We start from the raw sequence: 57671 nt of genomic DNA, 5'->3' as shown, positions 1-57671 counted from the left end.
TACGCCTTCCTGGTGCCGTCCACCGTCAAGAGCGTCAACGCCCGCCAGGTCGATGACTTGCGGCACAACAAGATCGAGCCCGCCTTGCACAACGGCGACTGGAGCGGCGCCGCGGTCGCGGCGGCCAACGGGCTCAACACGTCACCGGGTTCGTCGGGCCGGGTGGCCCTGCTGGTCACGCTCGCGATCATTCTCGTCGCGGTAGCGGCCTTGCTGTTGGTCATGCGCTATCGCGGTCGGCGCCGGCGCGCGGCCGAATTGGCCGCGGCCCGACGGGTCGACCCCACCGACTCCCAAGCGCTGGCCGCCGTGCCGCTGCAGGCCCTCGACGACCTGTCGCGCGTACTCGTGGTGGACGTCGACAACGCCGTGCGAACCAGCTCCAACGAACTCGACCTGGCGATCGCCGAGTTCGGTGAAGAGCGGACCCAACCCTTCACCCAAGCCGTGACCAACGCGAAAGCCGCTCTGGCCCAAGCGTTCACGGTACGACAGCAACTGGACGACAGCACACCGGAGACGCCCGACCAGCGCCGCGAGTTGCTCACCCGGGTCGTCATGTCTGCGGCACGCGCCGATGCGGAACTGGAGTCGCAGACCGAGGCGTTCGAGAACCTGCGCGATCTGGTGATCAACGCCCCGTCGCGGCTCGACGCGCTCACCCAGCAATACGTTGAGCTCACCTCCCGGATAGCGCCGTCAGAGCAGCGGCTGGCCGAACTGCACGACCAATTCGACGCCACCGCACTGACTTCCGTATCTGGCAATGTCTCGGCCGCCAAGGAGCGGCTGGCGTTCGCCGACCGCAACATCGGCACCGCCCGGGATTTGGCTGCCGAAGCCGTCAGCGGCCGGCAGGCCGGCTTGGTGGACGCGTTCCGCGCCGCGGAGTCCGCGCTCGGGCAGGCGCGGGCGCTACTCGACTCGGTGGACAACGCGGCCACCGACATCCAGCATGCCATCGACCGGCTGCCGTCTGCCATGGCCGACATTGAGGCCGACATCAAACGGGCGGGCGATCTCCTGCAGAGAGCGGAGACAACCGCTCACACCGGCGATCTGCGCGCGGCGCGCGATGCGGCCACGCGGGCCGTCGACGGCGCGCGTGCCGGCGGCTCCACCGACCCGCTCGGCGCGTTCGCCCAGTTAGCCAAAGCGGATGCCGACCTCAACGGGCTGCTGGTCACCCTGGCGCAGGAGCGGGCCACCGCCGAGCAGCTCAACCGGTCATTGGAGCAGGCGTTGTTCACCGCCGAGTCACGGGTGCGCGCGGCCTCCGACTACATCGACACGCGTCGCGGCAGCATCGGCCCGGAGGCCCGCACCCGGCTGGCTGAAGCCACCCGGCACCTGCAAGCCGCGCGGGACAAGAGGGCGACGAACCCGACCGAGGCGATTTCCCACGCCAACGCGGCGTCGACGCTGGCCGCCCAGGCGCAGTCGTTAGCCAATGCCGATGTGCAAGCGATTCAGCGCGCCTACACGCGGCGCGGGGGCAGCGACATGGGGGCAATGCTGGGCGGCATCATCATCGGCAACCTGCTCAGTGGGGGCATGCGGGGCGGCTTCGGCGGCTGGAGTCCCACATCGTTCGGCGGGTCTTCGGGGGGATCCTCCGGCGGCGGCTTCATGGGCGGCGGCGGCCGATTCTGAGCCGCTCGCCCTAGAACGCGGCGGTCAACCGGCGGCCGGTGAATGCGGAATCACGCCTCCGCTGCGCGGTACGTCGAAGTGGGGTTCGGCTTCGCCTTCCCACCGCTGCCACTCGTTCCATTCTTTGGCGTCACCGACCGCGGCCGGGGCGGGGACATCGGCCGCCGGTTCGCCGGGATCGACACTCACTTCCGGCTTCGGGGCCCAATGGTCGTAGTCATCCGGCGGCACGACCACACCCCAAACGAGTGGAACCGACAGGCCACCGAGCATCCCCGACTCACCCCGAACCGCCGACACCGAGTCATCTGGTAACGGCGGACCAAGAGGCAAAAGCATGTTGCCTCCTTCCACAGCCGACTTTCGGATGCTGTGGCCGAACCTAATAACAGCAAGCAGGCACATCGTAAGCCAAACTTCAGACAATTACCCGAAAAAACGTGGATTTGCTTCCGCAGGCATCCCCGACGCCCAAGCCGGAGCCGGCGAGCGGGCTCAGCGCCTGCGAACGGCGGCGGCTCCCCGCTATCCGCCCTTGGTCCGCGGCACCACCTTGGGCCGCGGCTGCACCACGTGCGGGTTCTCGCCGCCGCGGCGACCCCTCCGGTCGGTCTTGTCTTTGTCGGCGTCCCGATCGTCCATCGCCATGGCCATGGCCGGGGTGGAACCGGCGGGTGCGGCCGACGTGGGGGACGATCCGCCCGTCGCGATCGGGGTCGGTAGTTGGGTGCCCAGCGCCGGCACCGCGAGACTCGTCAGGACCGCCGGCACCGGCATCGACCCCTGCCAGGTCGGAGGCACCGTAATCGCTCCCACGAACCGCGCGGTGCCCAACCCGGCCGTGGCGACGCCCAGCCCACCGAGCGATTGCGGCGCCTGCAGGCCGCCGGTGGCGAGCGGGGCCTGCCCGGCCACGGTGGTGACACCGGCCATCGAGGGTGCCGCCGGCCCGACGTTTTGGGCCAGCACCATCATCGGGGACATCAGCGCGGTCGCGGGGTACATCCCAATCGGTGCCAGGGCGGTCATCGTCGTGACCGGCATCGATGAGAGTAACGAGAGGCCGGGGAAGAACGCCCCGAGCACCGCCTGCAGCTGCGAAACAAAGCCGGCCCCCAGCGACGAGAACGCTCCGAAAGCCTGGGACACGAAGTCCAGCGGCGCCGTCACCAGCCCCGCCAGTCCACCCAGGGCTACCGGCGGGGCGCTGAACGCCGGCAGCGTCGCCGCCACCGTCTGCGCCCCGATGTGATAGCCCACCATCGCGGCCACGTCCTGGGCCCACATCTCCATGTACTCGATTTCGGTCATCGCGATCGCCGGGGTGTTCTGACCGAGGAAGTTCGTGGCGATCAGCATGAGCAGCCGGAGGCGATTCTCGAGCACCTCCGGGGTGGGCACCGTCGCCATGAACGCCGCCTCATAGGCCCCCGCCGCCGCCGTCGCCTGGGCCGCCGCCAACTCGGCTTGCCCGGCGGCCGACATCAGCCACTGCAGGTACGGCGTCGCCGCCGCCACCATCGCGACCGACGACGGGCCCATCCAGGGGCCGGCAGCCACTCCCGTCACAACCGACTCGAACGACGCCGCCGCAGCCGCCAAGTCCGCCGCCAGTGCTTCCCAGGCCGAGGCCGCCGTCAACAGTGGGCCAGGGCCGGCGCCCCCATACATCAGGGCAGAGTTGATCTCGGGGGGGAACAGCATAAAAGCTGGAATCATCGCATCCCTAACCCACCGACTACCGAGTCAACGACACCTACACCCACACGAACCGACACCCACCCCCGGCGACTAGACACGTGAGCAACATTCGGATCGAGCCTAAGCCAATCGGCTACCCAAATACGGTTTTTTACGAAACGTTTAATTACGTGGCGGCGGCGTGTCCATGCCGGTCAACAGGCAAGGCGGGAGTTCCGGAACCGGCGGTGCCAGCGCCGGTCAGCAACCCTTGAGCCGCGCCGCCAAGTAGTCCGCGACGGCGTTCATCGCGACGCGCTCCTGTGTCATGTCATCGCGCCGGCGCACCGTGACGGCGTTGTCTTCGAGGGAGTCGAAATCCACCGTCACACAGAACGGCGTCCCCACCTCGTCCTGGCGCCGGTAGCGGCGCCCGATCGCGCCGGCGTCGTCGAAATCGATGTTCCAGCACGTGCGCAATTCGGCGGCCAGGTCCCGAGCCTTGGGACTCAAGTCGGCGTGCCGGGACAGCGGCAGCACCGCGGCCTTGACCGGGGCCAACCGCGGATCCAGCCGGAGCAGCGTGCGCTTCTCCATCACACCCTTGGCGTTGGGTGCCTGGTCCTCGGTGTAGGCGTCGATCAGAAACGCCATGAAGGACCGCGTGAGCCCGGCCGCCGGTTCGATGACATATGGGATGTACCGGGTATCGGTGCCCTGGTCGTAGTACGACAGGTCGGCGCCGGAATGTTTTGCGTGCGTGGACAAGTCGAAGTCGGTCCGGTTGGCGACGCCCTCCAGTTCGCCCCACGGGTTGCCCGCGAAGCCGAACTTGTACTCGATGTCGACGGTCCGGTCGGAGTAGTGCGAAAGCTTCTCGGCGGGGTGTTCGAATAACCGCAGATTCTCCGGGTCGATACCCAGCTCGAGATACCACTGCAGGCGGGTGTCGATCCAATACTGGTGCCATTCCTTCGCGGTCGACGGCTCCACGAAGAATTCCATTTCCATCTGCTCGAACTCGCGGGTTCGGAAAATGAAGTTGCCCGGCGTGATCTCATTGCGGAAACTCTTGCCGATCTGGCCGATACCGAACGGCGGCTTCTTGCGCGCGGTAGTGACGACGTTGGCGAAGTTGACGAAGATGCCCTGCGCGGTCTCCGGACGCAGATAGTGCAAGCCCTCCTCGGTCTCGATCGGCCCGAGGTGCGTCTTGAGCATCATGTTGAACTCGCGCGGCTCCGTCCACTGGCCCTTGGTTCCGCAATCCGGGCAGACGATCTCCGTCATCGGCACCGAGTCGGGGTCGTCGATTCCCTTCTTCGCCGCGTAAGCCTCCTGCATGTGGTCCTGGCGATGCCGGTGATGGCAGTTCAGGCACTCGACCAGTGGGTCGTGGAAAACCTCGACGTGGCCGGAGGCTACCCAGACCTGCCGCGGCAGGATGATCGACGAATCGATGCCCACGACGTCGTCGCGTCCGGTGACCACCGATCGCCACCACTGCCGCTTGATGTTCTCCTTGAGTTCCACTCCCAGCGGGCCGTAGTCCCACGCCGACCGGGTGCCGCCGTAAATCTCTCCCGAAGGAAAGACGAAGCCGCGACGTTTGGCCAGGTTCACTACGGTGTCGATGACGGACGCCACGGGGTGGTGCACTCCCTTTCCGGGTTTGAACGGGCACGAGCGGCGCTCGACCGCCGTGCGCAGAGCATTCGTCATCGTAACGATCGGCCCCGCGGTCTTTGACATGCGTCATCATGCATGTGACAGTGGAAGTCGACCGCCTCACGGCGTCCCTCCCCGCTACCTGGCCCTTCTCGAGGTGATGACTCTCTCCATGTCGATGTCCCCATCCCCGCCTTCCTCGCTGCCGGCCACCGCCGATGGTGACGTGGGACCGGCGATGAGCGTGGTTGCCCACGAGCACGGCGAAACCGGGCCCGGCGGACACGCGCCGGCCGATTACCCCGTCCCGCCGCCGCGCGAGATTCTCGACGCGGCCGGTGAGCTGCTGCGCGCGCTGGCCGCCCCGGTGCGGATCGCCATCGTGCTGCAATTGCGTGAATCCCAGCGCTGCGTGCACGAGCTGGTCGACGCGCTCGGCGTGCCGCAGCCACTGGTCAGCCAGCACCTGAAGATCCTGAAGGCCGCCGGCGTCGTCGCCGGGGAGCGATCCGGCCGCGAGGTGCTCTACCGGCTTGCCGACCATCACCTGGCGCACATCGTGGTGGACGCGGTCGCCCACGCGAGCGAGGACACACAATGACAGGCGCGAGTGTCCGGTCGACCCGTCAGCGGGCGGCGATCTCCACGCTGATGGACACCCTCGACGACTTCCGCTCGGCGCAGGAGTTGCACGACGAACTGCGCCGCCGCGGCGAGAACATCGGGCTGACCACCGTCTACCGGACGCTGCAATCAATGGCGGCGGCGGGAATGGTCGACACGCTGCGCACCGACACCGGCGAGTCGGTCTACCGCAGGTGCTCCGAACACCACCATCACCATCTGGTCTGTCGCAGCTGCGGTTCCACCATCGAAGTCGGCGACCACGAGGTCGAACAGTGGGCGGCGCAAGTCGCGTCCAAACACGGCTATTCCGACGTCAGCCACACCATCGAGATCTTCGGCACGTGTTCACAGTGCGGGTCCTAGGTTGACCCGAGCCGTCCGAACGCGGCACGGCGGAAAAAAGTTCTGAAAAAAGTGTCCAACACGCGCCCGCCGCGTGCTCCTACCCATGAGTGGCCCACGGGCCGAGACAACCAAGAACTCTAGGGAAGTGAGAGCACCATGCGGCACCACCCATCGCCCCATCTGCGGCCGGTACGCGACGTCGAGGCTCCGTCACTGCAATTTCGCACCATTCACGGCTACCGACGTGCCTTCCGGGTCGCCGGGTCGGGACCGGCTCTGTTGCTGATCCACGGCGTCGGCGACAAGTCCACGGCATGGGAGCCCGTGCACGCCAAACTTGCGCGACGGTTCACGGTCATCGCACCGGACCTGCTGGGCCACGGGGAATCGGACAAACCACGCGCCGACTACTCATTGGCGGCCTTCGCGAACGGCATGCGTGACCTACTTGCCGCGCTTGACATTGACCGTGTCACCCTGGTCGGGCATTCGTTCGGTGGCGGTGTCGCAATGCAATTCGCCTATCAGTACCCGCAGCTGGTAGAGCGCATCGTGCTGGTCAGCAGCGGTGGCGTCGCCCAGGAAGTAAGCGTGGCCTTGCGATTGGCGGCGATGCCGTTGGGCAGCGAGGCCCTGGCGATGCTGCGCATGCCGGGCGTGATGCCGGCGATCCGACTGTTCGGGCGGGCCATGGCTACCGTACTGGGCCCCACCAACCTCGGGCACGACGTCGCCGATGTGGTGAATCTGCTCGAAGGCTTCCGGGACCCGCGCGCATTGTCGGCGTTCGCGCGCACCTTGCGGTCGGTAGTGGACAGGCGCGGCCAATTCGTCACAATGCTGGACCGAAGCTATCTCGCGCAACCCATTCCGGTGCAAGTGATCTGGGGTGAGGACGACTTCGTGATCCCGGTAGACCACGCCCGGGTGGCCCACGATGCGGTGCCCGGGTCACGCTTAGAGATCTTCGAAAACTCCGGGCACATGCCTTTCAAAGACGACCCGGATCGCTTCGTCGAAGTCGTCGAGCGGTTCGTCGACTCGACCCGGCCGGCTCAGCACGACCAAGACCTCCTACGCTCGTTGCTGCAGACCCGCGTGGCCGAAAACGCCCGCGGATCGGCAGCCATCGCGCTGGCCGAGTCGGCGGTGTCCTAGAGCCCTAACCCGTCAATGTGCGACGTATCTCGATGCCGCTATCCAGCACCAACAGAACCAGGGTGCGCAGCGCGTCGTCGGTCAGGCCGCCGCCGGGAAAGTTGTAGCGCAGCATCACGTCGGCGGTCTTGGCCGCGCCCTTGCCCGAGTTGCGTTGCACGGCCTTCTCGTTGACCTTCTCGACCATCGTGACGCTGCCGAAGTTGCTGGTGCGGGCCTGCTTGGCGACCTGATCGCTGATCTTCTTCGTCAGCGGCAGGTCCCACGCCAAGACTTGGGTGAGCGACACCAGGTCGAGGTCGTCGGCGATGTTCACCACCCGCAACGACGCGATGGTCCCGGCATGGCGCACCGTCAGCGCCCCGTCGGACTCCTCCTCGACCGCAAGGACCACGCCGAGTGCCGACGCCAGACGTTCCTGCAGTGATGGCATCAGGCGCTCCCGAATCTTCTGTTGCGCGAAGCGTATTCCTCGCACGCCGCCCACAGGTCGCGGCGGTCGTAGTCGGGCCACAGCTTGTCCTGGAAAATGTACTCGGCGTACGCGGCCTGCCACAGCATGAAGTTGCTGGACCGCTGCTCCCCCGAGGTCCTCAGGAAGAGGTCCACGTCGGGGATGTCGGGCCGTTGCAGGTGATGTGCCACCGTCGACTCCGTGATGCGTTCCGGGTTCAGCCTGCCGGCGGCGGCTAAGCGCGCGATTTCCTTTGCGGCGTCCGCGATTTCGGCACGACCGCCGTAGTTGACGCAGTAGTTGACCGTGATGACGTCGTTGTCCTTCGTCATGTCCTCCGCGATCGCCAACTCATTGATCACGCTGCGCCACAGCCGTGGCCGCGAACCCACCCACCGGATTTTGACCCCGATGGTCTTCAAGTTCACCCGGCGCATGCGGACCACGTCCCGGTTGAAGCCCATCAGGAAGCGGACCTCTTCGGGGGACCGCTTCCAGTTCTCGGTGGAAAACGCATAAAGGCTCAGCCACTTGATGCCGATTTCGATTGCGCCACAGACGACGTCAATGACTACCGCCTCGCCGGCCCGGTGGCCATCGGTGCGGGTCAGTCCCTGTTCGGTGGCCCAGCGGCCGTTGCCGTCCATGACGATGGCCACATGATTGGGCAATCGGTCCGCCGGAATACGCGGCGGGGTCGCTTTCGAGGTGTGCTGCGGCGGCCGGCTCGGGCCGCCGTCACGAGACGGCGGCAGCTCGGGGAAGACCACCGGCCATGTCGATTTGTCGGGGAAAACCGGGTAATCGTCGGGCGCCGGGGGCAGCTGCGGGAAGTCGGTCGACTTGAGCTTGCGCTCAGCTTTAGCCACAGTCCAACTGCTCCATCAGCGCTGCGCGCCGTTCGGCGATGGTGCGGTCGACGTGATACGGCCGTTCCACCAGTGGCAACGTCTTGAGCTGGCGTTCCAGATGCCATTGCAGGTGCGCGGCCACCAGTCCGCTGACGTAGCTGCGGTGCGATTGCGGGGCCTCTTCGGCGAACTCCCAATCGCCGTCGTGCAGCGCGGACATCAGATCCAGCACGCCCGGCGGCGGTGTCGTCGAACCGGCCGGACGGCAGTGCGTGCAGACGCTGCCCCCGGCGCCGACATGGAACGCGCGGTGCGGCCCTGGTGTGGCGCACCGGGCGCACTCGGTCAGCGCCGGCGCCCATCCGGCGATGCCCATGGCACGCAGCAGGTAGGCGTCCAGCAGCAGGTCCCGGGAGCGGCGCCCGTCGGCCACCGCCCGCAAGGCGCTGACCGTGAGCCGGTGCAGGGCCGGGGCGGGGGCCCGCTCCTCCCCGGCGAGGCGTTCGGCGGTTTCCAGCATCGCGCACCCGCAGGTGTAGCGGCCGTAATCGCTGACGATGTCGGTGGCGAACGCGTCGATCGAGACGACCTGGGTGACGATGTCGAGGTTGCGGCCGGGATGCAGTTGCGCGTCGATGTGCGCGAACGGTTCCAGCCGCGCGCCGAATTTGCTGCGGGTGCGACGAACGCCCTTCGCCACCGCCCGAACCAATCCGTGGTCGCGAGTGAGCAGCGTGACGATCCGGTCGGCTTCGCCGAGCTTGTGTTGGCGCAACACCACCGCCCGGTCTCGATACAGCCGCATCACAATAGTTTTGCACCCCGCCGCGACAATGCTGGTATCCGCGCCGGTTAGTCTCGTACCCCGTGATTGGCGCTTCCGAGTCAGGTCCTGGATCCATTTTCGGATCCGGTGGCCAGCGCCTGCCCACACTCACTGACCTGCTCTATCAGCTTGCCAGCCGGTCCGTGACTTCGGTCACACTGGTGCGCCGGTCCCTGCACGCCATCCACGCCAGCCAGCCCACGCTGAACGCCTTCCGCGTGGTGCTCACCGAGTCGGCCCTGGCCGACGCGGCGGCGGCCGACCGGCGGCGGGCGGCCGGAGACACGGCGCCGTTGCTGGGCATCCCGATCGCGGTCAAGGACGACGTCGACGTTGCTGGAGTGCCGACCGCCTTCGGCACCGAGGGATATGTCCCACCCGCCACCCACGACGCCGAGGTGGTTCGCCGCCTGAAGGCCGCGGGCGCGGTGATCGTCGGCAAGACCAACACCTGCGAGCTGGGCCAGTGGCCGTTCACCAGCGGACCCGGGTTCGGGCATACCCGCAACCCCTGGTCGCGCCGGCACACCCCGGGCGGCTCCTCGGGGGGCAGCGCGGCCGCGGTGGCCGCGGGACTCGTCACCGCGGCGATCGGCTCCGATGGGGCGGGCAGCGTCCGCATCCCCGCCGCGTGGACGCACCTGGTGGGCATCAAGCCGCAGCGCGGCCGCATCTCCACCTGGCCACTGCCCGAGGCGTTCAACGGCATCACGGTCAACGGTGTGCTGGCCCGAACGGTGGCCGATGCGGCGTTGGTGCTCGACGCGGCGTCGGGCAACGTCGAGGGCGACCGGCACAAGCCGCCCCCGATCACCGCCTCCGACTATGTCGGTATCGCGCCCGGCCCGCTGAACATCGCGCTGTCAACCCGGTTCCCGTACACCGGTTTTCGGTCCAAGCTGCATCCCGAGATCCTGGCGGCGACGCGAGCCGTGGCCCGGCAGCTCGAGCTGCTCGGCCACACCGTGGTGCCGGGCAACCCCGACTACGGGCTGCGGCTGTCGTGGGATTTCCTCGCCCGGTCCACCGCCGGCCTGCGGGACTGGGAGGAGCGGCTGGGCGACGGGGTGATCCTCGACCCCCGCACGGTGTCCAACTTGCGGGTGGGCCACGTGCTTGGTCAGGCGATCCTGCGCACCGCGCGCCGGCACGAAACCGAGGCCCAGCGTCGGGTGGGTTCGATCTTCGACATCGTCGATGTCGTCGTGGCTCCGACCACCGCCCAGCCGCCGCCGCCGGCGCGCGCCTTCGACCGGTTGAGCGGCTTCGGCACCGATCGAGCGATGATCGCCGCCTGCCCACTGACCTTCCCGTGGAATGTGCTGGGCTGGCCGTCGATCAACGTGCCGGCGGGGTTCACCTCCGAGGGGCTGCCGATCGGAGTGCAGTTGATGGGGCCGCACAACAGCGAGGGCATGCTGATCTCGCTGGCCGCCGAACTGGAGGCCGTGTGCGGGTGGTCGACCAAGCAGCCGACGATGTGGTGGACCGCGGAAACGGGCACGCCGCCGGTGTCCGGTGGACCGCCGCGAAGGTGAATCCCGAAGCGGCACATCACCGAAGTTGACTTCGCTTGAGCGGCTTCGGCTTTCGACGGCGCCGGCGCTTCAGAAGCCAAGCCGGCCAAGCTGTTTGGGGTCGCTCTGCCAGTTCTTGGCGACCTTGACGCGCAGTTGAAGGTAGACCTTGGTGCCGAGCAACTTTTCGATCTGGCCGCGCGCCGCGGTGCCCACCTGTCGCAGTCGGGCGCCGCCTTTGCCGATGATGATCCCCTTCTGGCTGTCGCGCTCGACGAAGAGCAGCGCGTGCACGTCGATGAGGTCGTCGCGGTCCTCCCGGGGGTTGATCTCGTCGATGACCACCGCCAACGAATGCGGCAGCTCGTCGCGGACGCCCTCCAGGGCGGCCTCGCGGATGAGCTCCGCCATCAGAACTTCCTCGGGCTCGTCGGTCAGCTCGCCGTCGGGGTAGTACGCCGGGCCGGGGGGCAGCGCCGCGGCGAGCACGTCGATCAGCACGTCCACCTGCGCCCCGGTGGTCGCCGACACCGGAACGATTTCCGCCGAGTCGCCGACCAGCTCGCTGACCGCGAGCAGCTGCGCGGCCACCCGGTCCCTGGGCACCTTGTCGATCTTGGTGACGATGGCCACCAGCGCCGTCTTCGGTGCGTTCGAACGGATTTGGTCGACGATCCAGCGGTCACCCGGGCCGATCGCCTCGTCGGCCGGGATGCACAACCCGATCACGTCGACCTCGGCATAGGTGTCGCGCACCAGGTCGTTGAGCCGCTTGCCCAGCAGAGTGCGCGGCCGGTGCAGGCCCGGCGTGTCGACCAGGATGATCTGAAAGTTCTCCCGGTGCACGATGCCGCGGATGGTGTGCCGGGTGGTCTGCGGCCGCGTCGAGGTGATCGCCACCTTGGTGCCGACGAGCGCGTTGGTCAGCGTCGACTTACCGGTGTTCGGCCGGCCGACCAAACACACGAAACCGGAATGGAATTCGGTCATGTCGTCGGAGGTGCACACGGTGCGAGTTCGGGGCTGATGTGCTGAATTAGGCGGACGCTCGGCGTCATTGCGGGTTCTCTCCGTCGGAACCGTTGGACTCGGGCGCGGCGGGGCTCAGCAGGACCGTGCCGATCCGTACCCGCCCCCGGTGGTCGGTGCCGCCTTCGGCTTGCAGCCGCAGGCCATGTGAGACCACCTCGGCCCCGGGCAGCGGAACCCGGCCCAGTTCCAGGGCGAGCAGGCCGCCGACGGTATCGACGTCGAGGTCGTCGTCGAAATCCACGTCGTAGAGCTCGCCGAGGTCCTCGATCGGCAACCGCGCCGAGACGCGGAAACGTCTGTCGCCCAAGTCTTCTATCGGTGCCGTCTCCGCCTGGTCATACTCGTCGGCGATCTCGCCGACGATCTCTTCCAGCACGTCTTCGATGCTCACCAGGCCGGCTATCGCGCCGTACTCGTCGACGAGGAGGGCCATGTGGTTGCGGTCGCGCTGCATTTCGCGCAGCAGCGTATCCAGCGGCTTGGAGTCCGGCACGAACACCGCCGGACGCATCACCTGCGCCACGGTAATGCCACGACCGCCATCCCCCGACAGAAAGCTCTGCTGCACAAGGTCTTTGAGGTATACGACGCCGACAATATCGTCGACATTCTCGCCGATCACCGGGATGCGGGAGTGCCCGCTGCGCACCGCGAGGTTCAACGCTTGACTGGCAAGCTTGTCGCTTTCGATCCAGATCATCTCCGTGCGCGGCACCATCACCTCGCGGGCCGGGGTGTCACCGAGCTCGAAGACCGATTCGATCATCCGGCGTTCGTCGGCGGCGACCACGCCGCGCTGCTGGGCCAGGTCCACGACTTCGCGAAGCTCGATCTCGGATGCGAACGGCCCGTTGCGCAGGCCGCGGCCGGGTGTCAGCGCATTACCCAGGACCACCAGCAACCGGCTGAGCGGCATCAACAACCACGAAATGAGCCGCAGCGGAACGGCTGTCGTCAACGAGATGGAATACGCGTGCTGGCGACCGAGGGTGCGCGGACCGACCCCGATGACGACGAAACTCATCACCACCATGGTGGCGGCGGCCCCAAACAACGCCCAGTTCAGGCCGAAGTTGTCGTACAAGAACAGCACCAACAGCACGGTCGCCGTGATTTCGCACGTGATGCGCAGCAGCACAACCAGGTTGATATAGCGCGGCCGCTCGGCCATCACCTCGGCCAGTGACACGGCGCCGGGCCGCTCCTCGCGAACCAGCTCCTGGACCCGGGCCAGCGACACGGTGCTGATGGCGGCGTCGATCGCCGCGAAAAGCCCGCCGATAGCGATGAGCGCCATCGCGCCGAGCAGCCAAGAAAGACCGGTCAACTGCCGGAAGACCTTGACGTGGTGGCGGGCTCCCCTACGTCGTCGCTCCGTTTCCGGTTGAGGGCCCAGGCGCCAAGGCACACCACTACCCCCAGCACCCCGTAGCCCAGCGCCGAGGGCCACCACGGCTGGGCGGGTTGGGTCGGCTCCTCGTGCGGGCGAACCGCCAGCACCACCAGGAAGTTGCCGTCGTCGGTCGGCCCGGCGTGCGGTAACGACTGGCTCTTGGTCACCCTGATTTGGGCGCTGCTGCTGGAGTCGTTGATCTCGCCCCAGGCCAGGGTGGAGTCGTCGAGCAGGAAAGTCTGCTGACTGCCCTCGGGCTGGCTTTCGTCCCGGCCCACCACCGCCACCTGGGCGACCTCCAACGTCTGGTTAGCGGCGGGGACAGAGACCAGGACAGTCTGGTACAGCTTCGGGGGGGCCGGCGGCTTGAAGTCCGGTGGCGGGGGGCCGTTGAAGCCGTCCGGCGGTACCGAGCCACCGCCATAGAAGCTGCCCGCCGCCACCCAGCTGTCACCGACCGCGGTGAACGGGACCACGCCGACGGTCGCGGCGTCCAGCACGATGCGGGAACCGGCCGGCAGATACGCCTCCCGGTCGGCGCCGTTGTACGAGTAGCGGAAGACCATGCCCTCTTTGAGAGGGTTGAAGAGCGCCGGGCGGCGGTAGGCGTCGTCGTAGTCGACGTAGTCCCAGTGGCGGGGGCGGACCAGCTTCTGATTGTCGACCTTGAGGACGTCGACGTTTTCCCGGTGGCCGCTGACGACATTCTGCACCCGCTGGTTGAAGTCGACCTGCTTCGGTGGCTTCGGGGGGTCGGCGGGATTGACCCGCGTCGCCGGCGCGGCCTTGGCCGCCGCGACCGCCTGCGGCAGAACGTCGAGCCCCCTCGGCGGTGCCACCACCGAGACGTTTCTCGACGCGTCGGGGCCCGGCGGATTGATCGTGGCCACCGGGTTGGTGGGCGGCAGGTTTGGCGGAGTGAGCGGTGTCGCCTGCACCGGCACTGGGCTGGGCGGGACGTACGGGGGAAGCTCCGGAATCTGCACCGGGCTCGGCGACGGCTGAGCCCGCCGCGGCGGCGCGTCCTGGGAGCAAACGTTGGATGTGTGATACTGCGCCACCAGATACTGACACCAATTGCAGCTGGTCGGGTTCGACCCGCTGCCGGCGCAGGGAGCCGCCTCTGCCACACCGATCGTGGTGGCCACCAACGAGATCGGTGCGAAGGCGAGGGCGGCGGCAGCCGCGATCCCGAGTGCTTTGCGTGGGCTCAATTCTCGAAATACCTTGACTTGTCCAGCAATTGACGGTCCCGCTCCTGCTGGCGGTCCTGGCGGTAGGCCTCGACTTGCTCGGCGACCCACTCTTCGAGCAACCGGTCCTGAAGGGTGAACATCTCTTTTTCCTCGTCCGGCTCGCCGTGGTCGTAGCCCAGCAGATGAAGCACGCCGTGGATGGTCAACAGCGCCAACTCGTGGCCGAGGCTGTGCCCCGCCGCATCGGCCTGCCCGGCCGCGAATTCCGGGCACAGCACGATGTCACCCAGCATCGACGGCCCCGGCTCCGGGGCGTCGGGCCGGCCGCCCGGCTCGAGCTCGTCCATCGGGAAACTCATCACGTCCGTCGGCCCGGGCAGGTCCATCCACCGCATGTGCAGGTCGGCCATGGCCGCGGTGTCCAACAGCACCATCGACAGCTCGGCCGCCGGGTTGACGTCCATCTTTGCGATGACAAAGCGTGCGACGCTGATCAACTCGGTTTCGGAGACGTCAATGCCCGACTCGTTGGACACTTCAATGCTCATGAGACGCCCATAAAACAATCACAGCCCTCATCACCGGCGCCCGCGGGAGACCGACGCGCGCCGAGCCGCCCGGTTCATCCCCAAGCCCGGCTCTTCGAACTTGGCGTAGGCGTCGACGATTTCGGAGACCAGCCGGTGGCGCACTACGTCCACACTGGTCAGCTCCGCGATGTGGATGTCCTCGACGCTGTCCAGGATCTCGATCGCCGACCGCAGGCCCGACCTGGCGCCACCGGGAAGATCCACCTGGGTGATGTCGCCGGTGATGACCATCTTCGATCCGAAGCCGAGCCGGGTGAGGAACATCTTCATCTGCTCGGCGGTGGTGTTCTGCGCCTCGTCGAGGACGATGAAGGCCGAATTCAGTGTGCGGCCACGCATATACGCCAGCGGCGCGACCTCGATGACCCCGGCGGACATCAGCTTCGGGATCAGCTCGGGATCCATCATGTCGTACAGGGCGTCATACAGCGGCCGCAGATAGGGGTCGATCTTCTCGCTCAGTGTGCCCGGCAGAAAGCCAAGGCGCTCACCGGCTTCCACCGCCGGCCGGGTCAGGATGATGCGGTTCACCTGTTTGGTCTGCAACGCGCTGACCGCCTTGGCCATCGCCAGGTACGTCTTGCCGGTGCCGGCGGGGCCGACCCCGAAGACGATGGTGTTGGCGTCGATCGCGTCGACGTAGCGCTTCTGGTTCAGCGTCTTGGGCCGGATCGTCTTGCCGCGCCGCGACAAGATGTCCAGGGTGAGCACTTCGGCCGGCGACTCGTTGTCGGTGCCGGCCAGCATGGCGACGCTGTGGCGGACCACCTCCGGCGTCAACGGCTGACCGTTGGCGACGATCGCGACCAGTTCGGAAATCGCGCGCTCGGCCAGTGCGACGTCGGCCGGCTCGCCCGAGACGGTCACGGCATTGCCACGCACGTGCAGGTCGGCGTTCAGGCTGCGCTCCAGCGCGCGAAGGTTTTCGTCCGCCGAGCCCAACAAGCCGACGACGACATCGGGCGGAACATCGATGCTGCTGCGTACTTGGGCGTTGGCCTGGAGGCCTCCGGCTGCGTCAACAGCGCTGGTCTCGCGGGGCGTCACGTGGCTCTCGATGCCTGCTTTCTCGGCTTGTCGGTGGTTTGCTCGGCTGCCTAAGTCTACGCCGGGGCCCTAGATTGGTCAGCCTTCAGCCGCGTATTGGCGGGGGTCAGGTAGTTGCCGCGCGACGGGCCTATCGGCTCCGGCCCGCCCGGGACCAGCGACGACGCGGCGCGATCGCCGACGCCCTACAGGGTGGAGGCGTGGTGCCACCGCGGGGTGAGCACGCCGAGCGCCCCCAGCGCCACCGCCGCGGCGGTCGACGTGCGCAGCACCTGGGGGCCCAGCCGCACCGGCACCGCCCCCGCCTCGGTCAACGCGGCGATCTCGTCGGGCGCGATCCCGCCTTCGGGCCCTACCACGAGCAGCAACGCGGTCGCGCGGGCGATATCGAGTTTGGTCAGCGGGTCGGTGGCCGACTCGTGCAACGCCAGCGCCACGGCTCCGGCGGCCACGTCGTCGCGGATCCGCTGGGCCAGTCCCGCGGTGGACAGCACGCCCTCAACGGGCGGGATGTGCGCCCGTCGGGATTGCCGGGCCGCCGAACGGGCGACGGCGCGCCACCGGCGCAGGCCCTTGTCCACGCGCGCACCCTGCCAACTGGCCACACACCGGGCCGCCTGCCAGGCCAGGAACGCGTCAGCGCCGGCTTCGGTGGCCAGTTCGATGGCCAACTCCGATCGGTCCGACTTCGGCAGCGCCTGCACCACGGTGACCGGCGGCTGCGCGGCCGCGACGCTCCAGCGCTTCAGCACCCGGGCGCGCAACCCGTCGCGGCCGGCGTGCTCGACCTCGCAGTGCGCCAGGCCGCCGGCGCCGTCGCCGAGGACCAGTTGCTCGCCGGGTCGGATCCGCCGCACGGTGGCGGCGTGAAACCCCTCGTCGCCGCCGACGACGGCCAGTGAGCCGGTATCGGGCAGCGCGTCGACGTAGAAGAGGGTCGCGACCATGTACGCGCCTTTTTCGGGCTGGCGGCTAGCGCCCGGTGAACGTTTCGCGCAGCCGGCTGAACAGGCCGCCGCCGGCGTGCGTCGAGCGGACCTCGGGCACGTCGCGGCTGCGCCGGGTCTTGAGCTCGCGCAGCAGTTCGGTGTCGTGGTGGTCCAGCCGGCTGGGCACTACCACCTCGACGTGGACGTGCAGGTCGCCCCGGGTGCCCGACCGGAGGTGAGGCATCCCGTGGCCACGCAGCGTGATTACCGAATTCGGTTGCGTGCCAGGCGGAATGGTGACCTCGCTGATGCCGTCGAGAATGGCGTCGATGGTGACCGTGGCGCCCAGCGCCGCATCGAACATGGGCACCGACACCGTGCAGTGCAGGTCGTCACCCTCGCGCACGAACACGTCGTGGGCCTGCTCGTGAACCTCGACGTACAGGTCGCCGGCCGGGCCTCCCCCGGGTCCAACCTCGCCCTGGGCGGCCAGCCGCACCCGCATGCCGTCGCCGACCCCGGCGGGGATCTTGACGCTGATCTCGCGGCGGGCCCGCACCCGGCCGTCGCCCATGCACTGGTGGCAGGGATCGGGGATGACGACACCGACGCCGCGGCAGGTGGGGCACGGCCGAGAGGTCATCACCTGGCCCAACAGCGACCGCTGCACCGTCTGGACCTCGCCGCGGCCGCCGCACGTGTCGCACGGGACGGGCACCGAGTCGCCGTTGGTGCCCTTACCCTGGCAGCGGTCGCACAACACCGCGGTGTCGACGGTGACCTGCTTGGTCACGCCGGCGGCGCACTCTTCGAGGTCGAGCCGCATCCGCAGCAGCGAGTCCGAGCCCGGCCGCACCCGGCCGATGGGACCGCGGGAGGTCGCGCCACCGCTGAAGCCGCCGCCGAAGAAGGCCTCGAACACGTCGCCGAGGCCGCCGAAACCGCCGCCGAAACCGCCGCCGGCCGCGGCGGCGCCTTCCATCGGATCGCCACCCAGGTCGACGATGCGGCGTTTCTCGGGGTCGCTCAGCACCTCGTAGGCGACGCTGATCTCCTTGAACTTCGCCTGCGCGCCCTCGTCCGGGTTGACGTCGGGATGCAACTCGCGGGCCAACTTGCGGTACGCGCGCTTGATCTCCGCATCGCTGGCGTTTCTGCCCACCCCGAGCAGCCCGTAATAGTCGCGTGCCACGCCTGACTCTCCTAAACCTGGTCCTTATCCCGCGCCTGCGCATACCGCGGGTGCGCGTTCATCGAGCACCCAGGACTTCGCCGATATATAGGGCAACCGCGGCGACGCTGGCGATAGTTCCCGGATAGTCCATCCGGGTGGGCCCCAGCACACCCATCCCGCCGAAGACGGTGTCGGAGGTGCCGTAGGCGGTGGTCACCATCGAGGTGCCCGCCATTTGCTCGGCGGCCGTCTCATGGCCGATGCGCACCGTCACCTTACCGGCTTCCTGCTGGGCCGCCAGCAACCGCAGCACCACCACCTGCTCCTCGAGCGCTTCCAGGATGGAGCGCAGCGAGCCGCCGAAATCGGCGGCGTTGCGCGTCAGGTTGGCGGTCCCGCCCATCAGCAAGCGTTCTTCGGTGTGTTCCACCAAGGACTCCAGCAACACCGTCGCCGAGCGGCCGACGGCGTCGCCCAGGCCGTCCGGGGCGCGGAGCTGTCCGGCCAGGTCCGCGACCGCGATCGAGGCAGCCGAGAGCTTCTTGCCCACCAACGCCTGGCCGAGCATCTCGCGGAGCTGGGACAGCTGGTGATCGTCGATGACGTCGCCGAGTTCGACGATGCGCTGATCCACGCGACCGGTGTCGGTGATGACCACCATCAGCAGGCGGGCCGGGGTCAGTGCGATCACTTCCAGATGACGCACGGTGGACGACGTCAGCGTCGGGTACTGGACCACGGCCACCTGGCGGGTCAGCTGGGCCAGTAGGCGCACCGCCCGGCGCAGCACATCGTCGAGGTCGACACCGGACTCCAGAAAGCTCAGGATCGCGCTGCGCTCGGCCGAGGACAGCGGCTTGACGTCGTGGAGCCGGTCGACGAATTCCCGGTAGCCCTTCTCCGTGGGCACGCGTCCGGAGCTGGTGTGCGGCTGCGTGATGTAGCCCTCGGCCTCGAGCACCGCCATGTCGTTGCGTACGGTCGCGGACGAGACGCCCAAGTTATGACGCTCCACCAGGCTCTTGGAACCGATGGGCTCCTTGGTGGCAACGAAATCGGCGACGATGGCACGCAGCACCTCGAAGCGACGATCGTCGGCACTTCCCACTCGTTGTCACCTCCCTGCGCCGCGCTGACCCGGGTCCATTTTACGGGTCGCAAGCCGTGCTAACCGTTGGAGCGGCCCGTTGCCGAGGCCCAGGCGGCGGGCCTTCTGCGGCGGCCGTTGGAATTGCGGTGGCTTCGAGGCTGGCGACACCTCTTCCGGTTAGCCTGTCCAGCATGAACCGGTCGCGGCATTGGGCGTCGGGAGAGATCCGGCGATGATCTTCAAGGGTGTGCGCGAGGGCAAGCCGTATCCCGAGCACGGGCTGTCCTACCGCGACTGGGCCCAGATTCCGCCGCAGCAGATCCGCCTCGACGAACTGGTCACCACGACGACGGTGCTCGCGCTGGACCGCCTGCTGTCGGAGGACTCCACCTTCTACGGCGACCTCTTCCCGCATGCGGTGCGGTGGAAGGGCGTCACGTATCTCGAGGACGGCCTGCACCGCGCGGTCCGCGCGGCGCTGCGGAACCGCACCGTGTTGCACGCGCGGGTGTTCGACATGGACCGGGCGCCGGGGCCGCCCGGCTAGGTCGGTCACATTTGCGCCGCGCCGGGTGTCGACTTAGTGAGGACGTTGGTTCACAACTTGCTAGGAGGATCGCCATGTCCCGGTTGCCAGGGGTCTCAGACCGCGATGCCGGCCTGGGCGCCAACATCGCCTTCTTCTTCACCAAGCGCAAGCTGGCACAGATGACCGGCCTGGAAACGGCCGGGATGCTGGAACCGCTGCGGATGTACGCGCACATCCCCCGGCTGCTCAACGCCTACGGCAAGCTCGAGCAGGCCGAGTCGAAGCTGGACATCCTCAGCCCGCGCCACCGCGCGCTCGCGGAGCTCAAGTCGGCGACGACGGTGCGCTGCGAGTACTGCATCGACCTCGGTTCACAGATCGCCCGCCGGTGGGGCATCACCGACGAGGAACTGCTCGCCCTGGCGGACTATCGCAACGCCTCGTGCTTCTCCGGCGTCGACAAGCTGATCCTCGAGTACGCGACCGCGATCAGTCGTACGCCCGTGGAGGTGAGCGATGAGCTTTTCGATGCGCTGCGCGGGCATTTCGACACCGCCCAACTCGTCGGGCTCACCCACGTGATCACGCTGGGCAACCTGCGCGCCCGCTTCAACCTGGCGCTCGGGATCGGCTCGTCCGGCTTCTCCGGCAACCGGGTCTGCGCCCTGCCCGAGGCCCGCACGTGACCGTGGATGCGTCGGTGACGGCGCGTTTCGAGGCGGCGAGGCCCCAGCTGGGCGCCATCGCCTACCGCATGCTGGGCTCGATCGACGACGCCCAGGACGCCGTGCAGGAGGCGTGGCTCCGGCTGAGCGGCACCGCCTGTGACGACATCGCCAACCTGGACGCCTGGCTCACCACGGTGGTGGCCCGCATCTGTTTGAACATGCTCCGCGACCGCCGGACGCGCGGCCTCACGGTGGGCGTGCCGGATCCGATCGTGGAGGCCGAAGGCGAATTCGACCCCGAACACCGCGCGATGCTGGCCGACGCGGTCGGGCTGGCGTTGTTCGTGGTGCTGGACACCTTGCAGCCGGAGCAGCGCCTGGCATTCGTGCTGCACGACGTCTTCGCCGTGCCCTTCGACCAGATCGCACCCATCGTCGGCCGGACGCCGGAGGCCACCCGCAAGCTGGCCAGCCGGGCGCGCCGACGCATCGAAGAGGCCGATCCGGCCCCCGACGGCGACGCGGCCGCGCAGCGGGAGGCCGTCGACGCCTTCTTCGCGGCGGGCCGCAGCGGCGATTTCGACCGGCTGGTGGCCGTGCTGCATCCGGATGTCGTGCTGCGCGGCGACTTCGGCCACGGCACCCCCGGTTTCCGCGCCGAGGGTGCCGCCGCCGTGGCGAGGCTGGCCCGCGGCTACGCGGGCCAGGACCGCGAGGTGCGCCCGGCGACCGTCAACGGCGCCGCCGGCGCGGTCATCTTCGTCGCCGGGCGGGCGACGGCCATCATGGGATTCGTGGTGCGCGGTGGCCTGGTGGCCTCGATCGATGTGCTCGCCGACCCCGCACGCCTCGCAAAATCAGATCTGCGCGCGCTGGGCGCAGATCACTGACCGGCGGCCTGCAGCAACTCCATCGCCGACGACCGCGACAGCACCCAGCCGCCCTGGTTGACGAACGTGATGTTCTGGGTGACCGGCGAAGTCAGCTTAGGACCGGAGACCGCGACGTCAGCGGTGGCCGAACCGGCCGCGGTCGGCTGGATGTTCGTGACGTCGAACGACAGGGGCAGGTCGCCGTTCTTGGCCGCCTTCTGCAGCTTCTTGTCGGCGACGTGTGCCTCGATTCCGCTGATGCCGCCTTGCACCAGGTTGCTCTTGCTGGAGAAGGAGACGCTCGGGTCCGCCAGGCTGTTCAGCACGCCGGTCAGCTGGTCGGCGGTCGGGACGTCGGCGGCCGCAGCCGGAGCCGGATCCTGCGGTAGAGGCGCGCCCACCGCGGCCAGCCGCACCTGATCCACTGGCGCCGCGACGGAGGCCACGCCGGCGGCCGCACCCCCGATGGCGGCGAAGGCTGCCACGCTGGTGGCAAGCAACTTAACGGTTTTCATGGTTCCCCCTTCGACGGGCACGAATTTAGACGGATCCACACATCTGGCGTGGTGTCAGCGCGCCTGCTACTCCTGTTGTTTCGCGACTCGGCACGGCTACGTTACGACCAGGCCATATGAAGACAACATGCACAACCTGTGCGCAGGCTGTGTGGCCGCCCAGAATTCTAGCCGCCTAGTTCGTCGCCGTCGCCGCCTGGATCAGCGCGATGGCGGCGTCGTGCTGCAGGACCCAGTTCCCGCCCTGATTGACGAAAACCAGGTGCTTTTCCACCGGCCCGGCGAACTTCGGACCCGAGATGGCCACGTCGGCCTGGGCCATGTTCGGGCCGGCCGGCGCGATGTTGGTCACGGCGAACGTCTCAGGAAAGTTCCCGTTGCGGTAGGCCTTGCGCAGATCGTGATCGGCGACGTGCCCCTCGTTGGGGCTGATGCCGTTTTCGACCAGATTGTTCTTGGTCGTGTACGAAACGCCCGGATCGGTCGCCTGGTTACACAGGTTCGACAACTGCTCGGCGGTCGGCAGGGCTCCCGGCGCCGGCGGCGGCGGGGGCGGATCCTGCGGAAGCGGCGCGCCGACCGCGGCCAGCTGCACCGGATCCATCGGTGCTGCGACGAAAACGCCACCGGCGGCTCCCCCTACGACGGCGAACGCCGCCACGCTGGTGGCAAGAGTTGTCATGGTCTTCACGGTCTTCACGGTTCCCCCTTCGATACGCGCGAACCGTGGCGGGATCTCAGCGATCTTGTCCCCCAGAAGGTTCCGCGTCACCACGGTTTAATTGGTGTAAGTGTGCCCTGTGTGACCGGCGATTGTGTCTCGAGCCGGTCACGTTACGGCGACGCTACGGCGGCGGCGCCGCCGCGTGTTATGAACGACGCTCGATCGATTCCTGAAGACTCTTGGGCCGGATGTCGGACCAGTTTTGTTCGACATATTCGAGGCACTCCGCGCGGCTTGCCTCGCCGAACACCACGCGCCAGCCCGCGGGGGTGTCGGCGAAGCTCGGCCACAGGCTGTGCTGGTCCTCGCCGTTGACGAGCACGAAGAATGTGCCGTTGTCGTCATCGAAGGGGTTGATGCTCATCGCGTCTCCTCGTCGTGCGCTTGGGCGGGCCCACCAAGCCCCCACTAGTTCCCAATACCCGGTCTGACAACAATCCCAGGCAGCTGAGGTTCGGAAATCCGGGGCCCTGCGTCAACCCGGACAGATTGGGCAGGAACAGCTTCGGCGCGACGTCCGCGACCGCCAGGTCGTAGCCGATCGCTTCCTGCAGGCTGTCGGCTGTCAGCGGTCCGCCCAGGCCAAGCTCCAGCAGGTCCAGCACGTCCGGGCCGAACAACGACGTGAACCACAGCGGGTCGGCGCCGGAGCCGTCGATTACCAGGTCGAAACCGTGCACCGTCTCGAGGTTCTCGCTGCCCCGGTTGGTGGACAGGGTCAACCGGATCTGACCGTCCCGGCCCACCGCATGGGCCACCCGTCCTCGCAAGTGGCGGATCCGGTCGTCGGCCAGCAGGGCCTCCTGCACGTTCGCCGAGAACACCCCGCGGTCGGTGCGGGCTAACGCGTCGCGGCGTTCGGCCAGCGTTAGAGCGGTCCAGTCGGTCGGGTCGGAGAAGAGCGAGTTCTCGAAGAAGCTCTCCCCGCGGGTGAACAGCGTCACTTGCGGGGAGATGACGGTGATGGTCGAAACCCGGTGCCGGAACAGTTCATTGAGCATCGACGCGGCCGTCTCGCCACCCCCGATCACCGCCACCCGCTCGGCACTGATCCGGTCGTGGCCCGCGGCGCGATCCCAGAACTGTGCGATCGACAGCATGCGCGGATTGCCGGGCAGCAATGATTTCTCGGCCTGCCCCGGCCCGGTGATCATCAAGGCGTCGGCGTGCACGGTGTCCTCGTGGGTGTGCAGCGTCCACTGGTCGCCGTTGACGGCCAGCCGTTCCACCTCACCGTGCACCACGTTGAGACCGGTCTGCTCGGCCACCCAACCCAGGTATTGGCTCCACCTGCGATGAGTCGGCGCCGGTCGGCCGCGGTCGATCCATTCGGCGAATGACGCCGTGGCGATCAGATAGGACTGCCAGCTGTAGCGGGTCATCCGCTCGTCGAGTTCGGCGTTGCGGCGGGGCACCAGCGCGGAGCGGTACGGGAACCCCACGTCCTTCTCCGGGCTGGTGCCCAACCGGTGCGCCCCGTCGGTCCAACCTCCGCTGGCTTGCCAGTTGGCCGCCACGCCGATGCGTTCGACCGCGGTCACCTGGGGGGCATCGACACCCATCTCGCGCAGCACGGACGCCTTGGCCCCGACGGCAACCGCCTTGGCTCCCGCGCCCACTATCGCAAGCGTGCTCATGTGACCGCCTCCCGCAGTGATTCGATCCAAAGACGTTGCAGCTCGGTCACTTCGGTGTCAGCGAGAATGTCCGGCAGCGTGCGCCACTGCGCGGCCAGCACGCGCTCTCCGTCGAACGTGAGCATGGCGGCCACAATGGTGAGCTCGTGGCGAACCGCCAGCTCCGGCTCCGGCTGCGGCGAGACCCCGGCGAGGAGCTCCCGCTCCAGCGTCAGCAGCCGGGTACCGCCGGCGGCATGGGCGGCACCAAGGTAGTTCAGCAACAGTTGCGGGCCGGGCAACGCGGCGAGGCGTTCGGCGGTGTCGGCACGCAGGTAGCGCAGCAGCCCGTAATCCAGCCCGTCGCCGGGGATGGCCGCCAGCTGCTCCCCCACGTCTCGTGGATCGGCCGACGCCACCCGCACCGGGTAGATGGAACTCAGCAGTCCGACGGTGTCGCCGGTGTCGATGGTGTGCGCGTCCGGCCCGTCGACGAGACCATAGGCGCGGCCGTGTGTTTCGAGCGCCAGCAGGGGCGGCGGCGTGGCCTGATTGCGCGACCGCCGCCACCGCGTCACCGTCGCCGCGGTGGCGGCGACCAGCAAGTGCGGCAACGGCACGCCCGAGTCCAGCAGTCGGCGCGTGGTGTCCGCGTCGGCCGCGATCATGCGGACGTCCAGATCGCGGGCCCGGTCGCGACGCGGATCGACCCGTCGGGCGCCGAGTTCGGGATCGTCGCCGTCGGACTGGGCGGCCCAGAATCGCGCGGTGTCCAGCCGGTGCGCGCGCTCGATGAGCGCACCGGCCCAGCGCCGGTAGCTCGTGTGCTCCCGGACCGGAGCCGGCGAGTGACCGGTGGCCAAAGCCTTTAGGGCGGCGTCTAATTCGCCGAGAACCACTCGCCAAGACGCGGGATCCATCGCCAAGACGTGGGCGGCCAGCAGCAGGACGCTCTGCCCGGTCGGGGGGCGAAGCCACACCGCGGCCAGCAGCGCCCCCCGCTCCGGGTCGAGGCGGTCGACGGCGCGTGCGACGTGATCGGGGACCACGGCGTGCAGATCGGCGGCCACCTCTACTTCGATGAGGGGGGTGTCCGTGGCCCGGGACGGGACCAGGGTCATGGTCGCGCGGTCCAGGCGGGCGCGCAGCACCTCGTGTCCGGCCAGGATGCCGGCCAGCGCGGCGTCCAATTGTTCTCGGGTGACGTGTTTGGGCAGCCGGATGGCTTCGGTCTGCGCCAGCCGGCGCGGCTCCCCGTATTCGTAGAGCCAGCGGCCGTTGGGCAGCACCGACATGGGCTCGGCGCCATTCTCGACATCGCTTGTGGCGGAGATGGTTTCGGAATCGATGGCTTCGGCCAGCTCGCGGATGTTCGCGCACTCGAGGATGAGCCTGGCGCGCAGGGCGATCCCTCGCGCCCGCGCCGCCTGCACCACCGACAGTGCCATGATGCTGTCCAGGCCCAGCTGCAGGAAATCCGCGGTGACGTCGATTCGCGGCTGATGCAACAGTTCGGAAAGCAGTTCCGCCAGTGCGGCTTCCGTGACTGTTTCGGGTCCGGCTCCGGACGCCGCCTCGCCGGTGTCGAAGGCGCTCAGCGCGGTCTCGTCCAGCTTGCCGTTGGCCGTCAGCGGAATTTCGTCGACCGTGACGATGCGCTGCGGGATCATGTAGCGCGGCAGACGGGAGCCGAGCATGCCGCGCAGTTCGCCCGTCGACGGGGGCCGGGGTGCCGCACCGGAAATCACGACGTAAGCGGTCAGCCGCGCTCCCGCCATCGAGCGGTGCACCAGCACTCCGGCGTGCTGAACGGCGGGATGCGATTCGAGCGCGGCGGCGATCTCGCCGGGCTCGACGCGGTAGCCGCGGATCTTTACCTGCGCGTCGGCGCGGCCCACGTACTGCAGCGCGCCGTCGGAACCGCGCCGCACCAAATCGCCGGTGCGGTACATGCGTTCGCCGGTCGCGAATGGGTCGGCGACGAACCGCTGGCTGGTTTCCGCCGCGCGGCCGAGATAGCCGCGGGCCAGCTGGGCGCCGGCCAGATAGAGCTCGCCGGTGGCCCCGAACGGCACCGGACGCAGCGCCGAGTCCAGCACGTAGCCGCGGGTGTTCAGGGTCGGCCGCCCGATCGACGGCTCGTCGTGCTCCGCGATGGCGGCCACCACCGCCTCGACCGTGGTTTCGGTGGGGCCGTAGCAGTTGTAGGCCGCCATCCCGGTGCGTGCACACTCTTCGCGGATGAGGGTCCAGGCGGGCTTACCGAGCGCTTCTCCGCCCAGCGCCAGCACGGCCAGCGGAACTGTCGTCAGCAAACCGGACGCCGCGAGTTGGGCAAACATCGACGGAGTGGTGTCGATCATGTCGACGCCGTGCTCGGCGATGGCCGCGACCAGCGCCTCGGCGTCGGCCTGGGTGGGCTCGTCCACGACGTGCACACCGTGGCCGTCGAGCAGCGCGATCAACGGCTGCCACGCGGCGTCGAACGCGAACGACCACGCGTGCGCGATGCGTAGCCGCCGGCCCAGCCGGATTGCCGCCGGCCGCAACACGTTATCCAGGTGATCGTCGGCGTAGGCGGCCACCGCCGCGTGAGTTCCGATGACGCCCTTGGGTTCTCCGGTCGTGCCCGACGTGAAGACGACGTACGCGGCCTGGCCGGGCGCCACCTCGACCGGGCGAAAGTCCGTGGCGGGATGCTCGCCCGCGACGAGCGACACCTCGTCGAGCACGATCGAGGCATTGGATTGACGCAGGATCGATTCCACCCGTTCCGGGGGCGTTCCCGGCTCCATCGGAACGCAGATGCCGCCGGCCTTGAGCACCGCGAGCATCGCGACGATGTACTGCGGCCCCCGCGAAAGCCGGATGGCTACCGGGGTTTCGGGCCGGACCCCGCGCTCCGCGAGCCGGGCGGCCAGGCCGTCGGCCAGCGCGTCCAGTTCGCGGTAGCTGAGTTGGCCGCGCGCCCAGCTGACCGCGAGGTTGTCGGGGGTCCGCCCGGCGACCTCGGCGAATCGAGTGTGGATGCCGACCGCCGGCGGGGCGGGCACGCCCGCGGGGCGCGGGGGGACCGCCTCGTCGTCGAAGAGGACGCTGACCTGGCGCAGCGGGCGCTCCCAGTCCCGCAGCAGCCGCTCGGCGGTGGTGATCACCCGCCGACCGAAGGTGGCGGCGGGGACGGCGCCGAGCGCCCCATCGATCACTTCGACCAGCACCACCAGTTCGCCGCCCGCGATGTGTGCCGCGACGGTGATCGGGAAATGCGACAAGGTTTGCAGGGCCGACGGCCGGAATGTCGCACCGGCGGCGGTCAATTCGGTGCCGGCGGTCAGCCCGTCCAAGGGGAAGTTCTCGTAGACCAGTAGGGTGTCGAACATTTCGCCGACGCCGCCGAGCGCCCGCAGTTGGGCATGTCCGACGTGGCTGTGCTCACGCAGCAGTGCGGCGTTGCGCTGTACCGCGCGGCATTGCTCGCCCACCGTCGCGGCGGGGTCGAGCCGCACCCGCATGGGAACGGTGTTGATGAACAGACCGATCATGGTCTCGACGCCGGCGAGTTCGGGCGGCCTCCCGGACACCGTGACGCCGAAAACCACGTCGTGGGTGTCGGTCAGCCGGGACAACACCAGCGCCCACGCCATCTGTATCAGGGTGTTGATCGTGATGCCACGGGCCCGGGTCTCCTCGACCAAACGCGTGGTGGCTTCGGCCGGCATCCGCAGTTCGGTGGTGCGGGGCAGTCCAGTCCGCCGGCCCTCCGCCGAGCCCAGCGCGGCCGACAGTAGGGTGGGCCCGGGAAGGCCCGCCAGGTGCCGACGCCAGACCTGCTGGCTGGCTTCGGGATCGCGGCCGGCCAGCCAGCCGATGTAGTCGCGGTAGGGCCGCGGACCGGCGGGCAACGCCGAGAGATCGCCACCGGACCGGTACAGCATCATCATCTCGTTGACGAATACCGGCAACGACCAGCCGTCAATCACGATGTGGTGGGCGGTGAGCACCAAACGCCATCGCGCACCGGGCAATTCGACGAGCAGGAAGCGGATGGCCGGACCGTGTTCCAGATCGAAAGGCCGGCGGCGCTCGCCTGCCTCCAGCGCCCGCATATCCTCGGGTGCGGCGGCGACGGTGCGCCATGGCAGGTCTGCCCGGGACGGGACGATCTGCACCGGTCGCGCGATACCGCGGCTGAAGAAGCTGGCCCGAAGGTTGGGGTGACGCACCAACATCTTTGTCGCGCAATCACGTAACAGCGCGACATCAAGCGCGCCGGAGATGTCGGCGGCCATGCCGATCACGTACGGGTCGTCGGCCTCGCCGTCGGTGAATTCGGCCAGCGTGGTCAGCGAATACAAGCCCTCTTGCAGAGGGCTCAGGGCCATCACGTCCTCGATGTCGGGCGCGACATCTTTGGTGGCCGTCATGGCGTACCGTCCCGTGACGACGACCACAGCTGCGTCACGGCGGCGAGATCCTCGGCCGAAAGCCCGGACGCGCTCATGGGCTCGAACCGGGCGTCGGCGGGCTCGGCGGCGGGCTCGGTGTCGGTGCCCCCCAACGCATCCAGGGCGGCGGCCAGCTGTTGCACCGTCGGGTTCTCGAAGATCATCCGCGGGTTGACCGCCAGGCCGGCCGCTCGCGCCCGCGAGGCCAGCTGCACTGACAGGATGCTGTCGCCGCCCAGGGCGAAGAAGTCGTCGAAGCGGCCCACCTCGGGCGTCGAGAGCAGTTCGGCGAACACCTTGGCCAGCGCCCGTTCGGTGTCGGTGCGCGACGGTTCAACGTGTCCGCGGGTGCTGACCGCCGGCGGCGGCAGCCCGGGCCGGTTCAGCTTGCCCGATTCGGTTTTGGGCAGCGCGTCGAGAACGGTCAACGACGAGGGCATCATGTAGCCGGGCAGTGTCGTTCCGATCGCGGCGCGCACCTGCGATACGAACGCGGCCTTCTCGGTGTCATCGCCGATCGGCTGTTGTGGCACAACGTATCCGGCCAGCGAGGTGCCGCCGTGCACCTCCCAGGTGCGGGCCGCCGCAGCGGCGACGCCGTCGGCTTCCGCCAGCACCGCCTCGACCTCGGCCAACTCCACCCGGAAGCCGCGCACCTGTACCTGGTGGTCGGAGCGTCCGATGAATTCCAGTCGCCCGTCCTCGGTCCAGCGGGCAAGGTCGCCGCTGCGGTACAGGCGAGAACCGGGTTCGAGGGCATAGGGATTGGCCACGAACCGGGTGGCGGTCAATCCGGGCCGCTTCCAGTAGCCCCGGGCCAGTTGGTCGCCGGCGTAGTACAGCTCGCCCACCACCCCGACCGGCACCGGCCGCAGGCCCTCGTCGAGCAGGTAGGCGTCGGACCCCGGGACCGGTTTGCCCACCAAAGGATTCGGCGGCTCCAGTCGACCGCGGGACACCGCACCGGAGGTCTCGGTGGAACCGATGTTGTTCAACAGCTCGGTGCCTGCGCCGGCGCACGCCGACACCAGCCGCTGCAGCAGCGCGGTACTCACCGGTTCTCCACCGCACACCAGCCGGGACAGGGCGCGCACCGCGTCGGGCCTGCTGTCGACCAGGGCGGAGACCAGGCTGGGCACCGCGGTCACCTGGGCCACCGCGTGCCGGACCATCAACTCCCCGAGCGCTTCCGGGTCGCGGTGCTCGGCATCGTCGGCGAGGATCATGGTCGCCCCCGCCGCGAGGCCGGCCAGGATTTCCATGCCGCCCTCGAGAAACGTGATCGACGCCTGTGCCAGTCGAATGTCGTCGGTTCTCGGTGGGTAGTGCCGTAGCTGCCAGTCCAGCCGGGCCGCCATGGACCGATGCGTGCCCAGGGCGCCTTTCGGCTTGCCCGTGGATCCGGACGTGAAGACCAGAAACATCGGGTGGTCGGGGTGCGGGAGGGGCAGTTCTCGCGGATCGACTTCCCCGTTGTCCACCGCTTCGCGCACCTGCGGGTCGTCCAGCGAAATGACCGTGACGCCGGCAACTTCGGGCATGCCGCGGGCCGAGTCGGCCGTGGCGAGCACCACCGGTGGTTGCACGTCGTCGAGCATGAACTGCTTGCGCGCCGGCGGGTAGGCGGGATCGATGGGGAAATAGCCGCCGCCTGCCTTCATGATGGCCACCAGTGCCACCACCAGGTCGATGCTCCGCCGCGTCGACAACCCCACCATCGACCCCGGCCTCACCCCCCGCGCGACGAGCAGCGCCGCAAGGTTGTCCGAACGACGCTGCAGCGCAACGTAATCGATCTGCTCGTCGCCGCAGCGCACCGCGATCCGGTCGGGGCCCCAGCTTCGGCTCGGCTGCAGGAGTTCTGGAATGGTGCGTGGCCGGTCGTGCGGCGGCCTTTCGCCCCGGCTCCAGTGCTTCAGCATCCGGAGCCGCTCGTCGGCGTCGGTCAGCTGCAGGTCGCGCAAAGTCTGGTCAGCGTTGCCGGCAAACTCGGTGACCACGCGGGTCAGCCAGCCGGCCAACCGCTCGATGGTGGCTCGGCTGTACAGCTCGGTGCGGAAGATCAGGTTGCAGTTGTACCCGACTCCCCCCGAGCCGTCGGTGCCGAAGAAGTTGACACTGAGATCGGCGTGCGCCATGTCGAAGACGGGGTCCAGCGCGGTGCACACCGCGTCCCGTCCGCCATTTTCGGGATCCTGCTCTATCACCCGCGTGGCGGGCAGCTGGTCGCGGACGTGCACGACGACCTGGAACAGCGGGTTGCGCGACAGCGACCGCACCGGGCTGACGCTGTCGACCACCCGGTCGAACGGCAGGTCCTGGTGGGCGTAGGCGGCCAGCGCCGTCTCCCGGGCGCGGGTCAGCAGTTCACGCAGCGTCGGGTTGCCGGTCAGGTCGTTCCGCAGCACCAGGATGTTGACGAAAAACCCGATCAGCTGGTCCAATTCGGCCTCGGTGCGCCCGGCGACCGGGGTGCCCAGCGGGATGTCCCGGCCACCACCCGCCTTGTGCAGCACTACGGCGACCGCCGTTTGCAGCAACATGAACTCGGTGATGCCCATCTCGCGCGACAACTCTGCGAGCTTGCCGCGGGTGGCCGCGTCGATGCGGAAGTCGACGGATTCGCCCGCACCGCTGGGCACCGGCTGGCGCGCGAAGTCGGGACGCAGCCCGGTGTCCTCCGGCAGCCCGGCCAACTGCCGGCTCCAGTACTCGCGTTGCTCGGCGGCGACGGCGGACTCCTGGCCGCCCGCATCGCCCAGGAATGCCCCCTGCCACGCCGCGTAGTCGGCGTACTGCACCCGCAGCGGCGCCCAGGCCGGGGTTTCCCCGGCCCGCTGGGCCCGGTACGCGGTCATCACGTCGGCGAACAGCACCCCCGCCGACCAGTGGTCGGAGGCGATGTGGTGGACGACAAGCGACAGCACGTGTTCGGTGGGGTCGTCGGCGGTGTGCAGCACCGCAACCCGAACCGGAAGCTCGCGGTCCAGCTCGAAGCAGTGCCGGCGCTCGGCGTCCAGCTCCCGCTGCAGCCAAGCGTCGTCGGGCCCGGTCGCCCGCCGTACGGCGACCTCCCCGGCCGGCCCGACCACCTGGTAGGGCACCCCGTCGAACTCCACGTAGGAGGTGCGCAGGATCTCGTGCCGGACGACGACGTCGCCGACGGCGGCGATCAGGGCGTCGATGTCCCACGGCCCGGTCAGCTTCGCGGCGAAGGGAATGTTGTTGACCCAGCTGGGCCCGTCGACGCGGTAGGCGAACCAGCTGCGCAGCTGTGAGGCCGACAGCGGCATCGGCTCGTCGTGGGCGGTCGCGATCAGCCTGGGCCGCGACTGCCTGAGTTCTCCGAAGCTCAGCTGGTCGACCCGTTCCGCCAGCAAGCCCACCGTCGCGAGCTCGAAGACGTCGCGGATGCCGAGCTCCACCCCGCACTCCGAGCGGATCGCGGTGACCAGTTTGGTGGCCAGCAGCGAGTGGCCGCCCAGGTCGAAGAATGAGTCGTCGACCCCCACCCGGTCGTGGCCGAGCAGCGCGGAAAACATTGCGGCGATGCGGCGTTCGGTGGGGGTCGTCGGGTCGCGGTATGCGGCGGCCGCCGCGATCTGTGGTTGGGGCATCGCGGCCCGGTCGATCTTGCCGTGCGCCGTGATCGGGATTTCGTCGAGCGCCACGTAGGCGGCCGGCGTCATGTAGTCCGGCAGCGCGGCGGCCACCCGGGCTCGGATGCGTTCGACCTCAACGGTTTCCGGGCCGCCGCCCGGGACCGGCGTTACGTATCCGACCAGGCTCTTGCCCAACCGGGGCAGGTCCATGGCCAGCACCACCGCCTGCCCGACGCTGGGGTCGACCGAGATGGCGGCGGCGATCTCGCCCAGCTCGATGCGGAAGCCTCGGATCTTCACCTGCTCGTCGGCGCGGCCGACGAACTCGATGTCCCCGTCGGCGTTGCGGCGGGCCAGGTCGCCGGAGCGGTACAGCCGACCGCCGGGGGTGAACGGGTCGGCGACGAACCGTTCGGCCGTCAGTCCGGGTCTTTGGTGATATCCGTGGGCGACATGCGTTCCGCCGATGTAGATCTCGCCGATCACGCCAACGGGAACCGGCCGCAACGCGTTGTCGAGGAGGTGTACCTGGGTGTTGATCTTGGGACGCCCGATGGGTACCACCCGGGTGCCCTGGGCCCCTTCGACCGGGTAGCTGGTGCAGTTGACGACGGTCTCGGTCGGTCCGTAGAAGTTGTACAGCAGCGCGTCGAAGGTGGCATGGAACTTGTCGGCGATCTCGCCCGGCAGGGCCTCCCCGCCGATCGGCACGCGCCGCAGGGTGCGCCACTGACTGACCCCGGGAAGAGACAGGAACAGCCCGAGCAGTGACGGCACGAAATGCATCGAGGTGATGCCCTCGCGGCTCAGCAGATCCGTCAGGTAGCCGATGTCGCGCAGCCCGTCGGGCCGCGGAATCACCAGGCGCGCGCCCATGATCAACGTGCCGAAAATCTCGCCCATGGACACGTCGAAGCTGGGCGACGCGACCTGCAGCAGCCGGTCGGTCTCGTCGACGCGGTACTCGTCACCGAACCAGACGAAGTATTCGGCGATCGGGGCGTGGGGCACCGGCACGCCCTTGGGCAGGCCGGTCGAACCCGAGGTGTAGATCAAGTAGGCGGTGTTGTGTGGGCCCAACGGCCGCGCAAGCTCGGCGGGCGCGGTGGCCGGGTATCGCGACAGCCCCGGAACCGCCTCGCGCAGCACCAGTTTGGCGTCGGCGTCACCCAGAATGAAGGTCAGCCGATCCTCGGGGTAGGTGGGATCCACCGGCAGGTAGACCGCTCCGGCCTTCAGCACTCCCAGCGCGGTGATGACCAGTTCGGGTGATTTGTCCAGCAACACCGCGACGCGCTCCTCGGTGCCGATGCCCTGCTCGATCAGCCAGTGTGCCAAGCGGTTCGACTCTTCGTCGATCTCCCGGTAGGTGTACTCGCGACCCTCATAGACCACGGCGATGGCATCGGGCGACAGCGCCGCTCGGTGGGTGACCAGCGCGGGCAAGGTGGCGGCCGGGGTCTCGAACTCGGCACCGGTGGAGGCCCAACGCAACCACTCGGCATCGTCGCTGTCCATCAGCGCGCATGCCGACAGCGCCGCGTCGGGGTCCGCCAGTGCGTTGTCGAGCAGCACCGCGTAGTGCCTCAGCAGCTGGTCCACCAGCCGGTGATCCAGCACCTCGACCAGGTACTCGGCTTCGACCAGCCCGCCGTTCGCGCGATCCAGCTCGATCATGAAACTGAGTGGCAGCTGGTTGAAATGACCGCGCAGTTCCCCTCGCTCGCACCGCACCCCGGGCGGGCAGAAGCCGGCGCCATCGGGCTCGCGCTGCCCGAAGCTCACCCGGGTCATCCGGTCGGCGCCATGCCGGCGATCGGGATTGGACTCGCGCACCAGCCAGTCCAAGTCGGCACGCGAATGGGCGAAGGCGCCAACCGCGTCATCCCGGGTTTGGGCCAGTAGCTGCCGGAACGTCTGGTGTGGCTCCGGTCGCATCCGGATCACCACGGTGTTGCCGTAGTAACCGATGGCCGATTCCGCCCCGACGCCACGGTTGAGCACGGGCGCGGCGATCAGGAAGTCCGTTGACTGGGTGTAGCGATGCACCAGCGCGGCGAAGGCGGCCATCAGCACGATGTACGGGGTGGCACCGGTCTCGCGCGCCAGCGCCGCGGCGCGATCGACGGTGGCCGCCGGCAACCGCGTCGTAGCGCGTTGTGCACGCCAGGTGTTTGGGACCACCGAACCGTTGGGGCCCGGAAGCTCAAGCGGCTCGGGCAGATTCGCCATCAGGGGTCGCCAGTATTCGAAGTCCGCGGCGTGATCCGCGGCTTCGTCCGGCGGAGGCGCCGTTATCGCGGGTTCCCCGCCGAATCCGACCGGATCGGTGTACGCGCGAGTCAGGTCCGCGAAGAACGGTGTCCACGAAGCGTCGTCCCAGGCGATGTGATGCGCGGTGACCAACAGCATCAGCTCGTCGGCGGACAAGCGGGCCGCGGTGACACGCAGGGGCGAATCCTTGGCCAGGTCGAAGGGCCGGCGGAAATCCCGCTGCGCCAGCACATCCAGCCGCAACCGCCGGGCCTGATCGGTCAGTTCCGACAGGTCGTGCTCGGCCCACTCGGGCCGCAGCTCGTCGTGGATGACCGGGTACGGGTCGCCGTCCGGACCGGTGTCGTACGTCGTGTGCAGTACGGAGTGCCGCGCGGCCACGGCGTCGACCGCGCTCCGCAATCGGTCGATGTCGACCGTGCCGGTTACGCGATAGGAGACACAGACGTTGAGCAGCGCGCTGTCGGGGTCCACCGACTGTACGAACCACATCCGGTGCTGGCCGACGGACATGCGCGGCTCGTCGCAGGTGGCCACGGGTGCGGAGACGGCGGGCCTGGCCAGGCCACGTTCGGCGATCTTGCGGCGCAACAATTCCAGGCGTTCGTCATCGAGACGGGCGCTGGCCCCGGTGGTGTTCGTCACGCTGGGAGTCCAACCTTTCTGGCTTCACGATCGACGAGTGTTGCGCCGTCCCGCGGCCCGGCGTGTAACGCGTCGATCAATTCGTTGAGGGTGATCCCGCCGAGCATGCGAGCGACCGGGACCGAGCATCCGACCGTCCGGCGCAGCCGCTTACGCAGATCGAGTGCGAGCAACGAGTCCACTCCCAGGTCGATGAGCGGTGCGCTCGGGTCGATCGACACCGAATCTTCCAGGTGCAATGTCGCGGCGAGTTCGGTGCGCACCACCTCGGCGAGCGGCTTGGCGGCAAGGCCGTCCGCTCCCCCGTCGCCGCCTCGCTGCGCACTGAACGGCATTGGCATGCCCTGGCTTTCGAAGAACACCGCGAGCCGGTCGAGGTCGGCGTCGAAGATCAGTGGATCTGCGTCGTAGCGGCACAGGCCCGCCTCGATCGCCGGTTCCGGAGCCATCGCGACCAGGCCGGAGCGTTCGGTGCGGGTGATCTCGTCACCCGTGACCACGCCGGCGGCCTGCCACAGCCCCCACCGGATCGCCATGCTGTCGCGGCCCCGGCCGCGCAGCTGGGCGACCAGCACGTCGAGCATCCGGTTGGAGGCGGCGTAAGCCGCGTGGCCGTAACCGCCCCATACGCCGAACACCGACGAGCAGGCCAGGATCCGGCAATCGGGCCGCAGCGGCCAGACGTCGGCCAGCAGTGCCAGGCCGCGCACCTTTGCGGCGCACACCGCCGCGACGTCGGCTCCGGTCAGCTCGGAACGCGGCCGGGCCGCGGCGATGCCCGCGGTATGGATCAGCAACGACGCGCCGTTCCCCGCGTGCCGGGCGGCGACGGCCGCCAATGCGGCCGGATCGGTGATATCGCACCGCGGGGCGCGCACCTCGGTGTCGTGGTTCGCGGTAAGCCGGCGCAGCGCCTCTTCATCGATACCGTTGCGGCTCAACAGGGTGACCGTCCGCGCGCCGCGCTCGATGCAGTACCGCGCATACTGCAGGCCGATCGCTCCGCTGCCGCCGGTGATCACCACGTTGTCCAGCGCGTCGGCGCCCAGCGGCCGCTTGGTCGCCGAATCGCGGCACTCCCGGAAGGTCCGCACGTGGCGGGACGGCGATTCGTTGCCTCGCAGCGCTACTTCCGCCGGCTCCCCGAGCAGCACGTCGACGGCGGCGCGGGCCGTGCCGGCATCGACGTCTCGGCCGGGCAGGTCGAGATGCCCGAAGGCCTGGTCGGTGAATTCGAAGCCGACGCTGCGGTGCATCGCGGCCAGCGCCGCCTGTGCCGGGGACGCATCGGCGTCACCCGGATCGATGGCTTCGGCGCGCACGGTCAGCAACCAGACGGCCCGGCATCGCGGGCCGGTCAGGGCGGCGTAGTCGGGTAGCCCTGCGTCCGGCCACTCGGCGATCTGCTCGATCGCCACGGTGGCATCGAGCTCGTCGAGATCCGGCGCGATCACCGCGAGGATTTCCGCGTCGTTCGGCGACACCACCCGGCAATCGCTATGCGCCGCAACGGCGTCCATCAGTCGCTTGGCCAAAGCGCCGTCCGTGGAGCCGACGGCGACAATGCCGATGTCCGCACCCGCCGCACCCGGTCGCGTCTCATGGCGCCAATCCTCAACCGCGACGGTGAGCGCGAGGGTCTCCCCCGTCTCGATCAGCGGTTCGGGCGCCGCCCACAGGTGCATCGCCCGCATCGGCGCGTTCGGGAATCCGCGCAACGGCGGCCGGACACCGCCGGGGATCGCGTTGGCCCATTGGCAGCCGGGATCGGCCGCAGCCACGCCGGCAATGTTCGCCGCCAGCGTGTCGGTGATGGCCCCTTCGCGATGTCCCGAGCCGACGGCCACGGTCGTCCGCTCGTCGACCAGGTCCGCGAGCGGGTACAGCAGCGCGGGGTGCGCGGACAACTCGACGAACGTCGTGGCCCCGAGCCTTCGGGCCGCCGCCACCGCCCGGTCGAAACGCACGGTGTTGCAAAGGTTGTCATACCAGTACCCGGAGAAGTCCACGTCGCCGCCGACCTCCGCACCGAAGGTCGAACCGACGAATCGCACCGGACTGTCCCGGAACGCCGAGCGGGGAACCAGCTCGGCCAGCTGGGTGCGCAGCGGCCGCAGCACGCTGGTGTGGCCCGGATAGTCCACCGACAACTGGTGGGTGAAGACGCCCCGTCGCCGGGCGAGGCACACGGCGGCCGCCACGGCGTCGTGGTCTCCGGACACCACGGTCGACGAGGGGCCGTTGACCGCCGAAACTTCCAGCCAGCCCGCCGTTTCGCCGATCAGGGACTCGGCCTCGTCCACGCCGGCGCCAAGCACCGCCATGGCGTAGTGACCGGCCAATTGGCCGACGATCGTGGCGCGGGCTCCGACCAACGCGACCGCGTCCGGCAGCGTTATCGTTCCGGCCACGTACGCCGCCGCGACCTCGCCGAGGCTGTGGCCGACGGTGATTGCGGGGAGCACGCCGTGGAATCGCCATTCGTGGGCCAGGCTGACCGCGTGGGTGAACTGCGCTCCCTGGATTTCGGTGCGCAACCAGTTCTCGTCGAGTTGCCCGGTCAGGTAGGGCAACGGTGAAGGCAGCCCGGCGGTGCGGAACGCCTGGGCGCACCGGTCGGCCTCGGCACGGTAAGCCGGAAGTCGTTGGTATGCCTCGGCGCCCATCGATTGCCACTGGCTGCCCTGGCCGGGAAACACGAAGGCGATGCACGGCGCAACGTTGCTGCAGGATCGGGTGACCAGCGGGTGCTCCTCGCCGTCGGCGAGCGCGGTCAGGCCGGAGACCAGCTCGGCGCGGCCGGCCGCCCGAACCACCGCGCGGTGCCGCCGCACCCGCCGAAGCCGCAGCAGGGTGGACGCCAGGGCCGCGGTGTCGGTGTCCGCGCCGGTCCCGCCCAGGTAGTCCAGGATCGCCCGGGCGTCCACACCGATCAGCTCTTCGTCGTGCGACGAGAGCAGCACGGGTACGCGGCCGTCGGGCAGTGGGACGGTCAGCATCACGCGACCTCGGGGAGGGCGATGATCACGTGCGCGTTGGTCCCGGCGATGCCGAACGCCGATGTCGCCGCGATCCGTCGCCCGCCGGCCGCGGGCCACGGGGTCAGCGTCTTCGCTAAGCGCAAACCCTGGCTGTCCCAATCTATTTCCGGACTCGCCTCCGCGGCATGCAGGGTCGGTGGGATGGCCCCGTGCTCGGCGGCGACGATGACTTTCGCCAGCCCGAGTGCGCCGCTAGCGGCCAGCGCGTGGCCGACGTTGGATTTCACCGAGCCGAGCAACGCGCCGGCGCCGGGCGCCGTGTCTCCGTAGGTTTGTGCCAGCGACCGCAATTCGGTGCGGTCCCCGAGACGGGTGCCCGTGCCGTGGCCCTCGACCATCCCGACCTCTTCGGGCCGGATCCCGGCCTGCGTCATGGCGCGCCGGAACAGACGGACCTGCGCGCCGCCGCTGGGGGCGCTCAGCCCGGCGCTGCGGCCATCCTGGTTGACGGCGGTGGCGCGGACTTCGGCGACGACCTGGCGCCCCGCGCGCAGCGCGGCCGATTTGCGTTGCAGCACAAACATCGCCGCCCCCTCGGCCCACACCGTCCCGCTGGCGTTCGCACTGTAGGGGCGGCAGTGACCGTCGTCGGAAAGGGCGTGCTGCTTAGAGAATTCGACGAAGAACCCGGGCGAGCCCAGCACGTTCACCCCGCCGGCCAGCGCCAGGTCGCAGTCGCCGTTTTGGATCGAGCGCACGGCGAGGTGGAACGCCGCCAGCGCGGACGCGCACGACGAGTCCACCGTCAGCGCCGGGCCGGCCAATCCGAGTGTGTAGGCGACCCGCCCGGAGATCACGCTGAGCGCGGTCCCGGCGAGCAGGTGACCGCTGTGCTGGGAGAAGTTGGCCATCTGCGGCCCGTATCCGGTGGCCGAGGCGCCGACGAAGCACCCCGCGTCGTGCCCGGTCAAATCGTCGGGGTTGATGCCGCTGTTTTCCAGCGCGCGCCAGGACACCCGGAGCACGACGCGCTGCTGGGGGTCCATGGCGACGGCCTCGCGCGGCGAGATGCCGAAAAACTCCGGGTCGAAGGTGGTTGCGCCGGAGAGAAATCCACCACGATCGTGGATCTTCTTGAAACCGCTGCGCCGCGACCCCGCGAGCAGTTCGCGGACCTGCCAACCCCGATCGTTGGGGAACGGCCCCAGCGCCTCACGGCCGTGGGACAACAGTTCCCAGTACTTGTCGGCGGTGTCGATGCCGCCGGGCGCTTCGACGGCCATGCCGACGATCGCGACCGGATCGGAGGCGCCGGTGAACCCGTTGTCAGACATCGGCATTCACCCGTCGCGCCACGGCATCGATGTGCTCGTCGAGATAAAAATGCCCGCCGTCGTACAAGAACAACTCGAAGGCGCCGCTGGTGTGGTTCTCCCAGAGCCGCAATGCGGACGGATCGACGCGGTGGTCGTCGCGGGCCCCCAGGACGCGGATGTCGGCGCGGATTTTTACGCCGGGAGCGCACTCGTAGCGGTTGACCGCTTCGTAGTCGGCGCGCACCGCCGTGGTCAGCAGTTCGGCGAACTCTTCATCGGCGAGCAGCTCGGGGGCGGTGCCGCCGAGATCGGCGATGTCGGCGAGCAATCCGTCGTCGGTGGTGGGGAGTTGCGGCATGGCGGCGACGGCCGATGGCGCCGGGCCGGCCGAGACCCACAGGCGCTGCACGGCAACATCGTGGGATTCGGCGATCCTGGCGAACTCGAAAGCCACGACCGCACCCATGCTGTGGCCGAACAGCCGCAGCGGCGCCACCCGGCTCCACGGCCCGGCGTCGAACAAACCCCGGGCCAGGTCGTGCACCGTGTCGGGGGCCGGGTGACTCAGCCGGTCCGCGCGCCGCGGGTACTGCACGATGTAGGTGTCGGCGCCCGCGGCCAGCGCGGTAGCCAGCACGCGATAGCTCGCCGCGGCGGCCCCCGCGTGCGGAAACACGACGGTCGCGCCGGTACGCCGGCTCTGGTTCCTGCTGGGCAGCCGCTTGATCCAGGATGCGAACTCGGTTGGCACACTCAGCACACGGTCCGACGTCATCGGGCCGCCCCGGTGTCGCCGGTCCGGTGAGAAGCCGATAGCACCGTGGCGGTGTCCATGTGGATGACTTCCAGGTACAGTTCGGCCACCTGATCCAGGCGCCGGCCGTCCTGCTCGCGGTCGGTGAGCATATCGGCGAGTGCGGCAACGGTTCTGGTGCCGAAGATGTCGGCGACCATGATGTGGGGGGTGTCCAGCCAGGTCCTGATACGACCCACGGCCTGGGTGGCCAGCACGGAATCACCGCCCAGGGCGAAGAAGTCGTCGTCACGACCGACCCGGTCCGCGCCGAGTAGATCCCCGAGGAGCGCAGCCAGGGCGGATTCCAGCGGCGTCGACGCGGCGCGGTAGCCGGGCTGCTCGGACAGCGAAACCTTGGCGCCCAAGTCGCGGGCGACGGCACGACGGTCGATCTTGCCGGCGTCGGTGAACGGGATGCGCCCGACCAGCGCGACGTGACGCGGAACCATATGCGCCGGAACGAGTTCGCCCATCAGCTCCCGAATTCGCTCGGCCGTCAGCGTGGCGCCGCCGGAACTTTCCGGACAGACCGCGGCGGCCAGCACCTCGGAGCCACCCGATGCGGGGAGCAGGGCGGCGACCGCGATCGCCACCCCCGGCAGCCGTCGCAACGCGGCCTCGATCTCGCCGAGTTCGACGCGATATCCGCTGATCTTGATTCGGTGATCGGCGCGGCCGACGAACTCGAGCGTGCCGTCGGGCCAATACCTGGCCAGGTCGCCGGTCCGATACCACCTGCGTCCCGCGTGTTCGCCGAAGCGCTCCGCGGTGAGGTCCGGACGCCCCCGATAGCCTCGGGCGATGCCACGACCCGAGACCCACAGCTCGCCGGCGACCCAGTCGGGGCAGTCGTCGCCCGCGTCGTTGACGACGCGGCAGGCGTTGTTCGTCAGCGGCACCCCATAGGGCAGGGCGGTCCAGTCCAACGGCAGGGCGTCGGGATCGTCAACTTCGAAAATGGTGTTGTGCACGGGGGTTTCGGTCGCTCCCCCCAGACCGGCGAACCGCAGGCTGGGCGCCTCGGCCTTCAGGCGGCGCGCCACCTCCGGCCGCACCCAGTCCCCGCCGGTGGGGATGACCCGCACCGAGGACAGCCTTCCGTGTCCGACTTCGATCAGCATCTCCAGCCAGCCCGGCATGAAGTGCAACACGGTGACTTGGTGGGTGTCGATCAGCCGGGCCCAGGCGTCGGGGTCACGGCGCTGCGCTTCGTCGACCACCACGATCGACCCGCCGGTGCGCAAGGTGACGAAGATGTCCATCACCGATATGTCGCCTTCGAGCGTGGATAGCGCCAGGCATCGATCCGCGGGACCGATCTCGAAGTGGCTCGCGATGAACTCCACGGTGTTCATCGCGGAGTCGTGCGTCACCTCGACGCCCTTGGGCTCGCCGGTCGATCCGGAGGTGAACAGCACGTAGGCGAGGCCGTCGGGATCGACTCTTGCCGAAACGTTTTCGGTGACAACGGGTGGCTCTCGCAGGACGTCGGCGAGGGTCAGCTCGGGCACCGGTAGTGCCAGCTGCTGCCCGCCGCATACCAGGGCCAAGCACACCGCGCCGGTTCCCAGGATGCGTTCCGCGCGGTCGCGTGGCTGGTCGGCGCCGATAGGCAGGTAAGCCGCGCCGACGCTCAGGATGCCCAGCAGCGCCGGCACCTGCTCGGCGGTTTTCGGGCCCATCACCGCGACCGTGTCGCCGGCGCCGACGCCGGCCGCGCGCAACGCGGCGGCCACCGCCAGGGCCTGGTCGCGCAGCTGCCCGTAGCTGAGGTCACCGGAGCTGGCGAAAAGGGCGGGCGCGTCGGGTCGCCGCTCGGCTTGCCGAAAGAACCCGTTGTGCAACGCTTCTCCGCTGGGCTCGGCGGTGCGGCCATTGACCGCGTCGCGCACCGCGCGCTGCGCGTCCGGCAGCGGCGACGGTCCCGGTGCGTCCCAGCTGTCCTCGGAGGAAGCCAGCCTGAGCAGTTCGTCGATGTAGTAGGCGAACATGGCGTCGACGACGCCCGGGGCGAAGATGCTTTCGCGCACATCCCAATTCACCAGCACGCCACCGTCGAACTCGGTGACCTGAGCGTCGAGCAGCACCTGGGGACCCTGGGAGATGATCCACGCGGGTGTCCCGAATTGATCGGTGACCTCGGGGCTGAACAGTGCGCCGAGTCCCAGCGCGCTGGTGAAGACCACCGGCGCGAGCACCTGGGTGCCGCGATGGCGGCTGAGGTCCCGCAGCACCGACAGCCCGGGATAGGCGGAGTGGGCGGCGGCGGTCCGCATGGCCTCCTGCACGGCCTGCGCCCGCGCCGCCGCGGTCCGGGCGCCCGTGAGGTCGACGTCGAGCAGCAGCGAGGAGGTGAAGTCGCCGACCAGGGAGTCGACGTCGGGGTGCAGCGGCTGGCGCCCGAACAGCGGCACGTTCAGCAGGAAGCGCGAGGTGGTTGACCAGCGAGCCAAGGCGTTGGCGAAGGAGGCGGCCAGGGCCATCGCCGGGGTGACCCCGCGGGCCTGGGCGCGGGAGAACAGGGCGTCGCGGGTCTGCGGTTCCAGCCAGTGCCAGAACCGGGTGCTCGTCCGCGAACTGCGGTCGCCGGTGGTGGGCAGGGCAGGCGGGTCCGGCAGCTGCGGTATGCGTTGCGCCCACCAATCGCGGGCGGCGTCGCGGGCCGGCTGCGGCCGCGCCTCTTCCGCCTCGATCGCGTGGCGGTACTGCCGGTAGGTGTAGGTCAGCGCGGGCAGGTCGTGTCCGAGGTACAGGGCGGCCAGGTCGGCCATCAGGGTCCGGTAGCTCATCGCATCGGCGGCCTGCATATCCAGATCGACGTGTAGGCGCGAGCGTTCGCCCGGCAGCCGCGTCAATGCCAGCTCGAACACCGCTCCATCGAGCTGCTGGTGTGATTTGGCATCGCGGATGGCCGCGAGTCGCCGATCCGCTTCGTCGCCGTCCAGGCAGCGCAGATCCTCGACGGCGACCGGGAAGTCGTCACCGGTTGCCGCGATCCGCTGCGTGCCGTCGGGCAGGAACCGCACCCGCAGCATGGGGTGGCGCCGGGCCAGCGCCGTGGCCGCGTCGCGCAGGCGTTCCGGATCGATGGCGCCGCCGTCGAACTCGACATAGAGGTGACCGGCCACCCCGCCGAGCTGCTGATGGTCCTGGCGGCCGACCCACATCGCGTGCTGCATCGGGGCCAGCGGGAACGGCTCACCCGCGTCACCCGCCGGTCGCGCGGGGTTGTGCTGCGCGGCGGGATCGGCCGGCGAGCAGGCGCTGACCAGCTCGGTCCACGCCTCGACCGTCGGAGTTTCGGCCAGCGTGGCGAAGTCCACGGCGATGCCCTCACGGCGCCAGCGGCCCGCCAGCGTCATGATCCGGATGGAGTCCAGGCCCTGGCCGATGAGGTTGGTGCTGGGGTGAACGTCGTCGACACCGACGCCGAGCAGGTCGGCCACCTGCGCCCGGACGTCTTCCGAGCGCGCCGAGGCACGCACCACGAACCCTCCCTGGATTAGCACAGGCTGCCCTAAGTATTTTTGGTTACCCTATCCTTACTCACAAATCGCCGCTACTACGCCCCCCGGTTTAAGGACCCATGACCGCGAAGACACCACCGGCCCTGGCCGGGGCCCTCGAAGGGTTCGTGCCGTTCCCCGCCGATCGGGTCGCCGCCTATCGGGCGGCCGGCTACTGGGCGGGACGCACGCTGGACACCATCCTGAGCGATGCGGCGCGGCGCTGGCCCGACCGAACGGCCGTGCTCGACGCCGCGGACGGTGCGGGCCTGAGCTATGCCCAGCTCGACGCGCGCGCCGGCCGCGCCGCCGCAGGATTGCACGCGCTGGGCATCGCGCCGGGCGACCGGGTACTGCTGCAACTGCCGAACGGTTGCCAGTTCGCGGTGGCGCTGTTCGGGCTGTTGCGCGCGGGCGCCATCCCGGTGATGTGCCTGCCCGGCCACCGGGCCGCCGAATTGGGGCACTTCGCCGGCGTCAGCCAAGCCACCGGATTGGTGATCACCGATGCGGCAAACGGTTTCGACTACCGCGCCATGGCGTGCGAACTCATCCACGACCACCCGACGCTCGAGCACGTCATCGTCGACGGCGACCCCGGCCCGTTCACCTCGTGGACACAACTCTGCGATCGGGCCGCCACCGCACCGCCGCCGCCGGCGCGCGATCCGGGATCGCCTGCGCTGCTGCTGGTTTCGGGCGGCACCACCGGGACTCCCAAACTCATCCCCCGCACCCACGACGATTACGTGTTCAACGCGACCGCCAGCGCCCAGGTGTGCCGGCTCACGGCCGGCGACGTCTATCTGGTGCTGCTCTCGGCCGGCCACAACTTCCCGCTGGCCTGTCCCGGGCTGCTCGGCGCGATGACCGTGGGCGCCACCACCGTGTTCGGCACGGACCCCAGCCCGGAGGCCGCATTCGCCGCCATCGAGCGCCACGGCGTCACGGTCACCGCCCTGGTGCCGGCCCTGGCCAAGCTGTGGGCGCAAGCCTGCGAGTGGGAGCCGGTGACACCGAAGTCTCTGCGGCTCTTACAAGTTGGCGGCGCCAAGCTGGAGGCCGACGACGCCCGCCTTATCCGCGCCGCGTTGACCCCGGGACTGCAGCAGGTATTCGGGATGGCGGAGGGGCTGCTGAACTACACCCGCCCGGGCGATCCGCCCGACCTCACCGACCACACCCAGGGCCGGCCGCTCTGCGCGGCCGACGAATTGCGCGTCGTCGACGCCGACGGCGAACCCGTGGCGTCAGGCGAGGAAGGCGAGCTGCTGGTGCGAGGGCCGTACACGCTCAACGGCTACTACCGCGCCGAGCGCGACAACCAACGCTGCTTCGACCGCGACGGCTTCTTCCGAAGCGGCGACCTGGTCCGGCTCCGGCACGATGGCTATCTAACGGTCACCGGGCGGGTCAAGGACGTGATCTGTCGAGGCGGTGAAACCATCTCCGCCGCGGACCTCGAGGAGCAGATGCTCAGCCACCCGTCGATCTTCTCCGCGGCAGCGGTGCCATTGCCGGACCCGTACCTCGGCGAAAAGATCTGCGCGGCGGTAGTTTTCACCGGTCCCGCGGTGACGTTAGCGGAACTGAACTCCTACCTCGACCGGCGTGGGGTGGCCGCCCACGCCCGGCCCGACGCGCTGGTGCCGATGACCACACTGCCCACCACACCCATCGGCAAGATCGACAAAAAGGCGATCGCCGCCCAGATCTCGGCTCAGCCAGGGTGACGTCAGCCGCTGTGCTTGGCCCGTAATGCTTCAAGGAGCCTGTCCATCACCGCGCCGGCATCCGCCCTCGCCTGGCGATGATCGTCTGCACGGGCAATGTAGAGCGTTGCCTCGCGCAACGCCCCCATGACGGACAGGGCCGTGGCCTCGACGGGTTGGGGCGGGATGCTGCCGGACTCGATGGCGTCGGTCAGCAGCGCCGTCACGAATCCGATGTTGTATCGGTGCCCGATGTCGCTCCAGCGTTCCCAGCCAAGCACCGCCAGCGCCTCCAGCAAAACGATGCGCTGGACCTCCGGCTCGGCACACGCGTCCAACCACAGGCCCGCGCACAGCCGCATGATCTCGACCGGATCGGATTCCCCGGCGGCCGCGACGGCCTCCCCCATCCGGGCCGCCATCTCGCCCTCCACTTGCTCGAACACCGCCGCGAATAGCTCTGTCTTGTCGGCGAAGTGGTGGTACAATGCGCCGCGCGTCACGCCGGCGTCGCGCACAATCGTCTCCAGAGATACCTCGGCGAATCCCAACGATGCGAACAGTGGCCGGGCGGCGCTGATCAGCGCGCCACGCGTGTCCGCGGCGCGCTCCGCCTGTGTGCGGCGACCGTCCTGCGCCATGCGAGCCTCACCTTTCACACCCACGTATGCATGTCATGCATACCGCATGAAGGTCGTGGGGTGCGATACCGCGGGAGGCAGCGTCGTTCAGAACACTCTGAGCTGACGGATGATCTCCACAGCAGACGGGTCGCCCTCGGCCTGAACGCCGAGGCTTTCCCAGGGACCGCGTTGGGTTATCCATCGCACGAACGCTTCCGAATTGGACGTGATACGCGCGGCCACATCGCCATGGGCGCCGAGGCGCAGGGTCCTGGCGCACAGCCCGTCGAGGCGAATCTCGGCACCCACGCGTAAATCGTTGAGCAGGTGGGTGTTCTGCTGCGGCAGCGCAGCCTCGATCCAGTCCAGCGTGGGGGCAAGCCGTAGTTCGTCGACGGGTGGCGGATCTGACCGCAACGGTCCATCCGGGGCAAACAAGTCGTATCGAAGATGGATGAAGGATTCGAAGACAAAAGTCGTGGGCACGACGGAGGCCGGATAAGTTCCGACGTCACCGATCGGTATCTCGATATCTTGGCCCTCGACAGCGGCGAGCAACTCCAGCCCTCGCGAACTGACCGACTCATAGTCGGCCACCACCTCCGCCGGGGTCATCGAACGACGGGACTCGACGTACAGGTCCGCTGCGCGTTCGGCGGGCAGGCCGCCGGGATCGGGCAGCGTCGACGGATCAACCGCCAACCAGTAGCTGCACGCCATGTGCGATACCAGATCCTGGACCGACCAGCCCGAACACCCGCTGCCCTCCGCCCACATCGAATCAGGCATTTGCGCGCAAACCTTCAGAACGGTTGCGCGTTCCTCCGCTATCGCGTCGAGCGTGGCAGACATGAACCCATCTCCTCTCATACATACCGTATGTATGAACATACACTCTGTATGTAGAACGTCAAGCGGTCCTCCGGTGTGCATTCGGGCGGCGGCGCGAACCTTTGCGCCGCCCGGAGCGGCGCAAAGCCGGGTTGGCACGTGCGACCGGGCGCCGTTTTAGTCCCCTGACGGCCAATCTCCCTGATCAGTAGGTCATTTCGCGCAACTCGGCCCCGTCCGCGGCGAAAGCCGTTGGCGTCAGCCAACACTGACGACCCCACGGGCCCCTTTCGCATTCTGGATAGGCGATCGCAGGCTGGATGATCGCGCGCAGAAAAATTCTTCGGCTGGTACTATTCCGCCGTAACCTCGCCTGGGATATGGTGATCGAGGCGTCGTTTCGTGGGTCTGGGAGTTGCACGAATGGCATTGCCGAGATAGCTCTCGCTATCGGTGAGTATTCGACACGTTGGGTCCGTGGCGTCGAGATAAAGGCTTGTTTGAGCAGTAGTCCGGAGTTAACCGCGCGCCGCATCAAACGAATCCGCGTGCCGGTTGACTCTTGCACGGCAAGTGGATGGCAATCGTGCGGGTCCTGTCAATCCTGTGCGCTTGCCAGGCCCGAGGGGGACGTTTATGCTTGCGCCGCGCGACGGTCAGCGAGTCGCCTATTGGCCCTGGTTGACGACACGCGCGGGGCCATTTCAGGCCAGAGTGAGCCAAATCACTGAGCCACATTTCACGCAGCTAGCGATAAGGCACTTACCGGCCTCGCGAAATAAAACTCGCTCGGCACCCCAAAGTCAAACGGCAACTCACGCGCGGGCGCGTTATGGTCATCCGACTGGCGTCGCCAACTGAGGAGGAAAGGTAGCGCATGTTCCTGGGCACGGTTGACGACTGGACAGCCGAGGGCACCGTCGTATCGTGGTATCCCACCGCGAACACTTACGCGCGCGCCGCAGAAGCGCAATATCACCCCGCCCCGGTCAGTTACCAGCAGTCACAGCATCTTCGCTATTACCGGCGCCAGGTCAGCCTCGGCCGCGATATCCCTCGGTTGTGCATCGGAGCCTGGGAGATCAGGGGCGTCTGCGATGTCGATGCGATGACTCAAGCGCTGAATAGCCACGTGCGGCGACACGATGCCTACCACGACCGGTTTGCCTTCTCTGACAATGACGAAATCATCCGCTACGTCATTGCCGACCCGGAGAACATCACGCTCGTGCCAACGGATCTCGGAGAAATGGCTCCGCTTCAGATCCGCAAGCTCATCGTCGATACCCCCGACCCGCTGCAATGGGACTGCTTCAGCTTCGGAATTGTCCAAGGCGAAGACCGGTTCACCATCTACATCGCCGTCGATCACCTGCGCGCCGACGGTATGTCGGCCGGTGTGATCTTCCTGGACATCCAGACGGCGTACTTCAGCGCGCTGCAGAACGGGCAGGCCGCGCTGGCGCCCGCGGCCAGTCATCGTGAATTCAGCGCGAAGCAGCGCGCCTACACCGCGAGCCTTGATGAGGAATCGCCCGAAATCCAGCGCTGGCGCGCCTTCCTCTCGGCGAACAATGGTGCGCTGCCGAGGTTTCCACTGGAACTGGGCGAGGCGGCCGCGGATACGCCGGGAGCCATCGACGTGTTCGACCTGATCGATGACGATCAGGGCCGGCGTTTCGAGGCCGCGTGCCGTGCCGCGGGAGCACGCTTCAGCGGTGGCGTGTTCGCCTGCGCCGCTTTGGCCGAGCATCGGTTAACAGGCGCGGCAACATATTTCGGTCTAACTCCCTTTGATAACCGGCGCGATCCCGCCCATGCCACCGCGGTCGGCTGGTTGGCCAGTTTCGTCCCGCTGGCGATTCCGACCGCCGGTGCGTCATTCGACGAAGTGGTGAGCGCCGCCCAGGCGTCGTTTGATGCGAACGCGGCCCTCGGCGCCGTGCCCTACTACCACCTGCTCGAGACACCGGCCGGCTCGGCGGGCCACTTCGAGGTTCCGGACCGACCGGTGCCGATGTTGTCCTATATCGACATTCGCAAGCTGCCGTTCGGTGACTACTTCGACGGTTTGCGCGCCGGCATCTGGGGTGACAACCGGCTGTCGGAGACGGTGTGCATGTGGGTCAACCGCATGCACGACGGAACACAACTGGTGGTCGCTTACCCGGGCACCGACATCGCTCGCGGGTCGGTCCGGCGCTATGTCGAAACCATGCGCGCCGAATTCACGCGGGTGTCCGACGCCGGGCTGCACGACGATGCCTGATGCATTTGTGTTCCTGCCATAGGTCTCGGCGTGAGTGGCCTGACGACACATGCACCTCCTAACTCGCCAGTGACGAAGCTGGCGCTTCTGGACCAGGCCGCGTTCCTGCGGCTGCGGGCCACCGGTCAAGGCAGCACGGTGCAATGCACGTGGGTGTACGACCGCGACGTGAACATCGACGAATTGCGCACCTTCAAAGACAATCTCGGTGCCGGTCTCCTCGGACGGCGCATCGAGCGCTCACCGCTGCCTTTCGGGCGTCATCGCTGGGTACTCGACAACGATTCACCTGACATCGCGCTAGACCCGCGGCAACCGCGGTCGGCGATCGGCGCGTGGATCGAAAGACGCGCACAGGTACCCGTCGACCCCGAGTTCGGCCCGACGTTTCACCTGGGCGTGCTACCGCTGGACGACGGAGGCGCGGCAGTCACCTTGGTGTCATCACACTGCGTCGTCGATGGACTCGCGGCGATAACGGCGGTAACCGAGGCGGTCAATAAAGAGAGACGCAATCGCGGCTACCCACAACCGAATTCACGTAGCCGGGTGCGCGCCGTCTCCGAGGACCTGACCGATGCCGTGCGTTCGCTGCCGGTGGTCATCCGTGCCCTGATCGCGACTCTGATGATTCTGGTCAAGGCCTCGTCCGGTCCCCGGTCTGCGCCTGGGGCGCGGCGGCCCGGCCCGCTCTCTGGGATTGATGATGAGCAGACGGCACTCCCATCGGTGACGATCCAGACCGACGCCGCCGCATGGGAAGCCCGTGCGCGCAGTCTCAACGGAAGCAGCAACACACTCTTCGTCGCATTCGCGGCCCGGCTGGCGCACCGGATCGGCAGGGTGCTTCCAGACGGGAACTCGGTGACGGTCGTACTCCCCGTCAGCGATCGCACCAGCAACGACGACCGGGCCAACGCCCTGACCTCGATCACGCTTACCGTCGATGGAACAGCGGTGGCCAACGACTTGAGTTGCGTGCGGGCCGACGTCAAGAGGCGGCTGACGTCGCTGCACCAAGAGCCCAACGAAATGCTCGCGGGATTACCGCTTGTTCCGTTCACACCACGCTGGCTCGTCCGCCACGCCGAAGGCGTCGCCATGTCGACCGACCAACTTCCGGTCGGCTGCTCCAACCTCGGAAGCCTCGATCCCGCCGTTGGCCGCATCGATGGTGCCGATGCAGACGAGGTCTCCATCCGGCTGGCCGAGCAGGGCATCACCCGCCGTCGCATCGAGCAGACCCATGGCCAATTGTTCTGCAGCACTGGAACGATCAACGGCAGCCGGTTTCTCAACGTCATAGCGTGCCAGGACGGCGCCGGCAACAGCGCAGCGGAAGCCCGCGAGCTCGCGTGCGGCGCGCTGGCTGACCTGCAGGTGGGGGCCACCACCGTCTACGAGGGCCAGATCTGATGGTGGGCCTCGACCTCAGAGCGACTCAAAGCCGGCGCCATCTCATGTACGCGGGTGTCGCCGCCGCGATTGCGGCCTGGGCGGTAGCCGTGCTGTGGTTCGCGATCAAGATCGTTCCGCTCGACGTGTACTGGATGTCGTACTACGCGGCCGACTACACGCATGGCTTCGTGCGGCGCGGTCTTGCAGGCGAATTGGTGCGGCTCGCCCCGGGACACTACTTCTGCGCCACGCTGATTCTGCGGTGGCTGTCGACGGCAGTCTATCTAGGCGGCCTGGCAACGGTCGCGGGCGTGGTGCTCTTCGGTCACCCGCGGTCTGAGCGCAGGTTGATGGTTGCGATGCTGATTCCGTTGCTGCCCTTCGGAGTTCCGTTTGCGGCATACTCGGCCCGGCCGGATCTGTTCGGGGCAGCGGCGCTGGCGCTGTTCTCCTGCACGTTGATGCTCGCACGTTCCCGCGCGGTCGCGGTGGCATTGTGCACGGCCTACGGCCTTGTGATTGCGGCGTTGACGCTCATGCACGAGGCGGTAGGGCTGCAGTTCGCATTGGGCGCCGTGCTGGCGACCGTCGTCCTGGGCGGTGCGCTGACAGACGCCCGGGCCCTCGGCGCGCTCCTCGCGGTGACGCCGGGCGCCTGCACGACGGCCGCGGTCGCGGCATTCGGTCGTCACGACGTCGCCGCTCAACTCTGCGCGTCGGTCCCCCACCACTTGGTGCCCAACCCGTTTGCGACCGTCACGTCACCAACCACGTTGCTGCGCTATGTAATCGACGGGCAATCGAGGCAAACCGATTACCACGACTGGGTGTGCCGCAATGTGATGCCGAACTACGACAACGGAATCACCGATGCCATCCGAACCGTCGGCCACATCGGAATAGTCGGCCTCACCATGTCCCTGGTGTTCGGAGCCGCCGCCGTTGTGGCGACGATGTGGGGACTCAGCAGTGTTTCGGGCGTGCCGCTTGGTGCATTCCTCAACGCGCTGCGGGGCCGTGTGACCTGGGTCGTCGCCGGGTCGGTGTTGATCTCCCCGGTCTTCCTGACCGGCTACGACTGGACCCGCTGGCTGACGATCGTGGCGTTCGACATCGGGGTGGTGTTCGCCCTCTTCGCGTCGCGCAGGCCGGAGATCAGACAGGAGCCGACTCCGAAAACGTTGCGGCTGTTTATTTTTCTCGCGATCGCGCTCGCGCTGAGCCCGGTGGGCACAGTCCCCGGCTTCGGCGGGCCGCGGATGTTCTGACGGCACCGGCCAAGGCGCTAGACGATCCCCTATCAACCCCATCATCATCAACTGATGTGGCGCGTCGGCTCGTGACGAATCGCAGCTTGTTGGGTCTGTCAACCGGACGCTCCTCGACGCAGACCCGATCAATCACGCACGGGTTTCCTATCGCACTGCCGTGGCGTACAGTTTACACAAGGGGGCTTGTATAAACCATATGGAGGGTGGGCTCCCATGACAGGAAACGAAACCTACTTTCTGCGCTCGCAGGGTGATCGCGGCGCCGACAGACAGCCTGGTTCATCTGCGAGCGCCGCAGCGCCTCCCGCGTGCGGCGGTCAAAACGTCACACCCAACAATGACGTCGGCGATCAGAGTCAGGATGCGGGCTATCGCGCAGAGTTACAGCTGGCCGAGAACATCGTCGACCCGCAGACCTGGGCCGGCGGGATTGAAGACAAACGGGCGATTGCACCGCGGCTACGCATCGGTCATGACAGGTGGGTAAATCTATTGTGGCTCATTCCCATTGGGTTCGTTTTGCTGCTCGCGGCGGTAGCGCTCGGCAAGGGCCTGCACAACATGCCGGCCGTCCAGGCATTCATTCAACGGTATCCCGGCAGCCAGGTGCCCTCGGGGGTCAGCCCGGGCATCCCCGCCTGGGCGGGCTGGACGCACTTCTTCAACCTGTTCCTGATGATCTTCATCATCCGCTCCGGAATTCAGATTTTGTGCGACCATCCCCGGCTCTACTTCAGGCGCAACTCCACGCCGGGCAAAGACGAATGGCTGCGGGTGGCAAAGCCCGTGCCTGACGACCCGCTGTGGACGGCCAAGGACGATTCGGTGGCACTGCCGCGTCAATTGGGGTTGCCGGGAATTCGCCATTCGATCGGGTTGGCGCGGTGGTGGCACCTTGGCGTAGACGTCTTGTGGCTACTCAACGGCGCGGTCTTCTACGTGCTTTTGTTGGTCACCGGCCAATGGCGACGAATTGTTCCGACCAGCTGGGACGTCTTCCCCAACGCGGTTTCCGTTGCGATCCAATACCTGTCGTTGGACTGGCCGGTCGACAACACCTGGGTGGCGTACAACGGGCTGCAACTGCTCGCGTACTTCACCACCGTCTTCATCGCCGCACCGCTCGCGCTCATCACCGGGCTCGGAATGTCGCCGGCCCTTTCGATGCGTCTTACCGTGATCAGCAAACGGTTGAGCATCCAGGCCGCGCGCTCGCTGCATTTCCTGGTGCTGGTGTATTTCCTCTTCTTCATCGTTGTCCACGTCACGTTCGTCTTCGCTACCGAGGCATTGCGCAACCTCAACCACATGTTCGCCGCGCGCGACGACAACGGCTGGGTCGGATTCGCCGTCTTCACCGTGGCCATGGTGGTGGTCACCGTCGGCTGGGTGGCCGCCACGCCCTTCACCCATCGCCATCCACGCGTGGTGCAACGGGTCGGCTACGCACTCGTCGGGCCGCTGCAGCGGCTGTTCGAGCGCGCCAACCCCAAGCCGGGCGCGTTCACCGAAGAAGACATCTCGCCGTATCTGTGGCACAACGGCACCTACCCGGAAACCGTTGAGTACAAAGAGCTGGAGCAAAACGACTTTGTCGATTGGCGGCTGCGCGTCTACGGCCTCGTCGAGCATCCGACCGAGTTTTCCCTGGCCGACCTCCATGAGCTGCCCTACCACGAACAAATCACCCAACACTTCTGCATTCAGGGCTGGTCGGGTGTCGCCAAATGGGGTGGCGTGTCGATGCAGACGATCATGGACATCGTCAAGCCGCTGCCGGAAGCCAAGTGGGTGGTGTTCTACTCGCTGGGTCCGGGCGCAGACGGCGGCATCTACTACGTCGCGCACCCGATCGAGCAGATGAGCCATCATCTGACCATGCTGGCCTACGACATGAACGACGAACCGGTGAGTTACGGCCACGGCGCGCCGCTGAGGCTGCGCAACGAACTACAACACGGCTTCCGACATGTGAAGTGGATCAAGGGCATTGAGTTCGTCGCCCACTACTCCGAGCTGGGCAGCGGGTATGGCGGCTACAACGAAGACCACGAATACTTCGGACGTCACCAAACAATCTGACGCGCGGGGACTACCGGCGCCATCGGTCAACGTGGAAGCCTTCCCTACCGCGCACACATAAGATAGGGTTTACACAAGTCAGATTGTAAAAATGCGGGAGGGCGCTAAGCCCATGGCCGACAACGAACTCGACGTGCGACGGCAGCCCATGTCCGGGCTGCCGCGATCCTCGACGAACACCGCCGATATCGCGGACCGCTACAGAGCACAGAACGGCCGAGTCGCCAGGAAGTCCGACGTCGGCGAACGCGACCTGGACTGGAATGTCATCACGTTGGCACCTAACGGCGAAATCAGCACCGCCACTGAAGCCGACGTCGACGTTTTGATCCACGTGCTGTCCGGAAGCGGTCGGCTCACCACCGAAGAGGGCTCGATCTCGCTGACCCCAGGTTCCCTGTTGTGGCTGCCAAGTCGGTCGCGGCCACAATTCACCGCCGGCCCGGACGGACTTCGCTACCTGACCGTGAACCAAAAATGGGAAATCCTGCCCCCATAGTGGAGGACGCGATGGCAACTGACGTCGTGCCGCAAAATCGATGCTGAACTGGAAATGCCTTGACCGGACGGAGGAGCTGATGGCCTACAACGGGATCATCCGGGTGTGGCGCGGCGACGAGCAGGGTGGCGAACTCCGTGACTTCACCGTCGAGGTCAACGAGGGTGAGGTCGTGCTGGACGTCATCCACCGGCTGCAGGCCACGCAAGTGCCCGACCTGGCGGTGCGCTGGAACTGCAAGGCGGGCAAATGCGGTTCCTGCTCGGCGGAGATCAACGGCTATCCGAAGTTGATGTGCATGACTCGCATGTCGACCTTCGCCGAGGACGAGGTTGTCACGGTCACCCCGATGCGGGCCTTCCCGGTGATTCGCGATCTCGTCGCCGACGTCTCGTTCAACTATGAAAAAGCCAGAGAAATGCCGTCTTTCGCGCCACCCAAGGATCTACGGCCCGGCGAGTACCGGATGGCCCAAGCCGACATCCAGCGCTCGCAGGAGTTCCGCAAGTGCATCGAGTGCTTCCTGTGCCAAGACGTCTGCCACGTGATCCGTGACCACGAAGACAACAAGCGAGCGTATGCCGGACCGCGCATGTTCATCCGCCTCGCCGAACTGGAAATGCACCCCCTCGATACCGCCGACCGGCGAGATCTCGCCCAGGGCGAGCAAGGCCTGGGACTGTGCAACATCACCAAGTGCTGCACCGAGGTCTGCCCGGAACACATCAAGATCACCGACAACGCCATCATCCCCATGAAGGAACGCGTCGCGGGCCGCAGGTATGACCCGGTGGTCTGGCTGGGGCGCAAGCTCTTTCGCCGGTAGCACGCCACGAGAGCATTCAGCGTCGGCCATCACCCGGCCGTAAAACCGGCGCAGCCGCCCCTCGACGTCCGCGCGAGTGGCACAACTCAGTCACGCGCGATCACCCTGGCGAGACACAGTTCGGGTTCGACGAAGGGTTCCAGCTCGGCGTGCATCGCCAGCCCGGAACCAACCGACTCCGCCGGGCCAGCCAGGCCCTGCAGCAGCCCCTGGTGCAGGGCGCACGCCACCTCCGGGTGATCGCGGGCCATATCACGGACCGGGCAGCTGTGCAGGCGGATGGTCCGCTGGTTGCCGGGAGTCGACTTTTCGGGCGGGACCAGCTCGGGACCGAATCCCATGCGGTCGAACACCGTCGTGATCACCGCCGATCGCTCTTCAGCGGCTTTTCTGGGCGTAAGGCGGTGTGGAACATGTTGCCCCGCAATATCTTCGTGGGGGTCGTCCTCCGTGATCCGCTCAGCCCATCGGCGGCCGGCGGCTTCGGCGCGGCGGCGCCGCTTGTCGACGGTATCCCCGAGTTCCAGCGCCAATATCTCGGCCAGGATTCGATAGTCCAGCCGCTCGCGCACCGCGCAGTAGCCGGTGCGGGGGCGGCCCACGCCCGCACGTGTGATCCGGGTGCGTTCGACGAGCCCCTCGGTGCACAGCGCGTCAAGATGAAAGCGCACGGTCGTCGTGTGCAGTCCGAGCCGGGCGCCGAGTTCGGCCGCGTCGACCGGTCCGTCGTGCTCGCGCACCAGTTCCAGAACTCGTTGGCGCTGCCGGTTGCGTTCCCCGCGGTGCGGCCGTCCGGCCTCGTCCTCGTTGTGCTCGCCCACCCCATCGGTCCTCTCGTCCGGTTGCCTTTCAGCTATTTAGAGGATATTATTCATTAATAATAGCACTGAACGCCCTGGCGTCTCCACTAACGCGACGACCTTGGGGCAGCAGGGAAACCGGAGGTGCGCCGTGTTGGACACCATGGTGGAAACCACAGTCATCGAGAACGCGGTCCGGATCGCCTGCCGTGCCCCGTCGCTGTACAACACCCAGCCGTGGCTGTGGGTGACAGACGGCGCCGGGCTGGACCTGTTTCTCGATACGAGCCGCGTCGTGCACACGGACCGATCGATGCGAGAGGCCCACATCGGCTGCGGCGGGGCGCTCGATCATTTTCGGGTGGCGATGGCGGCCGCGGGCTGGATCGCCGATGTCGAGCGATTTCCCGATCCAGCTAATCCGGCCCGCCTGGCGCGGGTGAAATTCGTCCCCGCGGAAGGCGTGACCGACGAGCAGCGTCGCCGCGCCGACGCGATGCTGAAACGCCGGACTGATCGGCTGCCCTTCCTCGCGCCGGTCGACTGGGAATCGTTCGAGCCCCTGCTACGCGGTGGGATCGACGGCGGCGGGGTGCGCTTGGACGTGCTACCGGAGGAGACGCGTCCGCGCCTCGCCGAGGCAGCCGAGTTCACCGAGTCGCTGCGTCTGTACGATTCTCCGTATCATCTCGAACTCGATTGGTGGACAGCCCCGTTCGAAGTATCCGAGGGCATCCCCTATAGCTCGCTGATCTCGGCCGCCGAGTCGCATCGGGTAGGCGTCAATCGCCGCTTTCCCTTCACCCGCAACCTGGACAGGCGCGCCGGGATCACGCGAGATTTCTCGAAGATCTTGATGCTGTCCACCGAGGACGACACCCACGCCAACGCGCTGGCGTGCGGCGAGGCGCTGTCGAGTGTCCTCCTGGAATGCACGATGGCCGGCTTGGCCACCTGCACGGTCTCGCAACTGACGGAACTGTCGGTCAGCCGCGAACTGCTCGCGGCGATCACGGGTCACACCGACCTGCCCCAGGTCCTGATCCGGGTGGGTGTCGCACCGGCACTCGACGGGACGACGCCGCCCACGCCGCGGCGGGCGCTCGCCGACGTGTTGCGACGCAAGGGCTGAGTCTCTGCGGTGGCAGCGAACCGGCGTCGACAGTCGCGCGTGGCGAGCCCGGGTTTTCGAAACCCGCGGTTGCGAACTCGCTTACAGGTTGAAGCTCGGGTAGACATAGCCGGACGACCAGTAGGGCGAGCACCCGTAATACCCACAGACACGGCTCTGGTAGTCACGATCGTTGACCAGTCCTGCCTCATACGCCGGTGCCCCGCAGATGTGATCGTGCGTATCGCCGACGAAGACATCATCACTGGTGGTCGCGTCGATCACGTCGACTGGGATGAAAGACTTCTTTTCGCCGATGCCGAGAAGGCCACCATGGTCGACGAGGAGGAAGCGGGGCTTGCGCTCACGGTCGTCCACGAAGACGTCATGCACCCTGCCGAAGTGCTTGTGGTCCTTGTCCTTTACCTGCCGTCCACGCATGTCATCGGTGGCGTTCTTGACCTTCACGACCGTACCCGTGAGCTTGATGAGAGCGGTGTCAGCCTCGGTTGTCATCGGGACTCCTGGTC

44 protein-coding genes (1 of these 44 running past the window's edge) are annotated in these 57671 nt (G+C 67.9%); 16 read left to right on the top strand and 28 right to left on the bottom strand.

Going from position 1 to position 57671, the window contains the following annotated elements:
• A protein-coding gene (locus A5758_RS03955; protein WP_067736693.1) for a TPM domain-containing protein crosses the window boundary here: on the top strand, positions 1-1653 show its 3' portion. 324 nt of this gene lie to the left of the window's left edge; 1653 of the gene's 1977 nt are visible here — the last part of the coding sequence; its start codon lies beyond the left edge, outside the window; its stop codon occupies positions 1651-1653.
• Between the two features lie 24 nt (positions 1654-1677).
• On the opposite strand, the gene A5758_RS03950 is transcribed toward A5758_RS03955, so the two are convergent.
• From A5758_RS03950 to A5758_RS03940, 3 genes are all read right to left on the bottom strand, one after another.
• Positions 1678-1926, bottom strand: coding sequence for a hypothetical protein (locus A5758_RS03950; protein WP_067736689.1), 249 nt, complete (start codon positions 1924-1926; stop codon positions 1678-1680).
• Positions 1927-2178: 252 nt separating this feature from the next.
• Positions 2179-3372, bottom strand: coding sequence for a PPE family protein (locus A5758_RS03945; protein ID WP_067736686.1), 1194 nt, complete (start codon positions 3370-3372; stop codon positions 2179-2181).
• Between the two features lie 222 nt (positions 3373-3594).
• A complete protein-coding gene (locus A5758_RS03940) occupies positions 3595-4992 on the bottom strand; it encodes a glycine--tRNA ligase (RefSeq protein WP_067212630.1) in 1398 nt (465 codons plus the stop codon).
• Between the two features lie 181 nt (positions 4993-5173).
• Between A5758_RS03940 and A5758_RS03935 the strand changes: the two genes are divergently transcribed.
• From A5758_RS03935 to A5758_RS03925, 3 genes are all read left to right on the top strand, one after another.
• Positions 5174-5602 (top strand): helix-turn-helix transcriptional regulator, encoded by a 429-nt coding sequence (locus tag A5758_RS03935; RefSeq protein WP_067736682.1) that lies wholly within the window; start codon positions 5174-5176, stop codon positions 5600-5602.
• Positions 5599-5991 carry a Fur family transcriptional regulator gene (locus A5758_RS03930; RefSeq protein WP_067212556.1) on the top strand — a complete coding sequence of 131 codons (393 nt, stop codon included), beginning with the start codon at positions 5599-5601 and terminating at the stop codon, positions 5989-5991. The genes A5758_RS03935 and A5758_RS03930 overlap by 4 nt, the downstream gene beginning before the upstream one ends.
• 138 nt (positions 5992-6129) lie before the next feature.
• Positions 6130-7131 (top strand): alpha/beta fold hydrolase, encoded by a 1002-nt coding sequence (locus A5758_RS03925; protein ID WP_067736679.1) that lies wholly within the window; start codon positions 6130-6132, stop codon positions 7129-7131.
• Between the two features lie 4 nt (positions 7132-7135).
• Here the strand turns inward: A5758_RS03925 and A5758_RS03920 are convergent, their stop codons facing one another.
• Genes A5758_RS03920 through recO form a run of 3 tightly spaced genes read right to left on the bottom strand, consistent with a single transcriptional unit; the run spans position 7136 to position 9241 of the window.
• Positions 7136-7564 carry a hypothetical protein gene (locus A5758_RS03920; RefSeq protein WP_067212549.1) on the bottom strand — a complete coding sequence of 143 codons (429 nt, stop codon included), beginning with the start codon at positions 7562-7564 and terminating at the stop codon, positions 7136-7138.
• Positions 7564-8454, bottom strand: coding sequence for a decaprenyl diphosphate synthase (locus A5758_RS03915; protein WP_067736675.1), 891 nt, complete (start codon positions 8452-8454; stop codon positions 7564-7566). Before A5758_RS03915 ends, A5758_RS03920 begins: the two co-directional genes overlap by 1 nt.
• Complete coding sequence (gene recO, locus A5758_RS03910) at positions 8447-9241, bottom strand: DNA repair protein RecO (protein WP_066945346.1); 795 nt, start codon at positions 9239-9241, stop codon at positions 8447-8449. The genes A5758_RS03915 and recO overlap by 8 nt, the downstream gene beginning before the upstream one ends.
• 62 nt (positions 9242-9303) lie before the next feature.
• On the opposite strand from recO, the gene A5758_RS03905 reads away from it, so the two are divergent.
• Positions 9304-10800 carry an amidase gene (locus A5758_RS03905; RefSeq protein WP_067212543.1) on the top strand — a complete coding sequence of 499 codons (1497 nt, stop codon included), beginning with the start codon at positions 9304-9306 and terminating at the stop codon, positions 10798-10800.
• 69 nt (positions 10801-10869) lie between these two features.
• Here A5758_RS03905 and era read toward each other — a convergent pair whose 3' ends face one another.
• The 8 genes from era to hrcA form a co-directional block, all read right to left on the bottom strand.
• A complete protein-coding gene (gene era / locus A5758_RS03900) occupies positions 10870-11769 on the bottom strand; it encodes a GTPase Era (RefSeq protein ID WP_067736792.1) in 900 nt (299 codons plus the stop codon).
• Between the two features lie 64 nt (positions 11770-11833).
• Positions 11834-13138: a hemolysin family protein gene (locus A5758_RS03895; RefSeq protein ID WP_067736672.1), complete on the bottom strand. Its 1305-nt coding sequence runs from the start codon at positions 13136-13138 to the stop codon at positions 11834-11836.
• The gene (locus A5758_RS03890) at positions 13135-14418 is read right to left on the bottom strand and encodes a hypothetical protein (protein WP_067736667.1); all 1284 of its coding nucleotides are present in this window, start codon (positions 14416-14418) and stop codon (positions 13135-13137) included. The genes A5758_RS03895 and A5758_RS03890 overlap by 4 nt, the downstream gene beginning before the upstream one ends.
• Positions 14415-14948 carry an rRNA maturation RNase YbeY gene (gene ybeY, locus A5758_RS03885; RefSeq protein WP_067203198.1) on the bottom strand — a complete coding sequence of 178 codons (534 nt, stop codon included), beginning with the start codon at positions 14946-14948 and terminating at the stop codon, positions 14415-14417. Before ybeY ends, A5758_RS03890 begins: the two co-directional genes overlap by 4 nt.
• Positions 14949-14978: 30 nt before the next feature.
• Positions 14979-16037: a PhoH family protein gene (locus tag A5758_RS03880; protein WP_067736664.1), complete on the bottom strand. Its 1059-nt coding sequence runs from the start codon at positions 16035-16037 to the stop codon at positions 14979-14981.
• A gap of 185 nt (positions 16038-16222) precedes the next feature.
• Positions 16223-16984 (bottom strand): 16S rRNA (uracil(1498)-N(3))-methyltransferase, encoded by a 762-nt coding sequence (locus tag A5758_RS03875; RefSeq protein WP_067736661.1) that lies wholly within the window; start codon positions 16982-16984, stop codon positions 16223-16225.
• A gap of 25 nt (positions 16985-17009) precedes the next feature.
• The gene (dnaJ, locus tag A5758_RS03870) at positions 17010-18158 is read right to left on the bottom strand and encodes a molecular chaperone DnaJ (protein ID WP_067736658.1); all 1149 of its coding nucleotides are present in this window, start codon (positions 18156-18158) and stop codon (positions 17010-17012) included.
• A 58-nt stretch (positions 18159-18216) separates the two neighbouring features.
• Positions 18217-19248 carry a heat-inducible transcriptional repressor HrcA gene (hrcA, locus tag A5758_RS03865; RefSeq protein ID WP_067203209.1) on the bottom strand — a complete coding sequence of 344 codons (1032 nt, stop codon included), beginning with the start codon at positions 19246-19248 and terminating at the stop codon, positions 18217-18219.
• Between the two features lie 214 nt (positions 19249-19462).
• Between hrcA and A5758_RS03860 the strand changes: the two genes are divergently transcribed.
• The 3 genes from A5758_RS03860 (at position 19463) to A5758_RS03850 (ending at position 21317) form a co-directional block, all read left to right on the top strand.
• Positions 19463-19777 (top strand): type II toxin-antitoxin system VapB family antitoxin, encoded by a 315-nt coding sequence (locus tag A5758_RS03860; protein ID WP_066954038.1) that lies wholly within the window; start codon positions 19463-19465, stop codon positions 19775-19777.
• A 74-nt stretch (positions 19778-19851) separates the two neighbouring features.
• Entirely contained in the window at positions 19852-20445 is a 594-nt protein-coding gene (locus A5758_RS03855) for a carboxymuconolactone decarboxylase family protein (protein WP_067736655.1), read from the top strand.
• Positions 20442-21317: a sigma-70 family RNA polymerase sigma factor gene (locus tag A5758_RS03850; RefSeq protein WP_067736648.1), complete on the top strand. Its 876-nt coding sequence runs from the start codon at positions 20442-20444 to the stop codon at positions 21315-21317. Before A5758_RS03855 ends, A5758_RS03850 begins: the two co-directional genes overlap by 4 nt.
• Here A5758_RS03850 and A5758_RS03845 read toward each other — a convergent pair.
• The 10 genes from A5758_RS03845 to A5758_RS03800 all read right to left on the bottom strand — a co-directional run bounded on the left by A5758_RS03845 (position 21311) and on the right by A5758_RS03800 (position 43701).
• Entirely contained in the window at positions 21311-21814 is a 504-nt protein-coding gene (locus A5758_RS03845; protein ID WP_067203431.1) for a hypothetical protein, read from the bottom strand. The two genes, A5758_RS03850 and A5758_RS03845, sit on opposite strands and share 7 nt — an antisense overlap.
• Positions 21815-21989: 175 nt before the next feature.
• The gene (locus tag A5758_RS03840; RefSeq protein ID WP_369816378.1) at positions 21990-22496 is read right to left on the bottom strand and encodes a hypothetical protein; all 507 of its coding nucleotides are present in this window, start codon (positions 22494-22496) and stop codon (positions 21990-21992) included.
• Positions 22497-22683: 187 nt separating this feature from the next.
• Positions 22684-22902, bottom strand: coding sequence for an MbtH family protein (locus tag A5758_RS03835; RefSeq protein ID WP_066954047.1), 219 nt, complete (start codon positions 22900-22902; stop codon positions 22684-22686).
• Entirely contained in the window at positions 22880-24175 is a 1296-nt protein-coding gene (gene mbtG, locus A5758_RS03830; protein WP_067736644.1) for an NADPH-dependent L-lysine N(6)-monooxygenase MbtG, read from the bottom strand. The genes A5758_RS03835 and mbtG overlap by 23 nt, the downstream gene beginning before the upstream one ends.
• The gene (locus A5758_RS03825; protein ID WP_067736782.1) at positions 24172-28578 is read right to left on the bottom strand and encodes a non-ribosomal peptide synthetase; all 4407 of its coding nucleotides are present in this window, start codon (positions 28576-28578) and stop codon (positions 24172-24174) included. Before A5758_RS03825 ends, mbtG begins: the two co-directional genes overlap by 4 nt.
• On the bottom strand, positions 28575-35120 hold the full coding sequence (locus tag A5758_RS03820; RefSeq protein WP_067736641.1) for a non-ribosomal peptide synthetase: 6546 nt from the start codon (positions 35118-35120) through the stop codon (positions 28575-28577). The genes A5758_RS03825 and A5758_RS03820 overlap by 4 nt, the downstream gene beginning before the upstream one ends.
• Positions 35117-38122 (bottom strand): mycobactin polyketide synthase MbtD, encoded by a 3006-nt coding sequence (mbtD, locus tag A5758_RS03815; RefSeq protein WP_369816372.1) that lies wholly within the window; start codon positions 38120-38122, stop codon positions 35117-35119. The genes A5758_RS03820 and mbtD overlap by 4 nt, the downstream gene beginning before the upstream one ends.
• A complete protein-coding gene (locus A5758_RS03810; RefSeq protein WP_197503729.1) occupies positions 38119-39435 on the bottom strand; it encodes a polyketide synthase in 1317 nt (438 codons plus the stop codon). Before A5758_RS03810 ends, mbtD begins: the two co-directional genes overlap by 4 nt.
• Positions 39428-40192: a thioesterase II family protein gene (locus tag A5758_RS03805; RefSeq protein ID WP_067736632.1), complete on the bottom strand. Its 765-nt coding sequence runs from the start codon at positions 40190-40192 to the stop codon at positions 39428-39430. Before A5758_RS03805 ends, A5758_RS03810 begins: the two co-directional genes overlap by 8 nt.
• Positions 40189-43701, bottom strand: coding sequence for a non-ribosomal peptide synthetase (locus tag A5758_RS03800; protein WP_067736629.1), 3513 nt, complete (start codon positions 43699-43701; stop codon positions 40189-40191). The genes A5758_RS03805 and A5758_RS03800 overlap by 4 nt, the downstream gene beginning before the upstream one ends.
• Before the next feature lie 98 nt (positions 43702-43799).
• Here A5758_RS03800 and A5758_RS03795 point away from each other — a divergent pair, with 98 nt between their 5' ends.
• A complete protein-coding gene (locus A5758_RS03795; protein ID WP_067736624.1) occupies positions 43800-45452 on the top strand; it encodes a (2,3-dihydroxybenzoyl)adenylate synthase in 1653 nt (550 codons plus the stop codon).
• Between the two features lie 2 nt (positions 45453-45454).
• Here the strand turns inward: A5758_RS03795 and A5758_RS03790 are convergent, their stop codons facing one another.
• Together A5758_RS03790 and A5758_RS03785 are read right to left on the bottom strand one after the other, a co-directional pair.
• Positions 45455-46072 carry a TetR/AcrR family transcriptional regulator gene (locus A5758_RS03790; protein ID WP_067736621.1) on the bottom strand — a complete coding sequence of 206 codons (618 nt, stop codon included), beginning with the start codon at positions 46070-46072 and terminating at the stop codon, positions 45455-45457.
• 87 nt (positions 46073-46159) lie between these two features.
• Positions 46160-46906: a maleylpyruvate isomerase family mycothiol-dependent enzyme gene (locus A5758_RS03785; protein WP_082939562.1), complete on the bottom strand. Its 747-nt coding sequence runs from the start codon at positions 46904-46906 to the stop codon at positions 46160-46162.
• An 856-nt stretch (positions 46907-47762) separates the two neighbouring features.
• On the opposite strand from A5758_RS03785, the gene A5758_RS03780 reads away from it, so the two are divergent.
• From A5758_RS03780 to A5758_RS03755, 6 genes are all read left to right on the top strand, one after another.
• Positions 47763-49154, top strand: coding sequence for a condensation domain-containing protein (locus A5758_RS03780; RefSeq protein ID WP_067736615.1), 1392 nt, complete (start codon positions 47763-47765; stop codon positions 49152-49154).
• A gap of 69 nt (positions 49155-49223) precedes the next feature.
• Complete coding sequence (locus A5758_RS03775; RefSeq protein WP_067736612.1) at positions 49224-50570, top strand: hypothetical protein; 1347 nt, start codon at positions 49224-49226, stop codon at positions 50568-50570.
• Positions 50570-51820 (top strand): hypothetical protein, encoded by a 1251-nt coding sequence (locus tag A5758_RS03770; protein WP_067736609.1) that lies wholly within the window; start codon positions 50570-50572, stop codon positions 51818-51820. The genes A5758_RS03775 and A5758_RS03770 overlap by 1 nt, the downstream gene beginning before the upstream one ends.
• Positions 51821-52210: 390 nt before the next feature.
• Positions 52211-53905, top strand: a complete 1695-nt coding sequence (locus A5758_RS03765) for a molybdopterin-dependent oxidoreductase (protein ID WP_067736777.1) — start codon at positions 52211-52213, stop codon at positions 53903-53905.
• A 112-nt stretch (positions 53906-54017) separates the two neighbouring features.
• A complete protein-coding gene (locus A5758_RS03760) occupies positions 54018-54404 on the top strand; it encodes a cupin domain-containing protein (RefSeq protein WP_231987213.1) in 387 nt (128 codons plus the stop codon).
• 79 nt (positions 54405-54483) lie between these two features.
• Positions 54484-55230, top strand: coding sequence for a succinate dehydrogenase/fumarate reductase iron-sulfur subunit (locus tag A5758_RS03755; RefSeq protein WP_067736774.1), 747 nt, complete (start codon positions 54484-54486; stop codon positions 55228-55230).
• Positions 55231-55316: 86 nt separating this feature from the next.
• Here the strand turns inward: A5758_RS03755 and A5758_RS03750 are convergent, their stop codons facing one another.
• A complete protein-coding gene (locus A5758_RS03750) occupies positions 55317-56051 on the bottom strand; it encodes a metalloregulator ArsR/SmtB family transcription factor (RefSeq protein ID WP_067736602.1) in 735 nt (244 codons plus the stop codon).
• 130 nt (positions 56052-56181) lie between these two features.
• Here A5758_RS03750 and A5758_RS03745 point away from each other — a divergent pair, with 130 nt between their 5' ends.
• Positions 56182-57162 (top strand): nitroreductase family protein, encoded by a 981-nt coding sequence (locus tag A5758_RS03745; RefSeq protein ID WP_067736600.1) that lies wholly within the window; start codon positions 56182-56184, stop codon positions 57160-57162.
• 81 nt (positions 57163-57243) lie between these two features.
• On the opposite strand, the gene A5758_RS03740 is transcribed toward A5758_RS03745, so the two are convergent.
• On the bottom strand, positions 57244-57657 hold the full coding sequence (locus A5758_RS03740; RefSeq protein ID WP_067736597.1) for a PRC-barrel domain-containing protein: 414 nt from the start codon (positions 57655-57657) through the stop codon (positions 57244-57246).
• Positions 57658-57671 lie beyond the last annotated feature (14 nt).

Origin of the sequence: Mycobacterium sp. 852014-50255_SCH5639931, from assembly GCF_001665605.1 — a bacterium.
Taxonomy (GTDB): Bacteria; Actinomycetota; Actinomycetes; order Mycobacteriales; family Mycobacteriaceae; genus Mycobacterium; species Mycobacterium paraffinicum.
The sequence above is the reverse complement of the archived record's forward strand: the minus strand, read 5'-3'. Positions and strand labels throughout refer to the sequence as shown.

Excerpts from the sequence above, each read along its gene's own strand:
- recO (WP_066945346.1), bottom strand. The coding sequence starts at position 9,241 with ATGCGGCTGTATCGAGACCGGGCGGTGGTGTTGCGCCAACACAAGCTC.
- A5758_RS03920 (WP_067212549.1), bottom strand. The coding sequence starts at position 7,564 with ATGCCATCACTGCAGGAACGTCTGGCGTCGGCACTCGGCGTGGTCCTT.
- A5758_RS03835 (WP_066954047.1), bottom strand. The coding sequence starts at position 22,902 with ATGAGCATCAACCCCTTCGATGACGACAACGGCACATTCTTCGTGCTC.
- A5758_RS03860 (WP_066954038.1), top strand. The coding sequence starts at position 19,463 with ATGATCTTCAAGGGTGTGCGCGAGGGCAAGCCGTATCCCGAGCACGGG.
- A5758_RS03930 (WP_067212556.1), top strand. The coding sequence starts at position 5,599 with ATGACAGGCGCGAGTGTCCGGTCGACCCGTCAGCGGGCGGCGATCTCC.
- A5758_RS03935 (WP_067736682.1), top strand. The coding sequence starts at position 5,174 with ATGTCGATGTCCCCATCCCCGCCTTCCTCGCTGCCGGCCACCGCCGAT.
- A5758_RS03950 (WP_067736689.1), bottom strand. The coding sequence starts at position 1,926 with ATGCTCGGTGGCCTGTCGGTTCCACTCGTTTGGGGTGTGGTCGTGCCG.
- mbtG (WP_067736644.1), bottom strand. The coding sequence starts at position 24,175 with ATGAGCACGCTTGCGATAGTGGGCGCGGGAGCCAAGGCGGTTGCCGTC.
- A5758_RS03770 (WP_067736609.1), top strand. The coding sequence starts at position 50,570 with ATGGTGGGCCTCGACCTCAGAGCGACTCAAAGCCGGCGCCATCTCATG.
- A5758_RS03925 (WP_067736679.1), top strand. The coding sequence starts at position 6,130 with ATGCGGCACCACCCATCGCCCCATCTGCGGCCGGTACGCGACGTCGAG.
- A5758_RS03790 (WP_067736621.1), bottom strand. The coding sequence starts at position 46,072 with ATGGCGCAGGACGGTCGCCGCACACAGGCGGAGCGCGCCGCGGACACG.
- A5758_RS03875 (WP_067736661.1), bottom strand. The coding sequence starts at position 16,984 with ATGGTCGCGACCCTCTTCTACGTCGACGCGCTGCCCGATACCGGCTCA.
- A5758_RS03760 (WP_231987213.1), top strand. The coding sequence starts at position 54,018 with ATGGCCGACAACGAACTCGACGTGCGACGGCAGCCCATGTCCGGGCTG.
- A5758_RS03825 (WP_067736782.1), bottom strand. The coding sequence starts at position 28,578 with ATGACGGCCACCAAAGATGTCGCGCCCGACATCGAGGACGTGATGGCC.
- A5758_RS03845 (WP_067203431.1), bottom strand. The coding sequence starts at position 21,814 with ATGAAAACCGTTAAGTTGCTTGCCACCAGCGTGGCAGCCTTCGCCGCC.
- A5758_RS03795 (WP_067736624.1), top strand. The coding sequence starts at position 43,800 with ATGACCGCGAAGACACCACCGGCCCTGGCCGGGGCCCTCGAAGGGTTC.
- A5758_RS03780 (WP_067736615.1), top strand. The coding sequence starts at position 47,763 with ATGTTCCTGGGCACGGTTGACGACTGGACAGCCGAGGGCACCGTCGTA.
- A5758_RS03855 (WP_067736655.1), top strand. The coding sequence starts at position 19,852 with ATGTCCCGGTTGCCAGGGGTCTCAGACCGCGATGCCGGCCTGGGCGCC.
- A5758_RS03785 (WP_082939562.1), bottom strand. The coding sequence starts at position 46,906 with ATGTCTGCCACGCTCGACGCGATAGCGGAGGAACGCGCAACCGTTCTG.
- A5758_RS03810 (WP_197503729.1), bottom strand. The coding sequence starts at position 39,435 with ATGTCTGACAACGGGTTCACCGGCGCCTCCGATCCGGTCGCGATCGTC.
- A5758_RS03840 (WP_369816378.1), bottom strand. The coding sequence starts at position 22,496 with ATGACAACTCTTGCCACCAGCGTGGCGGCGTTCGCCGTCGTAGGGGGA.
- A5758_RS03805 (WP_067736632.1), bottom strand. The coding sequence starts at position 40,192 with ATGACGTCGGACCGTGTGCTGAGTGTGCCAACCGAGTTCGCATCCTGG.
- A5758_RS03740 (WP_067736597.1), bottom strand. The coding sequence starts at position 57,657 with ATGACAACCGAGGCTGACACCGCTCTCATCAAGCTCACGGGTACGGTC.
- ybeY (WP_067203198.1), bottom strand. The coding sequence starts at position 14,948 with ATGAGCATTGAAGTGTCCAACGAGTCGGGCATTGACGTCTCCGAAACC.
- era (WP_067736792.1), bottom strand. The coding sequence starts at position 11,769 with ATGACCGAATTCCATTCCGGTTTCGTGTGTTTGGTCGGCCGGCCGAAC.
- A5758_RS03755 (WP_067736774.1), top strand. The coding sequence starts at position 54,484 with ATGGCCTACAACGGGATCATCCGGGTGTGGCGCGGCGACGAGCAGGGT.
- A5758_RS03945 (WP_067736686.1), bottom strand. The coding sequence starts at position 3,372 with ATGATTCCAGCTTTTATGCTGTTCCCCCCCGAGATCAACTCTGCCCTG.